This is a genomic window from Micromonospora sp. SYSU B005, from assembly GCF_055362685.1.
Genome location: NZ_JAXCFU010000020.1, coordinates 1 through 57,671, shown reverse-complemented (window position 1 = coordinate 57,671; position 57,671 = coordinate 1). Strand labels below are relative to the sequence as shown.

Below are 57,671 nucleotides of genomic sequence, written 5' to 3'. Positions count from 1 at the left end.
GTGCGCCGTGGTGCAGGTCGTCGAGGGTGAGGGTCTGCGGCCACCAGATGGTGTCGGCGGTGTGCTGCTGCCAGGTGTCCAGCCATCGGCATATCCGCAGGATCGCCTCGGTGTGTCCGTCGACGGTGATGCCGGCGCGGTGGGTGAGGGCGAGTAGCGCGAGTGGGCCGGTGATGCCGTGGGCGATCCCGTGGTTGGCGTGGCCTCCTGGTGGTGGTGGCTGGTGTCGGTCGGGTCCGTTCGCGCACCACCAGCCGGGGAGGTCGTTGACCGGTTCGGTGAGCCGGACCAGGTAGGTGAGTACCTGGCGGAGCAGGTCGTGGTCGCCGAGGCGGTGCAGGGCGACGCCGAGGCCGGTCAGGCCGCGGATGAGGTCGTACTCGGCGTAGTGGGGCCGCTGGTGGGAGTCGATGCGGCGGTGGGCGGCGTGCAGCCGTCGGCGGGTGACCGTGGCGGTCCCGGTGGCGGCGATCGATCGTGCTCGGGTGAGGCCGGGTTGGTTGGGGGTGGCGAGGACGAAGGCGAGTGCGGGTGCGCCGTAGAAGAGGCTGGCGCCTGCGGCGATGCTGACGCCGTTGGCGGTGGCGGCCCGCAGTGCCGCGTGGGCGGCGGGCCGGTTGCCGGTTTCCAGGTGTAGAAGGGCGACGCCGGCCGCCCCTTCGGCGAGGGACTGTGCTGCGGTCACGGCGTCGCCTGGCGGGTGCGGGCGACGGCGCGGGCCAGGCGGAGGCAGTGCCGTTCGGAGGCGGGGTCGACGCCGATCATGCGGGCGTGGTGCAGGTGCAGAATGTCGGTCAGTACCTGGTCGAGGTCGAGGTTGTCGGCGTGGGCCAGTGTCCGGTAGGTGGCCAGTGCCTTGTCCAGGTCGTCGTCGCGGTAGGGGGTGCGGGCGAGGTCGAGCTGGACGGGTTCGAGTCGGGGGCCGCGGTGGTGGGGGACGTGTTCGGCGAGCCAACGCGGCCCGTCGCCGGTGAAGGCGTCCGCGATGGCGATCATCGTGGCGGCGGTGCTGGCCTGGCGGTCGCCGGTCAGCCGCTGCAGGGTGGCGCGGGAGTCAGCGGCGAAGACCGCTTCGGCGGCGGTGAGGGTGGGGCCGGTGCCGTGGCGGGTCTCGGGCCGGTAGGTGCGCAGGCTGTAGTCGTGCAGGACGCGTTTGTGCTCCAGTTGTTGCGCCCATTCGGCGAGGCATGCGGCGGTGGCAGCGAAGGTGGTGTCCTGGAGTGGGATGCGTAGCCGCAGGTGGGGCTCGGGGTCCGGGTACCGGAGGAACCACCAGCCCGCCGCCGGGAGGTTGCCGGTCCGGTGGGCGAGGTCGGTGAGGATGTCGTCGGCCCGGCCGTACAGGCGGGCCTCCAACCACGGTGACTGGCCGGGCCGATGCTGTTGTGCGGTCACGGCCCGCGCTGGTCGGCTCGGGTGGGTGGCCGGACGGGTGTGCGCGAGGGTGAGGAGGAGTTCGGCGGGTCGGCCGCCGATCCAGCCGGCCGGGCCGGGAGCCTCGGTGAGGGTGGTGCGGGCGTGCCGGTCGACGTGCCGGCGCAGCACTGCCAGGTGGGTGTTGTCGTTCAGGTCCAGACGTACCTGCACGTCGTCGGCGCCGACCAGGACCTCGTCCGGGAGCCGGTGCTGTTCACGGTATCGCTGCCAGGCGTCGCGCCAGTGGGACCATGCCAGGGTGCGGGCGGGGAGCGCGGTCCGGTCGATGGTCCAGCGGGCGGGGTGCACGATGCTGCGTCCGCGTCGCAGGCGTGGCAGGAACGGCAGGCTACGCGCGTGCCCCCAGTCGAATCGGCTGCACGGAGCCGTCCACGCCGTCCAGATCTCGGTCAGGAACCGCATCAGGGGCTGCTGGAGGTCGGGTAGCAGCACGCTGTTGAGCAGCAGCGGCTCGACCGGTCGCCCGGAGGTCCGCGACACCAGCCACAGCCGCTGGCCGTCGCCGGTCACCGCGAGGTCCGCGAGCGTCCACGGCGGGTCCGGGTGGAAGTCGCCGACGGGCAGGACGGGCAGCACCGCAGGTGTCCGGGCGACCGCGGCCAAGCGGGCATCCAGCGGCGGGCCGGACAGTTGCACCGTGTCCGCGCCGGGCAGGGCGGTCGGCAGGTTCCGGTAGACGTGCTGGAACGACGCCAGCTCGGCGGGAGAAAGCAGGTGCAGGAACCGGCCGGCGGCGACCCCGGCGTGGCGGGCTCCGCTGACCACCGTCAACGTGAACGCGCCTCGGTCCAGGTCCTGTGGGGTCGCGGCGGCGAGGGTGAACCGTAGTTCGGTGTGTGGGATCGGCGGCCGGTCGTCATCTCCTCGTAGGCGGCCTGTCAGCTCGTCGTCGAGGATCACCTCCGTACAGTCGTTCAGCGCCGACTGCTGGGCGAGCTGCGCGAGGAGCCGGTCGCGGGCGGTGAACACCGCAGGTACACGCCGGGTGGAACCCCGGTATCCGGCGGGAAAGCCCAGAACGTTCAGGACGTCGCGTAACGGCACGGCCGCGCCCGGGCCCCACCGCTGAATGAACGCGCCGTGGTATTCCGCCCATCCCGGCAGGGGCGCTGCCACCGCCACCAGCGTCGACGCGGCACGGGCCGCCTCGTGGAGCACCGCCGGTGGCAGCGTCACCGAGGCGTCGACACGCAGGTCGACCGCGACCCGGTCGCCGGGATCGGGCATCGGGACGTGACGGGCCAGGTGGGAGGCCGGGTCGGTGACAGTCGTCGCCGGCCGCAGCGCCGACAGCAGGACACCCGCCTGGACGAGCGACGCCAACATCCGTTCGGCCGCCCCGGTAGCGGCGGGCAGCGGCCCGGCGACCCGGGCGGCGAGGTCACCGAACATGACCGGGGAACGCGCCGCGCGGATCGCCGCCCGCACCGGCCTGGTCAGACGGATCTCTATGTCCCACCTGCGGTCGCCGTCGCCGCGCAGGCAGGGCAGCACCCACACCTCGCCGCGCTGGTACCCCACCGAGTTCGTCACCACCGCGACGTCGCGCAGCGCCGCCAGGTCCTGCTCGGCGCGCCCGGTGTGCTCGGCGACGAACGTCCCGTCAGGGCGGGTCACCACCTGATGCGCCTCGCCCCACCGAACCGATGCGCGGGCGCCGAACTCGACCGGAGCCACCCCGGCGAAGGTGCCGAACGGTGTCGCCCGGGTGGTCCACCTCAGCAGGTACCGGACCGTCGAGTCGACCATGCGCCCGAACCGGCGGTCGGTGGTCGGCGCACTGGCCACGGTCCGGGTGATCTGTTCGGCCAACTGGGGTGTGGCAGCGGCGACGGCGGTGGCGAATCCCGGCAGCGCCCACACTGCGGCCAGCCACTGCCGCCACTGCTCGGGCTGATCCGTCGTCAGGTCGGGCCACGCGGGCAGGGTCAGACCGCTGGGGTAGGCGGCAACTCTGATCAGCGCCGCACCGGCCGTGGGGAACATGAACGCACCCTCGAAGACGGGGGCCCGGCGCTGGAGACGCCGGGCCCGGGGTGGATCGTCAGGGACGGTTACTTGCTGCCGCCGGAACAGGCGTTCGAGCCCGTGTTGCCCGAGCCGCAGCCGTCGTCGGTGCTGGTGGCGTACCCGCTGGCAGCGGGGCCGGCGTCCACCAGGGTGATGTCCAGGTCGAACTCCTCGAGTTCCATGGTCTCCACTCGCGTGTTCCTTCCTATGCGGAGGTGAAGGTGAGGACGAGGCGACTGTGTCGCTTGTCCAGCACCGTCCCGGCCGGCAGGGCGCCGTCGGGAGTACCTGCGGGTAGGACGTGCAGCACCGGAGAGGGCTCGCCAGCGTCCACCCACGCGCGCATGTGCCCGGCCATCCGTCCCGCCGCCGCGGCGGCGTCGGGCCCGTGAGCGCAGGCGCCGAGGTCGAACGTGTCGTCGGTCCAGCGCAGCGTCGACCGGTAGGAGAACGTCCCCTCGTGCAGGGCGGCGGGCGTACCGAACCGCCAGGCAGGGGCGACGATGCCGGCGTCGACGGCCTCCTGCTGCGCCGAGAGCACCACGAACTGGTCGACCTCATCGGCGAGGCGGGCCGCCAGCCACAGGTCCAGGTCGGCCAGGACGCTACGAGGCGGCAGGCCCACCCCTGCCCATGCCTGCTCCTGCGGCTGCGACAGCAGCCCACCGACCGATTCCGGGTCGACCTGCTGGCCCTCATCCAGCCGCAGGTGGACACCGGCGGCGATGTCGACATACCGCATCTCGTGGGCTCCGGTGCCCCGCATCGCCACGAACCCGCAGAGGCGCTGGCTGTGGCTGACCAGCCGGTCACCGACCCGGCGCAGCGCCCACGACCGGGTCATCCCGAACGTCCGTAGCGGCACCACCAGCACGCCGTCCTCGGCGAGCTGCGCGATCCACGCCGCGGGGATGTCCCACGCCCCGGCCGTCACGATGATCAGGTCGTAGCAGCGCCCCAGGTCGATCGGCTGCTCCGCGTCCGCGCACACCACGCTGACATCGCCGTAACCTGCCACCGCCAGACACGCCACCGCCCGCTCGGTCACCTCCGGGTCGATGTCCACGGTCGTGACCGAACCCGACGGCCCGACCAGCTCGCGCAGCAGCGACGCGTTGTAGCCGCCCGATCCGATCTCCAGCACGTGCCGGCCGTGCAGGCCACCGGTGAGGGCGTCAGCCGCCTGCCCGAGCATCTCCGCGATCAGCCACGGCGCGGACACCGAACTGACGGTCTCATCACCGAGCCGCTTGGTGACGACCGCGGTGTCGCTGCGGTACGCCTCCTCCATCGGGACACCCGGCGTGTACAGCTCGCGGGGAACCACCCGCAGTGCCGCCTCGACCTCGGGCCGCATCGTCAGCCCCTTGGCCGCATGGTCAGCGACCAGCTGGTCGACCATCGCGTCACGGAGGTCGTCGCTGCTCATCGTGTCGACGCTCATGTGCGCGTCACTCTCCTGTTCGTCAGGACCGCCGCCGTTGCGGACGGCCCGCACTTTCCGTTATCCGCCAAGGACGAACACGGCCTCAGACGCCCGAGGACTGTTCCCCTGCTGGGCAGGACGCAGGCCGAACTCACCGGGTGCCCAACCGGCAAGGCGACGCAAGGCGGCCCGGGTTCGATCAAGCCGCAGTCAACGTGAGGTCCGAGCCGTCCCGGCCACCAGCGGTCCCGGATTCCTCGGCAGCGGCGAGAAACTGCGGTACAGGGTCACACGGATCAACTCCCCTCGGGTTGGGCGGTGCCGGGGACCCCTGAGCGGCGGGCGCCGAGCGGTCATGTCCACCACTCAACGCCGGTCTGACCGTGTCGAACACCCTCGACACGGGATTTCGACACGGTCAGACCGGCCCCAGCGCCTCTCGGGGGCCGACTACGACAGGCGGGCGGACAGCCTGTGGAGTTCGTCGAGGATCACGTTCCAGCGGAAGGGCTGATCGTCGTGAGCTGGTCGCAGCGCCTCGGTGGCGGTGAGGCGTACGCCGTGGTCGGCGAGGAGCCGCAGGTGGGCGTCGAACGCGGGGTGGCGGGCGAGGGTGGGTTTGACGTACGGGGAGACGATGATCGGCATGCCTGCGCCGAGAGCTTCGTTGAGGATGCCGAGGGCCAGACTGTCGTTGATGCCGGTGGCCCACTTGTTGATGGTGTTGAACGTCGCCGGAACGACCGCGACGGCATCGGCGCGTGGCAGGACGCTCGGTTCGTCAGGATGCCGCTGCCGGTAGCTGACGGGCCTGCCCGTAACGGCGGCCAGCCGATCGTTGGGAAGCCAGGTGTGCGCGGTTTCGGTCGCGATGACGTACACATCCCAGCCGTCGCGCCGCACCGCCTCGACCAGCTCGACGATGCGGCGGGCCGGTGGCGCGGCACAGACCACCAGGTAGAGCAGACGGGCATTCGCGGATCCGGACGTCACGCGGCGATTCCGGCGCGTTCGGCGAGTGCCCGCAGGCCGGGGGTGACGGCGCGCCGCTCACGGGTGAGCAGGTCGCCGATCAGATGGCGCGTCCGGCCGTGCACGTGCACCGTCTGCGGCGCGATGCGTTCGGCTTCGAGCAGGTGCAGCACGGCTGCGGGATCGTTGCCGGGCGAGCAGGCGTAGGCGGCGGCGAGGTCGAGGTGGACCCGGGCGCGGCGGCTCACCAGGGCCGCCGGCAGCGACGAGGTGTCGAGCTGTTCTCCAAGGTGGATCGCCAGCTGAGGCTGGTCCGTTCGGGCGGCGATGCTGATGCGGTGGATCATCACGTTCGTCGGACCGAACCCGGTCCACAGGTCGTTACGATCGGCGCCGAGCCGCCGGGCCAGGGCGTTCGCGTCGTCGAGGTGCCGCTCGACAGCGGCGGGCTGGGCCTGCCGGGCGGCGATCAGCGCCGCGAGCAGAGTCAACGCCCCGTGGGCCGACAGGACACGCGGACCCGTCGACGCGGAGTCCCTCGTGTCCGTCACACCATCGAGAGCGGCCAGCACCACCTCCTCGGCATCGCCGACGCGGTCCGGCATCGCCAGCAGCGCAGTACCCACCGAGAACGCCGCCGCAGCGACGAGCGCAACATCCTCGGCCTGCTCGGCGGCGACACGAGCGGCACGGTCCGCCGCCACCCAGGCAAGGCTGGGATCGCCGAGTTTCACGGTGAGTTTGGCGGCGGCGAGATTCGCCGCCGCCAGCGACCCGACGGCCAGGGCGCGCTGCGTGCCGGTGCAGGTCCGGGTCAACAGGTTCGCCTGCTCGAACGTGTCGGGCAACGCCCGGACCGCCTCGGCATAGTTGCCACGCTGGTAAAGGCTATGGAGATGGGCCACCCGCTGACGGACCTCCGAAAGCGTGAGAGGCTCGACCGGCTGTTTCGGTGCGGCAGGTGCGAGCAGGTGCCGGCGCAGCTCGGCCAGCAGTCGCGACCTGGCATCGTGGTCGGCTTCCTCGCCACGGCCTGCTACCGCGTTGACGACTGAGACCTGCCCGGTTCGTGTGGTGCGGCCCGCCTCCGGGCGCTCGCCGTGGAACCGGTCCGGCGGGCGTCGATTGTCGCCGACTTCGCCGTACCTTTCGCCTGTGGCCTCGCCGGCTGCCATCACCGCCTCGGGTACCGCTCCCCACCGCGCCCGCTGTGCCGCCTCGGCCTGCTGTGCCTGGAACCGGGACTGGAGGTGTCGGTAGGCGTCGTAGGCGGCGAGTAGCTCGCCCTGGGCGTCCAGCAGGGTGTCGCACTGCAGCCAGAAGATCCGGTCCACGACCTGCCGGCCCCGCTCGACCATTCCCAGGGTGCTGCGCGTCGTGTGCACCTGGCGTGCGAGGGCTTCCTGAATGAGTCCCCTCGACCTACGCAGGGCGGCGAGCTTACGGCCGAGATCGTCCCTGGCCTGTTGAAGATCCTGGCGATCAATCATGGGCTCGCCTTTCCGTTCGCATCGACCTGCGTCGAGCCGACTGTTGCGGCGCCCCGACGCACGGCGATTCGACGTTAGCGGATCGCACGCGACCTGGGCGTGGAGCTGGTGCGAATGGCGTGCTGGCCTGGCAGAGAGGGCGCCTGTGTCGAAAACCGGCGGGGGGAGCGGGGTTGGCACCTCGAACGTCAGCCACGATCACGGCGGAACACACTTCAGCCATCCCCACTCCCGGCCCAACGGGCACGGCAACCTCAGCCTGCCGCCGTCACCGACAGACACCCCGGACACGATGTGCGAGTTCGGTGGGCATCGGCCCTCTTCGACGAGCGCGGAAGAGCGTGCGGTGATGCCCATAAAGGGCGCGCGGCGCCAGCCCTGCCGCAAGGGCTTTCGGCGGTTCAGTAGCCCCACCGGTGCCGGACGCGGGTTTCGCGTACCGGGATTTCGGGGTGGGGACTTCGGGTTCGTCGCCTACGCCGACACCGACACCGCCCAGGACGTCCTGGTCCGCGTTGTCGGTGGCGACACCGACCCGGGAGCCCAGACCGCCCCCCTCGCACGCGCCCGCGAGTTGTGGTGGCTCTCCCGCGCCGTACGGGCCAAGTACACCGCCATCTCCCGCGCCGTGCCGCTGCTGCTCGCCGGGTACGCCGGCGCCGCCACCACCGCAGCCCTGGCGATCTGGGCCCGGTGACCACGATGACCGCGACCACCACCCTCGTCGTGCAGGACCCCGTCGACGCCTACGAACTGTTCGCCCACGCCCGCACCGTGCTCAGGCTGCCCCTGGACGGCCGATGGCACCTGGTCGACCACGGCCGCGTCCACATGCTGCAAACCCTGCCCGGACAGGGCGCACCGGCCCTGGCCAGCGTGCACCTCCCCGTCGACGGCAGCCGGCACCCCGGCGAGCCCCACGCCGGCATCCCCGGCGGCTACGCCCTGCTCGCCTTCACCACCGACGGCGGCGACACCAACAGGACCCAGCGCCGGCACCGCGACCTCGCCGGCCAGGCTAGTGCGTGGCTGACCCACCGACGGCTTCGCTGGACCTGGTCACACGCCGACGGGCCCTTCACGACCAACCACGCCGATCTTGCGACCAGGGGCCAAATAGTTGATCTTTTTGGGGGTCTGCGCGGTCCCTGATCGCTGCCACGGTGGTTGACCGCTGTGAGTCGATCTCCTCTGAGCATCGGCGAGCTGGTCGAGCACTGGACCCTTGTCCCTGCTGAGCTGGACCTGGTTGCGTCCAAGCATGGCGAGATACGGCCGGGTTCGCGCTGTTGCGGAGGTTCTACGACCGGTACGGCCGCTTCCCGCGAGGTTGGGCAGATCTGCGCCCGGAGGCGATGGACTTCGCCTCTCGCCAGGTCAAGGCGGAGCCGGGTTACTTGGCGTTCTACGGAGACCAGGGCCAGCGGATCCATCACACCCCCAATCGGCTAGATCAACCCGACAACGCACCCAGAATCCAATCCACGGATTCAGGCTAAGGTCCGGTCCGGCAGCGGAACAGGGGCGCAGGACCTGCGGCAGGGTGGGGCGAGCGCCCCACCCTGCCGTTGAACTCAGCCGATCTGCAGGGTCACGTCGTCCAGCACGAAGCTGGTCTGCAGGTAGGCGTCCTCGGTGCCGGTGAAGGTCAGCGTGACCGTCTGGCCGGCGTACGCGCCGAGGTTGACGGTGCGCTGCGTGTAGCCCGTGGCAGCGTTCATGTTGGACAGCGACGCCACGGTGGTGCCGTTGGCCTTGATCGTGAACACGTCGTAGGCGAGCGCCCAGTACTCGCTCGTGTCGATGTGCAGCCAGTAGGTCAGTACCGCACTGGTGCAGCCCGACGGGATGGTGACGGTCTGGCTGATGGCCTCGGTCGCGGTGTAGCCGTTTCCGCCGAGCCACGCGTACCGGGTGCCGCTGCGCGGCACCTGCCCGATAGAGGTGCCGATCACGCCGGTGGAGCCGGTCCACGGCGAGGTGCCGCTTTCGAACCCGCCGTTGAGGATCAGCTGGGCGGCGGTGCAGCCGCCCGGCCCGCCGGGCACGGTCAGCGTGTACGTGGTGCTGTGCGTCGCCGAACCCGAGCCGGTGATGGTGATGGTGTAGGTGCCGCCGGCCACCGACGAGCCGACCGAGATGGTGGCGGTCGACGAGCTGCCGGAGGTCACCGACGCCGGGCTGAACGAGACCGTCACGCCCGTGGGGGCGCCGCTGGCGGTCAGGTTCACCGTCTGGGCGCTGCCCGAGGTGGTGGCGGTGCCGACGGTGGTCGTGGTGCTGGACCCCGCGTTCACGGTGCCCGACGAGGGGCTGGCCGAGATCGAGAAGTCGTCGGTCGGGGTGGACGTGCCGACGGCCCGGTTCCACAGCGTGTAGGCGATGCCGTCGGCGGCCCGGTCCAGGCCGGTGGCGTTGATGTTGCTGGTGGTGTCGCACGACGAGTGGTAGCAGGAGTCGTACGCCTGACCGGCGGTGCCGCCCCACTTCGACGCCTGGGCCGAGGTCTTGGTGGCGCTGGCGCCCATGGCGTAGCCGGAGGTCGGGATGCCCGCGTTCTGGAACGAGTAGTCGTCGGAGCGACCCTGGCCCTCGACGTTCTCCTCCGGCTGCAGGCTGAGGCTGTCCCAGTACGCCTTCATCGGCTGCGACGCGGTCGAGCTGATGTTGTTGATGAAGTAGCCGCCGTTCTTCGACCCGATCATGTCGAAGTTGTAGTAGGCCTTGATCGCGGTCCGCTGGGTGCTGGTGAGGGAGTTGACGTAGAACTTCGAGCCGTTGAGGCCCTGCTCCTCGTCGGTCCACCAGCCGAAGCGGACCTTGTTCAGCATGGTCGGGTTCTGCGCGGCGAGCGCGAGGGCGACCTCGAGCAGCGCCGCCGAGCCGGAGCCGTTGTCGTTGATGCCGGGACCGGCCGAGACGCTGTCCAGGTGGGCGCCGAACATGTAGACGTTGCTGGCGTTGCCGCCGGGCCACTCGGCGATCAGGTTCGGGCCGGCGCCGCTGGTGCAGCCCGAGGTGCAGGGCTGCTCGGTGACGGTGAAGCCGGCGGTCTGCAGCTTGCCCTTGACGTAGGCCACCGACTGCAGGTAGCCCTGGCCGGTCGAGCGGCGGTTGCCGCCGTTGTTGGTGGCGATGGTGTTGAGCTGGGTCAGGTGCGCCTGCACGTTGGACACGCTGATGTCCGGGGCGGTGCCGCCGGGGGTGCCGCCGTTGACCGTCAGCGTGTACTGGGCCGTGTGGGTGACCGACCCGGTGCCGGTCACGGTGATGGTGTACGTGCCCGCAGCCGCACTGGACGTGGTCGCCACCGTCATCGTGGAGCTGTTGCCCGACGTCACCGACGTCGGGCTGAACGACACGGTGACCCCCGACGGGGCACCCGAGGAGGTCAGCGACACGGTCTGGGCGCTGCCGGAGACGGTCGCGGTGTTGACCGTCGCGGTGACCGAGGAGCCCGCGTTGACGCTGCCCGAGGTGGGGCTGACCGAGACGGAGAAGTCGGTGCTGGAACCGGTGCAGGTCGGGTCACCGGTCTGGGCCGGGACCGCGACCGCGTTCCACGCGTCCTTGGTCCGATTGAACAGGACGCACGAGGAGTCCAGGTTCTTCGCGGCGGTCAGGGTCGCGGTGCGGTACTTCTTGTGGGTCATGCCGGAGGTCTTCAGCAGCATGCCGCCGTAGAAGATCTTTCCGGCGGACTGGATGCCCACGCCGGTGACCGACGACGGGCCGCCCGAGCAGATGGGGCTGTTCGGCTTGCCGCCGCCCGGCGCGCTGCCCTCGGCGAGCAGGTAGAACCAGTGGTTGAGCGGACCTGCGGCCGCGTGTACCTCCGTGTTCGGGATCGACGAGGAGTAGCAGTTCGGGTGGCCGCCGACCAGCGACGGGTTGTACATGTTGCGGATCGGGCCGTCGCCGACGAGGTCGATCTCCTCACCGACCAGGTAGTCGGGTTCGTCGTAGGCGCTGGACTGGTTGGCGTATGCCTCGGTCAGGGCGCCGAAGATGTCGCCGGTGGCTTCGCCGAGGCCGGCCTCGGAGCTGGTGCCGCCGGGGGTGTTCTGGTCGAGGCCGTGGCCGAACTCGTGGCCCACCACGTCCATCGAGGAGATCCAGTTGCCCGCCTGGTTCTTGCCGATGGTGATCGTCGAGCCGTCCCAGTAGGCGTTCTGCTCGTTGAGGCCCACCTTGATGGGCCAGCTGCCGCCGTTGCCGTTGTGGCCGTTGCGGCCCAGCCAGCCCGACAGCATGTCCCATTCCTTCTGCGCCGAGTACAGGGCGTCGACGCAGCCGGTCTCCTTGCTGGTGCCCACGCCGTTGCCCCAGCTGTCGTCCGGGCCGGAGAAGACGGTGTTGGTGCTGTAGTCCTGGCAGTTCAGGCCGGAGCGGGTGGTGTCGCGCAGGTAGTACGTGCTGCCCGACTGCGACGTGGTGATCGTCAGCGGACTGGGCCCGTTCCACTTGCCGGTGCCGGAGCCCGCCGCGGCGTCCTCCTGCTTGGCCAGCACCTGGCCGGTGCGCGCGTCCACGAAGACGTGCAGGTGGCTGGGCGCCGAGGCGGTGCGTCCGGCGACGACGACCTCCCATGCGAGGCGGGCGGTGCTGTCCTTGACGTGCACCACCAGGGTGCGCGACTCGACCCGGTCGACCTTCGCGAGCAGGCTCTTGGCGGTCTGCTCGGCACGGTCGACGGCGACCGTCGGCACCACCGACACGTTGATCTTCGTCTTGGTGGCGGCCGAGATCGCCCGGATCGCGCCCTTGCCGTCGGCGAGCACGGCGGCGTCGCCGCCGACCACCGGCAGGCCCCGGTAGGTGCGCTCGTAGGCAATGGAGAACAGCCCGTCGACCCACGGGATCACCATGCGACGGTCGTACTGCTCGAAGGGGCCTTTCGCCAGCGCGTCGTGACCGCCGTCGGCAGCGCGGTCGGCTGCAGAGATCGCCAGCGACAGCGGGCTCTGTGCAACCGTGGGTGTAGGGGGCGGGGTGGCTGCGGTCGACTGGGTGGCCACCCCGGTCACGGTGCCCAGGGTAAGCGCAACCGCGACAGCGGCCGCCACGGCAGTTCTTCGATACATCGTAATCCTCCCGCCGAGATGGGTTGAGGGGTGTGGCAGCAGGGCCCGTGTTGATGGGATCTCCGGCAACCGGTGACAGCTCGGCTTTGGCGATGACACTAGGAACGGCGGAGGCTGGCCGAAATCAGGGCAACCCCTTGCTCTGGTGCGCGAAGGACCGTCGGGCGCACTATGATCCGGTGCCAGATTCTGCGACGGCAGTGAATGCGCATCAGGGGGCCACCGGCACCATGCTGCCGGTGGTACCGGGCGTCGTGCGCGGCGCCCGTCGGGTGGTGCTGTTCGGTCCGCCCGGGATCGGCAAGACCGCTGCGGCCGGTGTACTCGGGCAGCAGCTGGGCATGCCTGTCCTAAGGCTGGCTCCGAGCCCACAGGACGCCCAGGTCCCCTACACCGGACTGCTCGAACTCGCACTGGCCCTCCAACCGCTGCCGGCCGCGCGGGAACTCGCGACCGGAATCGACAAGGCCGTCGGAGTGCCGGGCTCTGCCGATCCCGCCGGGACCGCTCTACGGCTGCGCCGGTTGACCGCCACCCTGCTGCTGGACACCCCGCCTCTGACACTGGTGGTGGACAACGCCCAGTGGCTGGATACGGCCAGCGCGGCCGTCTTGCGTTGGGCACTGCGCCTGGCTCCCGACCTTCCCGTCATAGCCGCAGAGCGAATCTGGCGCCCGGGGAGCGAAGGCCACTGGTGCGGCGAGGACCCCTGTGCGGTACGCATCCCGGCGCTGACACCCGATCAGGTCGCAACCCTGCTGTCGCCGTACCGGCTAACCCCCTACGAGGTCACGCAGACCCACATCCGCAGCGGAGGGAACCCGGCCCTAGCCCTCGCATTCGCCGGGGCCCGCAGCCGCGCCACCGACCTGCCGGCCGCTCAGGGTCTCGTAGACGACCTGGTCCTGCCGCCGGCCGCCCGCCGACTGGTGAACGAATGGCTGGGCACTGTGTCGGCCGAAGTTCAGGAACTGTTGACGGTCGCCGCACTCGACGACCGGCCCGACCGCGAACTGCTGAGCCGCCTCGCCGGCCCGCCCGCCGAAAACCTTCTCGCAGAGGCCGAGGCAGCCGGACTGATCGACATCGGGCAGGTCGACGGGAAGATCCGGTTCGCCGCCGCCGCGATCGGTGCCGAACTCGCGGCCCGACCGCCGGTCGCCACACGCAGGCTCCTGCACGCCCGCCTGGCCGAAGCCAGCCGCGACAGCATCCGCCGCGACCGTCACACCACGCTGGCGGCCGACACCAACGACCCGCAGTCGGCCGACTGCGCCGACCGCGCCGCCGCCCGCGCCCGGCTGCGCGGAGAACCCGCACTAGCGGCCGAGCTCTCCCTGCTCGCCGCCGAACGTACCCCGGAGACCGACGCCGACCTGCTCACCGAACGGGCGCTGACCGCCGTACGCGACGCCGCCCACAACGGCGACCTGCCCCGCGGCCAGGCTGCCGTCCGCCTCGTCCTGAACCACGACAGCAGCCCCGCCAACCGCGTCAACGCCCTCATCGCCCTGATCGACTCAGGCGGACAGCACCTGTACAACGGCGACAAGCTGTTCGCCGACGCACTTCACGAAGCGGCCGGACATCCGGACCTGACCGCGCAGATCCTCGTCCGCCAGGCGATCTGGGCCAACGTCAACGGCGATCCCGACCGGGCGTGCGCCCAGGCTGCCCGGGCCGCCAGCCTCGCCCGGAGCGCTGGCGACACCGCCACCACCGCCATGGCCCTCACGATGCAGGCCCGCATCCAACGCATCCTCGGCCGCCCCCAAGCCGAGACCACGCTCGGCCACGCCCTGTCCCTGCCACGCAGCACTCACATCCCCGTCAACGCCAGGCCCGAACAGCTCTCCGCCCGGCACGCCATCTTCGACGACCGTCTGGACGAAGCCCGCAGCGCACTGCTGCCTCTGCTCGTCGAAGCCGAGCGGACCGGAGACGCCGAAGCCACCGTGGATGTCCTGCGCAGCCTCGCCGAAGTCGAGATCCGCGCCGGACGGTGCGGACTGGCCCTCGACTACGCCGGCCGCGCCCTGTCGCTTACCGACAGAGCCGCCTTGGACCCCGCACCAACGTGCTACACCTCCGCCCTGGTCGAGGGCACCGCCTCGTGCACCGACTCCGCCCTCGCTCACGCACGCCGCGGGGCGGACACCTCCCGCCGGGAGGACAACAAAGTCTTCCTCTCCCGAAACCTCTTCGTCCTCGGACATCTTCTCCTGGTCACCGGGCGTCCGAAAGAAGCCCTGGAGGCGCTGGAAGAGGTCCGTACGCTTGAGAAGCGCCAGCAGGTCCGCGACCCGTCCGTCCTGCGCTGGCACGCCGACCTCGCCCAAGCCCTCATCTCCCTCGGCTACCTCGACCAAGCCCGCAAACTGCTGACCGATACCCGTCGCACCGCGACTGATCTAGATAGAAGCTGCGTCCTCCCCGTGCTCGACCGCTCCCAGGCACTCCTGGAAGCCACCCTGGGCAACTACGATGCGGCCGCCGACCTCCTCACCGCAGCAGCCGACCACCTCCGCCACCTGCCCATCGAACACGGTCGAACCCTCCTGGCCCTCAGCCACACCGAACGACGCGGACGCCGACGCGCCAGCGCCCGCACCGCGGCGCAGAGCGCCGCCGACCTCTTCAGCACGCACCAGGCACACCCCTGGATCGAAGCCGCCACCCGCACCCTCCACCAACTGGAGCCCGTCCCCGCGCACAGCAGTACGCTCCCCTGCCTCACCTCCGCCGAACAGCGCTGCGTCGAGCTCGCCGCCAGCGGAGCGACCAACCGCGACATCGCCACCGCCCTCACCATCAGTGTCAAAACAGTCGAAGCAAACCTCACCCGCGTCTACCGGAAGCTCGGCATCCACTCACGCGTCCAACTCGCGCACCTTGCAGCCCTGACGGCAGCGCCGGCAGAAGCCCTGCAGCCCGGCCTGGCGCATCAGCCTGGCAACGCGTTTGCGCCCACTTCCGACTCCGGTGCCCAGGCGTAACTCGGCGTGCGGCGTAAAGGAGCGGGTTGGGCGAGGATCGCACGTGCTTCCCCGGACAGCATCCTCGCTACGTCAAGTCGCAAAATGCCGTGACGAGGATTTAGAATCGAGAAAGTTGACACAAAAAGCAACAGAGGCGGCCGGTTTGCTACTGTAACCGCCAGCAACGGAGCGCAGCAGCTATCCAATGCGACCAACAAACAGAGGTAATGAACGGCTGAATCGCAGGCAGTCGGCCTACCGGCATGCATAGATGACGGTCTTAGGAAACCGATGCTCTATCCCCTGAGCTACGAGGGCGCGAGCGCCTAGTCTAGCGACGTGGGGGTTCACCTGGGGTGGCAGGGAGTGGCCCCCGTTCACCCACGTCACCCGGACCGCCGTTCTCCCAGCCCAGGACCACACCCGGCGCACACGAACCCCGGTTCGCGACCGGCGGTCGGCCATGGTGACCCACGTTGGCACCGGTTCACCCCGGTCGGCATCCGCTGGAGGAGTCTCCAGGTGACCCCGGTTGATCTTGGCGGGCAGAATGAAGTGTCCGGCGCGATGGGGTCGCGTCGGGGAGCGGACCGCCGCCGGCGTCGACTGTCTGGGGCGTCACGCTGGCACGCCGCACCGGCCATCCACGATCCTCGCCACACCTTGGCGACGGTCAGCGGGGAACCATGCGTCAGCTGTCGAGGCCTGCGAGGTTGAGGCGTTCGAGCAAACTGGGCTTGCGGGCGTGCGCCACCCGTAGCTCGGCCAGCTGGTGCTGGAACGACGAACTGTCCCCGTCGCGTTCGCTGAGTTCGCGCAGGTCGACGAGGAGTTGCACGGCGGTGTCGTACTCGCGGGGTTTCTTCGTGGCGATGAGCTCGTCGACTCGCTGCCAGGCGGCGGGTTGGTCGACTGCGAGGGTGTCGAGGTGCCGTTGCCGGGCTGCTGCGGCGGACCGTTCGCGGCGAATCCGGTCGCGTTCGCGTTGCTCGGCGTCCCGTCGTTCCCGTTCGGCGCGCAACTCCGCGGCGGTGGCGAGCAGTTCCCCGGCGGTACGGGCGGCTGCCGGGGTGGGCGTATCAGTGCGGTGTGCGTCGCGGTAGCGGCGCAGCAGCCGGTTGCGCAGTTGGCTGTCGCCGCCGGTGATCAGGTCGGTCAAGATGGCGTCCTTGTCCCGCGCGGACAGCCCGACGACCCAGGTGCGTAGTTGCGCAGCGGTCGGTTCGCCGGAGGTGGCCGGCGCCGATCCGGCCGCCGCGGCCGCGATCAGGTCGGGGTCGATGCGTAGGAACTCGGCGACGGCGGTGAGGGACGCGTCGAGGGTCCCCAGCCGGGCGGGGACGGGCGGTTCAGGCTCGTCGTCGGCGATCTCGGCGGACTGTACGCAGCGCAGCCAGGCCAGGTAGAGCAGGCGCAGGTCGCCGGCGGCGAGGCGGGCCCGGACCGGGATGATGGAGGCGAGGAGGCCGTGACCGTCGAGGTCCCACTCATCGGTGCCGTCCTCGTCCTCGTCGTGGAGGTCGATGATGACGTGCTTGCCGGCGGTCCACGCGGATGCACTGTCACCTTGGCAGTACTGGGAGACGGTGGCGGGGTCGAGCACGTGTTTCGGTAGTCGCAGCATGAGCTGGCGGGTGCCCCAGTTCGCCAGGTACAGGTGCGCGTCGAAGTACCGTTCCATCAGCGTGCGCGGGTTGCCCTTGAAGTTGCCCCACTCGTAGGTGTTGACGAAGCTGGTGGCAGTGATGTCGGCCCGGGTGGACAGCGACCGCAGCTCGGCCCGCTCGCGGACGGTGAGGGGACGGTCGACGGCGGTGAATTCGTAGTACTGGTACTCGCTCATCGTGGCCTACCTCCCGGCCCAGTGCCGGTAGGCGTCGATCCACGCGGCACCGTCCGGCATAGGGGTGGGTAGCGGAAGGTCGAGAAGACCGACCCGTTGCCGGTGGCGGCCTCGGGCGCAGACCGCGACGATGCTGTCCGCGGCCAGCTCGATCTTGCCTATGGTGACCTCGACGCCGAGGACGGTGGTGGTGAACGGCACCGCCAGATGCTCCTCGATCATGGCGAACAGGCCGGCACGCTGGTCCTCGTGACCGTCCGTGTCGACGGTGGCTTCCTCGATCATCGCCTCCAACGCGGCGGTCCCCTTCGATGCCATCGGCGGAGGATAGCGGACCGGTGTCGGGGTGTTCGGAGCCCGATGCGCGAGGATGGTCGGCATGGGTTCGGTGGCCGATTTCGTCGATCTTCGGCGGGAGGTGGAGCGGTTACGGGCGGAGAACGCCCGGCTGGGGCGTCTGCTGGAGCTGCGCGGCCAGGACACGACTGCGGCGCCGGAGCAGTTGTCCGCTCCGGTTGAGCCGCCAGGGCTGGTCACCATGGCTTCGCCGACCCGGGACAAGCTGACGTTGTTCACCGACCGGTTCCGGGCCCGGGCCGACGTGTACGCCGTGCGGTGGGACAACGCCCGTACCGGCGCAGCCGGATGGATGCCCGCGGTCGCGGGCGGCTGGCGCAAGGGTATGGACCGGCGGGGTGCCACCTACCTGCCCCGCACGACGGAGGTCGTCGCGGCACATCTGGTCGGCGACGTGTTCATGGGCCTGTACCCGCTGATGCCCGGCAACACCTGCCACTTCGTCGTGGCCGACTTCGACGGCCCGACGGCGATGCTCGACGCCCTCGCATACGTGAAGGCGGCACGGGCCAGCGCGGTGCCCGCCGCGTTGGAGATCTCCCAGTCGGGCCGCGGAGCCCACGTGTGGGTCTTCTTCACCGGCGCTGTTCCCGCGGCCACCGCGCGGGCCGTGGGTACGGTCCTGCTGCGCGAGGCGATGGTGCTGCGCGGGTCGATGGATCTGCGGTCGTACGACCGTCTCTTCCCCAACCAGGACGTCCTTCCTGAGGGTGGCTTCGGCAACCTCATCGCCGCGCCGCTACAGGGCCGCCGCCGCAAGGACGGACTGACCACCTTCCTCGACCTCGGCACCCTCGAGCCGTACGCCGACCAGTGGGCATTCCTGTCGACACTGGACCGGCTCAGCCCCGGCGACGCCGAACAGATCGCCCGGCAGGCCAAACAATCCGTCACCGGTGCCGACATCGCAACGATCAGCCGGTCCGCCGCGACGCAGGTCCACCCTCCACTGCCTCCGGTGGTCCACGCGGAGGCCGGTGCCGGGCTGAGCATCGACGCCGGACAGCTCACCCCCGCCGCACTCGCCACGTTCAAACACGCCGCCGCCATGGCCAACCCGAAGTTCTACGAGCTGCAACGACTCCGCAAGTCCACCTGGGATACGCCACGCTTCATCCAGGGCTATGACCTCACCCTCGATGGTCGCCTGATCCTTCCGCGGGGCCTACGGCACACCATCACCACGATCGTCGAGCGCACCGGGTCACGGCTGGCCGTCGCCGACGTACGAAACTCCGGGACCGAGATCGACACCGCGTTCACCGCCGAACTCACTGGCCAGCAGGCCGTCGCGGTCGGCGCACTCCTCGCCCACGACGACGGAATCCTGGTCGCCCCACCGGGCTCCGGCAAGACCGTCATGGCCTGCGCCGTGATCGCCGAACGCAACACCTCCACCCTCGTCCTCGTCGACCGCAAAGCTCTCGCCGACCAGTGGCGCACCCGCATCCAACAGTTCCTCGACATCAAGCCTGGCCAACTCGGTGGCGGCCGACGCAAGCTCACCGGCACGGTGGACATCGCACTGCTGCCCTCCCTCGCCCGGCGCGACGACGTCGCCACCCTGACCCAGGGGTACGGGCACGTCATCGTCGACGAATGCCACCACCTCGGCGCCGCCGCGTACGAGCACTCGGTCAAACGGATCGCCGCGCAGTTCTGGCTCGGCCTCACCGCCACCCCTACCCGACGCGACGGCCTCGGCCAACTCGTCACCTGGCAACTCGGCCCCGTCCGCCACACCCTGACCGACGAGGAACAGGGCACCCTCGCGGCTGCGATGCACACCGATGCCGGCCCCCGTCGAGCGCTGTTCATCCACGAGACCACTTTCCAACCCGGCGACGTCGACCTTGACGCGCCCGGCGCGCTCGCCGAGGTGCACCGAAGGCTGGCCCTCGACGAACCCCGCAACACCCAGATCGCCGACGACGTCGCCGCGGCCCTGACCCGCGGTCGCAACTGTCTCGTGCTGACCCGACGGGTCGCCCAGGTCGAGGCACTCACCGCTCTGCTCGCCGCACGCGGACATCAGGCGCTTGTGCTCCAAGGCGCGGTGAGCACCCGCGACCGGCGGGCCATCGTTGACCGGCTCGACGGCGCGAAGGCCGGCGACGGCCTGCTCGTCATCGGCACCACACCGTTCATCGGTGAAGGCTTCGACGCCCCCGCCCTCGACACCCTCTTCCTCGCCGGCCCGATCTCCTACGACGGCCTACTCGTCCAATGCGCCGGCCGCGTCATCCGGGCCGCGCCCGGCAAGGACCTTGCCGAGGTCCACGACTACCACGACCCGGCCACACCCATCCTCGCCGCCTCACTCCCACGCCGCATGCCCGGATACCGGGCCCTCGGCTTCACCAGAACATGAGCGCATCCCATAGCGATCACCATCACTGGCCCGCCGGTTAAAGAGATTGACAGAAGCCAAGCGCGCTGGGCCTAACATGGCAGGCTAACGGCCATGGGCCGGTTCTCGGAGGATGAGCTGCAGGCGGTTGTCTCCCGGTACGAGGCGACGCGGGCGGCCGGGTTGACCGAGCGGGACGAACAGCTGCGGGCGGACTACCAGCCCTACGGAAACCGGAAGCCCTACGTGGTGGCCGAAACCCTTGCCGCGCTGCACGGCCCCACCGACGGCGCGGTGACGCTTCCGCGTCATCTCGACTGGTCCGGGCACGCCGAGTACGACCTGAACCGGCCCACGCGCCTGGCCAGCATGTACAAGGTGGTGCTCACCGAAGCCAGTACGGTCGAGGATTTGCACACCTGGCTCAATGCCGACCTGCTGCGGCGGCTCTGGCCCACCCTGTGGCTGCCACCCCAGCTCCGCCAGCACTGGGAAGACGCCTTCCCCGAACTAGCCCCGACTCGCAGCAACGCGACGTAGCGGTGGACCCCTTCCACGAACCGCCCCGTTCGCCTGGCCCGCAAATCGAACATCGAATGACCGCGTATCGAACGCTTCGGGTGCCGCAAATCGAAAGCAACCGCCCTCGCAGATCGAAAATGCGGCGGTTATGATGACGCCGTGCCCACACCGCATCTAGTCCCCCGCCACGCTGCCGCGCAGGTCAACGCTGCTCTGGCGGACACCCGCGTCGTCTTGATCAGCGGGGCACGCCAAGCGGGCAAGAGCACCCTGGTCCGCCTCGTTGCCGGCGATCGTCTGGCCGAGCGCCGCGATCTTGATCGGGCTCAGGACCGGGCGGCGGCGATCGCCGATCCGGTCGGGTTCGTGGACTCCTCCGAACTCCTGGTCATCGACGAGATCCAGCGCGCTCCGGAGCTCCTGTTGGCCATCAAGGCTGCCGTCGACGAGGATCCCCGTCCTGGCCGGTACCTGCTCACCGGATCGTCTCGGCTGTTCGGCATGGTGGCTGCGCCGGACGCGCTGCCTGGTCGGATGGAAACCGTCGAGCTCTGGCCATTTTCCCAAGGCGAACTCGACGGAGCCCTGGACGGATTTATCGACGCCGTCTTCGCGCTCGGCCCGAACCTGCGACACGAGTCGGACGTGACCCGCGCCGACTACGCGGCTAGGATCGTGCGAGGCGGCCTACCCGAGGCCACCGCCCGCACCGACCCGCGCCGCCGCCAACGGTTCCTCGACGCCTATGTCCAGGCGCTCATCGACCGCGACGTCCGGCAGCTGTCCGACATCCAGCACAAGGGCGAGCTACGCAGGCTGGTACGCCTCCTCGCGGCCAGGTCCGCGACCATCATCGCCGCGAACTCCCTCGAATCCGCCCTCGGACTGAGCCGGCCGACGATCGTCCGCTACCTCCAAGCCCTGGAAGAGATCTTCCTGATCAAACGGATTCCCGGCTGGTCCCGCAACCTCGGCACCCGTGCCACCGCCGCGCCAAAGCTGATCTTCGTCGACTCGGGCATCGCCGCCAACGAAATCGCGACCGACGCCCGGGCACTGCTCCGGCCGGGCGCACCGTTCGGGCCGCTGCTCGAGTCATTTGTGCTGTCCGAACTGTCCCGGCAGCTCACCTGGTCCGAGCAGTTCGTCGACCTGTCTCACTACCGCGACCAGAGCAGGTACGAAGTCGACGCGGTGCTCGAGAACCGAGCTGGTCAGGTGGTCGGGATCGAGGTCAAAGCAGCCAGCACCGTCGGACCCGACGACTTCCGCGGCCTACGCCGACTCGCCGACCGCCTCGGCGACGACTTCATCGTCGGCATCGTCCTCTATACCGGAACCGCCACGCTGCCGTTCGGCGACAGACTCCGCGCCATGCCGGTCAGCGCCCTATGGCAGGTTTCCGCCTCGACAGCAGATTGACCTCGCTCGCAGGCCGCTCCCCAGCCGTCAGGGGAGTGGGCATGCCCTCAACCGGGCGAGGGCGGTGGTGTGGTGGCGACGAGCAGGGTGAGTTCCCGGACCAGGTCGTCCAGGACTGACCGGTCTGCGCGCGGACCAGTCCGAGGGCGAGGTCAGCGAGGAGGTAGAAGCCGAGCGTGCGGGCCTGGTCGGTGTCGAACGAGGCCAGCAGCGCCTCCGCGCCGGCGAGATCACCGCGGTGGCGGGCGGCGATGACCCCGGCGGCGCGCTGCACGAGGTCGGCGGCGACGGACCGGTCACGCCGGTCAGAGCTTCGGCGCGGCGGCGCGGGCGGCCTCGAACCGGGCGGTCACGTCGGCCCAGTCGACGAGATTCCACAGGCGGTCGACGTAGTCCGGGCGCACGTTGCGGTACTGCAAGTAGTAGGCGTGCTCCCACGCGTCGAACACCAACAGCGGCGTGGAGCCCTGCCCGACGTTGCCGTGGTGGTCGTAGACCTGCTCCACGATCAGCCGCTGCCCCAGCGGCTCCCAGGCGAGGACACCCCAGCCGGAGCCCTGCACGCCCTTCGTCGCCGCCGACAGTTGGCCAGCGAAGCCGTCGAAGGAGCCGAAGTGCTCGTCGATCGCGGCAGCCAGCTCACCGTCGGGGCGGTCGCCGCCGTGCGGGGACAGGTTGTTCCAGAAGATCGAGTGCAGCACGTGCCCGGAGAGGTTGAACGCGAACGTCTTCTCCAACCCGACCAGCGCCGCGAAGTCACCCTTGTCCCGGGCCTCGGCCAGCTGCTCTAGGGCTTCGTTGCTGCCCTGACGTACGCGGCGTGGTGCTTGCTGTGGTGCAGCTCCAGGATCTCGCCGGACATCGCCGGCTCCAGCGCACCGTAGTCGTACGGCATGTCGGGCAGAGAGTAGACGGCCACCAGCAGCTCCTCGCACCATCGTCGTCGCAGAGTTGGGCGGGCGCCCCGGCGGTGGTGCAGATCATCGCGTTGCCGGAGCGCCGACCCACTGCTGCCAGGATTACGTAGTTGCCAAGCTTTGGCAATAAAGACGAGCCAAGCCGCGATGAGGCCGGACGTACAGTCGGGGCGCAGCACGTCGCGCGAGACCGACACCGCGGCCCACGGGAAAGTGGCACTGAGCAGCGCTTATGCACTTCTGCTGGGCTTCAGCAGGCGATCACAACGGCGCGCGGGTGCGACCGGCGCAGAAAGCCTGGAAAGAGAGAAGCCGCAGGTCATCGGCCTGCGGCTACACACGGAGCGTCGGGTTAGGAAACCGATGCTCTATCCCCTGAGCTACGAGGGCGCGAGCGCCCAGTCTAGCGACCTGAGGGTTCACCTGAGGTGGCAGGAAGCGGCCGACGTTCACCCACCCCGTTCTACCAGCCCAGGACCACAGCCCAAGCACACGAACCCTGACTTGCGGCCCGCGATGCGGCCGCACCTCGTCCGCCTCACGATCAGCGGGCAGGCTCTGGCGCTCGCCCGCCTCGGCGATCGCTCGGGCGTACACCAGGACGTGGACCGCGTGTTCGCCCTACTGCCGGAACACCCACCGGACGGAAGGTCAGCACTAGCCTCACCCTCGGCCCGTACTGCCCGACACGGGCCGCCGCCAACGCGGCGACGGCCTACCCGGGTTTCGGCGACACCACCGACGTCATCGACCACCTCACCGCCGCTGTCGCGGTGTTCGACGCGGCCGGACTACGGGGACCGCAAGCGCTCAGCCGCCTCAAGCTGGCCACGGCTAACGCGCGGCGGGACAAGGGGCGATGCTTGGCAGACGAGCGCCCGAGGTCCGAATCGATCCAGTGGGGAGAGCACGGGGACACTGCTGGGCCGGCTCCACACCGAGACGGCCGGCCTTCAGCCGATCAGATGATTTTCGCGATGGCGTGGTGAGCGCATGAAACGCCGAACGGCGACCCGCTGAACCAGTCGGGCCGCCGTTCAGAGAATCTGGATCAGAGCGGGCGGATGTTCTCCGCCTGCGGGCCCTTCTGGCCCTGAGTGATGTCGAACTCCACCTTCTGATTCTCGTCGAGGCTGCGGAAGCCGCTCGCCGAGATCGCGGAGAAGTGGGCGAAGACGTCAGCGCCGCCGCCGTCCGGGCTGATGAAGCCGAAGCCCTTGTCGGCGTTGAACCACTTCACGGTACCTGTAGTCATGTCTGCTCCTTCGCAGGCTGTCAGAGGCCGCACTGTGCGGACCCTTACGCCGCCGCGTTGATCACCCGCGTCGAAACGACACGAAAAACGAAAAGCGCCTGGATGGGTTTCAGATGCCCCATCAGGCGCCGGAAAACGTCTACTGGAAATCAAAACTGCAACTGGGACACCGTAGCACATGATCCGTTGTTCAACCGATGGCGGTGAGTGGACCTGGTCGACTGAGCTTGCTTCCCTGCGGAGGCGCGCCGGATCCACGCCGCGCTGGGCGACCCGGCGATCGTGGACGCGCTCACCCTGGGTGGCACCGCACCCCTCGCCGAGATGCGCGACTTCCTCACCGTCCTCGACGGGCCGTCGGACCGAGGCGGGAACCTGGACGTGCGCCTGGTGGGCCGGCCGACTTACCAGCCCGCCGACGGCCTCGTACGAAGGGTGGGCTGGTCAGTCCGGTCGTCGCGGCCCTCGCTACTGCTTCTCGTTCTGCCGGAGAGCTTCCTCGAGTTGGTCTTCGAGAATGATGATCCGGCAGGCGGCCTCCAGGGCGGTGCCGCCGTCGACCATTTCGCGTGCCCGGGCGGCCAGGCGCAGCTGGTAGCGGGAGTAGCGGCGGTGCCCGCCGCTGGAGCGGTGCGGGTTGATCAGTTTCGCCTCGTCCAGGCGACGCAGGAAGTCCTGCGTGGTGCCGAGCATCTCCGCGGCCTGCCCGATGGTGTAGGCCGGGTAGTTCTCATCGCCGAACATGTCTTCGGGGTTTCGCCCCATGTCACCTCCACGTCGAGGGCCCCGGCGCTTGCGCGCCGGGGCCCAGGGTCACGGGTCAGAACACCATCTACCGACAGGAACGTCGGCTTGTCGTATCCGCACCAGCCGTCATCGACGGCTTCGGGTGCGAGGACCGCATATGCGTGACCGGAGACCACCTCTCGTTCGATGGAAACTGCGGTGTCCGCCCGGCCTGACATGACGACCGACGGCGGGCGATCCAACGGTGTACGACCCTCCCTTTCCTCTGCTACTTCTTTCCCTTGCTGTCGTACGTTCTGCCGGCGCCGGAGCCCACGCGACTTCACAGCCCCGACACGTGCGGCGAACATCAGCTGGAGCCCTGAAAGAACTTTGGCCCCACCTGCACCCCGGCGTATGCCACGCCGGAACTGACGTGCTCTTACCGCCTCTCGGGAGGAACGGTGAAGCGTGTTCCTCTCCCAGCCGCCCGTCGTGTCCTCACGGCCGGACGGTCCGTCTGCGTCTTGACGGATCTTTCCTCTCGACTCGAAGAACAGTATGCCACACCGCAGAAGATGTCTAGCTCTCCCAGCCTAGATTTCCTGGCCGACGGTCATCAGGATGGCCGCGCTGTGATGTCGATACGTCTGGAGGAGGCGGCAATACGGTTCACCCCACGGCACCGGCGACCCAGTGACCGCCAGGTCGGCAGTGCGCTCGCCAGCACCGCCAGGAGCAGGCAGAGCCCCACCACCCCGCCGACGACGGACCACGGCACCACCAGGTCGACCGGTACGCCGGTCTGCTCGGCCAGGCCGGCACGGATACTCAGCAGACCGACGAACGCGACGGCCCCGCCGAGCAGCGCGCCGATCAGCACCACCAGGGCGGACTCGGCCGTGACCAGCCAGATGACCTGCCGTCGGGTGGCACCGGCCAACCGGATCAGCCGCAGGTCGGCCACCCGGCCGGAAGCGGCCATCAGCAACGTGTTCGCCACCGCGACAGCCCCGTAGCCCGCCGAGACACCGATCAGTAGCAGCGTGAACAGCCAGACGAGGCGATCCTCGGCGCGGTCCGCCTCGGCCGCCCACCCGGCCACGCCGAGGATTCGTGCGCCGAGCGGGGGATCGATCCGATCCTGGACGTACACCGTGGAGGTGAGCGCCGAGGGGTCGTGTGCCCGCACCACGGATCGTGGCAGGAGCAGGTCGCCGGGGATCGAGTCGTCGGTGACGACGGCGACGACGCGCAGCGACACCGACTCCCCATCGGCGAAGACCAGCTCGTACGGCTCGGTCGGCCGCCGGTTCGCCGAGGCGGGGAGGACCACCGTGTCGTCGCCGCTCAGGTCGTCCAGTGAGCCGGCGACGACGGTGAGCGCCCGGTTCGCGGCGGCGAAGCCCGCCGGGTCCACGCCGAGCGCGGTCAGTGGCCGGTTCGCCGGCGACGAGTTCGGGTCGCTCTCGTAGACCGTCGTCGGGAGGAGGGCGGTGCCCCCGGTCGCCGCTACGGCCTGGTCCGACAGGCCTGGTGCGCGGTCGGGCACGACGATCCAGCCGGCGTTGACGTTGTCGGCCCGGCCCGCCGCGTAGGCAGCCGTGGTGGTCCGCACCATTCCGGCGACCAGCACCGCGAACGCGACGGTGAGCAGCACCGGGGCGGCGATCGAAGCGGTCCGCCGGGTCGCGGTCGACGCCCCGGCCCGGACCAGCAGCCCGATCGCGCCACCCGGTCGGCGCACCGGCCACCGCAACATCCGCACCAGCGGGCCGACGACCGCCGGAGCCAGGACTGTGGCACCGGCCACCAGCGCCATCACCGCGTACAGGGCGTACTGCGCCGCGACGCGGGCCTCGTCGGCGGTCGCCGTCCCGATGCTGAGCGCGACCCCCACCGCGACGAGCAGCGCACCGGTGGCGATGCGCAGCCGCCCGATCGGCCGCTGCTCCACCGCCGCTTCGCGCAACGCCTCAAGCGGTCGGACCCGGGCCGCCCGGCGCGAGGCCGACCAGACGGCCGGCAGCGAGATCACCGGACCGGCGACGAGCGAGAGAGCGACCGGCCAGTGCTCGTACCCGACCCGGAAGGTCGACGGTTCGAAGCCGGCGTCGACGAGAAACCGACCCAGCAGCGGCGCGAGCCCGCCGCCCACCAGCAGGCCGGCGATCCCGCCCACGGCGCCGACGACGAGCGCCTCGCCGTACACCATGCGGCGGACCTGACGCCCGGTGACGCCGACGGCGCGCAGCAGGCCCAGCTCACGGCGGCGCTGGGCGACGGTGAACGCGAAGGTGGAGGCGACCACGAACACCGTGACGAAGCCGGCGAGGGCCGCCGTGGCGGTGAGCACCTGCATGCCGATCCAGCGGGTGCGGGCGTCGTTGCGGGGCTCCAGCGCGCCACGCGCGTCACCGGTGAGAACCGATCCGTCCTCGCCGACGATTCCGCGAGCCGCCGTGGCGACCCGCTCGGGGTCCGCGCCCGCCGCGAGCACCAGCCCGATGGCCCGGACGCCGGGCGCGAGCGTGGCGGCCACGTCGTCAGCGACATGGACGCCGGGTTCGTCGACCAGACCGGTGACGGTGTACGACTCCGGGCCTGCCGCCATCAGCAGGGTGACCGGCACGCCGGGACGCAGCCCGAGCGCACGGTCCACCACCACCTCGCCGGGCCTGCGGGGCGGCGCGCCGGCGGTGAGGCGCAGTCCACCGAGTCGGGCGCTGGCCCAGCCGTGCCCCTGGTGGGCGTCCTCCCGCCGTCCATCGGTGCCCGCGGGGCGACCGGCGACGAGCGGCTGCGCGTAGAAGGTCCGGTCCGGCACGGCCGCCGCGACACCGGGCAGGGCGGCCAGCCGGCTGGCGAGCTCCGCCGTCGTGGTGGCGGACCAGGGCCGCGTCGGCACGAACGAGTCGGGCGATGCGCCCGCTTCGGGGCTCTGCACCACCACCGCCGCCCGCGCGAGCCGATCCGGCACCTGCGGGCGTCCGGAGGCGAGGAGCAGGGTGGCCGCCGCGATCAGCGTGACCCCGATGGACACGGCCACGAACGCACTGACCGACCGCCGGATGCTCAGCACGCCGGCCCCGCCGGCGTCGCCTCGTGCTCGGACGGGCGGGCCTCACGCTCGGCGATCCGCGCGGCGACAACCGCCGCGGTGATCTCGCCGTCCAGCTCGTCGACGACGCGGCCGTCGGCGAGCAGCAGGACCCGATCGGCGTACGCGGCGGCGGCGGGATCGTGGGTCACCATCACGACGGTCTGCCCCTGGTCGTCGACGAGTGCGCGCAGCAGTCGGAGCACCTGTCGGGACGCCGCGCTGTCCAGCGCCCCGGTCGGCTCGTCGGCGAAGACCACTGCCGGGCGGGTGATCAACGCCCGGGCCACGGCGACGCGCTGCTGCTCGCCGCCGGACAGCTCGCCCGGCCGGTGCCCGGCCCGGCCGGCCAGACCCACGGCGTCGAGCGCGGCGGCGACGTCCCGAGCCGGCGGGCGGCGGCCGGCCAGGCGCAGCGGCAACTCGACGTTCTGCGCCGCGGTCAGCGTGGACACCAGGTTGAACGCCTGGAACACGAATCCGATCCGATCGCGGCGCAGCCGGGTCAGCTCGTCCTCACCCAGGTCGTCGAGGCGGGTGCCGTCGATGGTGACGGTCCCCTCGGTCGGGCGGTCCAGCCCCGCCGCGCAGTGCAGCAGGGTGGACTTGCCCGAGCCCGAGGGGCCCATCACCGCCGTGAACGTGCCGCTCGCGAAGCCGGTCGTCACGCCGTCGAGCGCCGTCACCCGCCGGGTCCCGGTGCCGTACACCGCGCGTAGCCCCGTCAGGGTCACCGTGTGTGTGGTCATGGCCGCCACGGTGCCCGGTGTGCGGGGTGCCGCGCGTCGTGCCGGCGTGGACACTTTCCGGCCCTCCGCCGGGTGGAGGCGGAGGGCCGGAATCGCCGGTACGTCGTCCTCCGGGATGACCGCCCGCAGGTGGACGCGGCGGACCCGGCCGGCCGATACCGTCGTGCGGGTGACCGCTCCCCTGCTGACCCGGCGGCTGCGGCCGGTGGACCTGTACGTCGTGGACGCCGTGCTCGCGGTGGCGGTCGGCGGGCTGCTCTGCCCGTACGCGGCCCTGGAGTCGCCGCTGCACGGTGGCGTACGCGAGCCGCTCTGGGTGTCCGTGCTCGTCGGGATGTCTCTCGGGCTGCCGTTGGCCGTCCGGCGACGGTGGCCGGTCCCCGTTTCTGTCATGATCAGCGGCAGCACCGCAGCAGCCCTGGTCACCGGCGTGATCCCCAACTTCGCCGCCGCCGCGCCGGCGGTCGCCGTCGGTCTGTCCTTCTACACGGTGGGCGCGTCGACGGCCACCCGCCGGTCGCTGCTCAGTGCCACCGGTTGTCTCGCTCTGGTGAGCGTCGCGCTGGCGCTGACCGCTGGTGATCTCTGGTCGCGGACCGGTGCCGTCGTCTACGCCGCCGTCATGATCGCTCCTGCCTGGGTGATCGGCTGGTTGGTCCGTGAGCGCCGCGCCCTCGCCGCCCGGCAGGGCGAGCATGTGGTCCGGCAAGCCGTAGCCGAGGAGCGGTTACGGGTGGCGAGGGAGCTGCACGACGTGGTCGCCCACACCTTGAGCCTCATCGTGGTGAAGGCGGCAGTCGCCAACCACGTCGCCGAGACCGATCCCCGCGAGGCGGGGGCCGCGCTACGGGTGATCGAGGAGACCGGCCGCAACGCGCTGACCGATGTACGCCGGGTGCTCGGGGTACTGCGCGAGGACACCCCGTACGCCCCGGCGCCCGGGCTGGACGAGTTGCCCGTGCTCGCCCGGCAGGCGGCGATCGGTGGTGTGGACGTTCGGCTCGACGTACGGCGGGAGGAACCGGCCGGCGCGGTGCCGGAGTCGGTGGGACTGACGGTCTACCGGATCGTGCAGGAGGCGGTGACCAACGTGGTGAAACACGCGGCGCCGGCGGCCTGCCGGGCGACGGTGACCGTCACGCCTCGCGAGGTCCGGGTCGAGGTGACCGACGACGGCCGCCGGCCTGTGCTGCCCGGCGGGGAGGGGCACGGGCTGATCGGCATGCGGGAACGGGTGACGTCGCACGGAGGCGAGTTCCACGCCGGGCCGTGCTCCGGCGGCGGCTACGCGGTGACGGCGAGTGTGCCCTACCGGGTGGCCGCGTGATCCGGGTGCTGATCGCCGACGACCAGGCGCTGCTGCGCGGCAGTTTCCGGCTGTTGGTCGATTCCACCCCGGGCCTCACCACTGTCGGCGAGGCGGGCACCGGCGTGGAGGCTGTGGCGCTGGCCGCCGAGCACCGGCCGGACGTGGTGCTGATGGACGTGCGGATGCCGGAGATGGACGGCATCGAGGCGACCCGGCGGATCTGCGGCGAACCCGCCACCGCCGGCACCCGGGTCGTCATCCTGACCACGTTCGACCTGGACGAGTACGTCTACGGGGCACTGCGGGCCGGAGCCAGCGGGTTCCTGCTCAAGGACACCCCGCCGGCGGAACTGCTGGCCGGCATCCGGGTGGTGGCCGCCGGTGAGGGGCTGCTCGCGCCGACGGTGACCCGCCGGCTCATCGACGAGTTCGCCCGTCGGCCCGAGCCGGCCCGGCCGCTGCCACGACGGCTGGACGGGGTGACCGAGCGGGAACGGGAGGTTCTCGTGCTGATCGGCCGGGGCCTGTCCAACGCGGAGTTGGCCGGGCACCTCGGTCTCAGCCTGGCCACTGTGAAGACGCACGTCGGGCGGTTGCTGACCAAACTGGCGGTACGTGATCGGGCGCAACTGGTCATCGTCGCCTATGAAACGGGCTTGGTCGGACCGGGCGGCCTGCGCTGAGAACGTCGCCCCTCCGGGGAAGAGACACCAGGCGTGCCTGGCGACGCGGACGCTCCGACCGGAGGCACGGGGACGCGAAGCCCTCGACGCCCTCGGCCGGCGGGGACGGGGCCCGGCCGGTGCCGGCCGGGCCCCGGTGCGCGGGTCAGCCGTGGCCGGTGCCGGCCAGTTCGGCCAGCCGGCGGTCGGCCTCGTCCTGGATGCGATCCTTGTCCGCCACGATGACCGTTCCCGGGTCGGCGTCGGGCAGCTCGTCCTCCAGCCGCCGGATCGGCCGGTACGACCAGCCGACGGCGGCCAGCAGCAGGCTGCACACGCCGGCGGCCACCGCGGTGAGCGCGATGCCCCGTCCAGGGCCGTGGCCGACCAGGACGGCTGCCAGGTCGGCGACCGGCCCGGTGCCGGAGACCAGAGGGGTGAAGACCCGCTCGGCCAGCGGTGCGGCGGTGAGGAAGCCGACCGGGACCATCAGCCAGGTGAGCATCAGGTTGGTGGCGAGCACCCGCCCCTGCAGCTCCAGCCCGACCTTGGCCTGCACCAGCGCCAGCAGATGGGTGTTTACCAGCGCCGACGTCAGGCCGAGACCGAACAGGCCGATGGCCGGGAAGACCGGGTTCGGCCGCAGCCCCGCCACGATCATCGCCACGCCCAGCAGCAGGATTCCGACAAGCACCCCGGTGGTACGCCGCGACGTGCCGCCCCACACCCCCATCAGCACGCTGCCCAGCAGCATGCCGATACCGCTGGCGGCGAGCACCATGCCGAGCACCGACGGGTCGCCGAGGGCGAGGGTCAGCGGGGTGGCCAGCACCTCCACCACGGCGAAGAAGTAGTTCAGCGCCGCAGCGAGCAGGATCAGCGAGAGCAGGCCGCGCCGCCGGGAGACGAACCGCCAGCCGCCGAGCAGCTCCCGGCCGAAGGACTCCTCACGGCGCTTGAACATGGTCGCCGGGAAGCGTACGGAGAGCGTGATGCCCACCGCGACCAGGAAGCTCACCAGGTCGATCAGGACCACCCCGCGCAGCCCGACGGCGACCACCAGCGCGCCGCCGAGCAGCGGGGCGAGGACGGTGCCGGTGGCGCTGCCCAGCGACACGATGCCGTTGGCCCGGCCGTAGTACCGCTTCGGCACCAGCTGGGTCACCGCCGCCAGGTACGCGGGTTGCTGGAAGGCGTTGGCGACGGCGCTGACAGTGACCGCGGCGAAGACGTGCCAGATCTGCAACCGGTCCAGCCAGAGCAGTCCGGCCAGGGTGACCGTGCCGGTGGCGGCGAGGCAGTCCGCGCCGATCATGACCAGCCGCCGGTCGAACCGGTCGGCCACCACCCCGGCCACCGGGGCGAGCACCGCCGCCGGCAGCAGCGCCAGCATCGCGGCCAGCGCGAACCAGGAGATCGAGCCGGTGCGCTGGTAGACCCAGAGCGACACGGCGAAGTTGGTCAGGCCGGTGCCGACCAGGGAGATCAGCTGCCCGAAGGCGACCAGGAGGAAGGTGCGCAGGTCACCCCGTCCCGGGCCGGCCGGGGCCGCCCGCCCGTCCCGGGGTGGCGGCGTCGCAGGTCGTGCCCGGCCTGGGGGCGCCGTCGCCGACCCGGCCGCCACCGGGACAGCCGGCTCGACCGAGGTGGCCGGGGCCGCCTCGGGCTCGGTGAGGATGATGTCGGCCAGCTCATCGGCCTGGTGCTTCTGGAAGTAGTGGCCGGCACCGTCGATGGTGCGCAGGGAGACGTCGTCGGCGAAGTAGGTCCACTCCCGGTAGCGCTCCTCGTACAGCTCGGTGGTGCGGTCGCCGGTGCCGACCACGCAGACGATCGGCGCGGCGAGGCGGCGGGCGGGCGGGTCGGCGTATACGTCGGTGTAGTAGTCCTCGCCGATGCGGGTGTCGCTGAGGAAGACGCCCATCAGGAAGTCCTTCTCCCGCTGGTCCAGCACGTCGGTGAAGAAGCCCATGGCGCGCAGCATCTCCAGCGCGTGCCGCTTCGAGGTCCACCGCTCCATCGGGAAGACCCGGCGGAACCAGCGGGCCGCCCGGCCGGGCAGCCGGGGTGCCGGAAAGTGGCCGCCGACCACCAGCCGGCGCAGGTCCACCCCGGCCTCCTCCAGCCGCCGGGCCAGCTCGACCGCGATCGCGCCACCGATGCAGTGCCCGTAGACGATGACCGGCCCGGTGATCCGTTCGGTCACCTCGGCCACGCAACGGTCGACCAGCTCGTCCAGCGGGGGCGTCGGCTCGTCGGCCCGGTTCACGTCGTGCCCGGGGCGTTGCAGCGCGTAGAGCGCGACGTGGTCGGGCAGGGCCGCCGCGAGCTGCTGGAAGGTGACCGCGCCGGCCCCGGCGAACGGTACGCAGACCAGCGTCACCGCCGGCGGCGCCGACCGGGCCGGGGTCAGCTCGTGCAGCAGCCGCCGGGGCTGACCGGCGGTCGCCTCGGCGTTGCCGGTCAGGCCGCGGATGGTGGGGTGCCGGAACAGGTCGAGCACGCTGATCGGCGGCTCGATGCCGCTCAGCGCCCGGATCGCGGTGAACGAGTCGCCACCCAGGTCGAAGAAGTCGTCGTCGATGCCGACCCGGTCGTAGCCGAGCACCTCGGCCCACCGCTCGGCGAGGGCCTGCTGCACCGGGGTGGTCGGCTCGGCCGAGCCGACCACCCGCCCACCGCGATCCGGCGCCGGCAGGGCGGCCCGGTCCAGCTTGCCGTTCGCGGTGAGCGGCAGCGCGTCCAGCAGCACGTACGCCGACGGGACCATGTAGTCCGGCAGCCACTCGCGCAGTGCCGCCCGCCAGCCCCCGGCGCCCGGGTCCTCCTCCCCCGGCCGCAGCGCCAGGTACGCCACCAGCGCCGGCTCGCCGTCGGTGTCGCGGACCAGCACCGCGCTCTCCCGTACCGCGGGGTGCCGTTGCAGGGCGGCCTCGATCTCGCCCAGCTCGATCCGGTAACCGCGCAGCTTCACCTGCGAGTCGTTGCGACCGAGGAACTCGATGCGCCCGTCGGGGCGGAACCGGGCCAGGTCGCCGGTGCGGTACATCCGGGCACCGGGCTGCTCGGCGTACGGGTCGTCGAGGAACCGTTGCGCGGTGAGCTCCGGCTGGCCGAGGTAGTCGCGGGCCACGCCGGCGCCGCCGAGGTACAGCTCGCCGACCACGCCCACCGGGACCGGCCGCAGGGCGGCGTCGAGGACGTACGCCCGGGTGTTGGCGATCGGCCGGCCGATGGTGACGTCGACGTGCTCCGGGTCGATGGTCTCCATCGTGGACCAGATGGTGGCCTCGGTGGGTCCGTACACATTGACCAGCCGGGCCACCCGGGGCGCGAGGTCCCGGGCCAGCGGCTCGGGCAGCGCCTCCCCGCCGCAGAGCGCGGTCAGGCCGGGCATGCCCGGCCAGCCGGAGCCGAGGAGCAGCCGCCACGTCGCCGGGGTGGCCTGGAGCACCGTGGCCCGCTCGGCGGCGAGCAGCGCGGCCAGCGCGGTCGCGTCGTAGCCGACGTCCCGGCCGGCGATCACCACCCGTGCGCCCACCACCAGCGGCAGGAACAGCTCCAGCACCGAGATGTCGAAGGCGAAGGTGGTCAACGCGACCAGGGTGTCGTCCGGGCCCAGGCCGGGGTCGTCGGCCATCGCGAGCAGCAGGTTCACCACGCTGGCGTGGCTGACCCGGACCCCCTTGGGCCGGCCGGTGGAGCCGGACGTGTAGAGCACGTAGGCCAGCTGCTGCGGGGTGGTGACCGGCTCCGGGGCGGTGGCCGGCTCGACGGCCAGCCCGGGGTCGTCGACCCGGAGCACCGGGCCGGCGAAGTCGGCGAACCGTCCGGCCAGCGCGGGCTCGGCGATCAGCACCCCGGCCCGGCTGTGCTCCAGCACGTAGCGCTGCCGGTCGAGCGGGTACGACGGGTCCAGCGGGACGTACGCGCCGCCGGCCTTGAGCACGGCGAGCAGCGCCACCAGCAGGTCGGCCGAGCGTTCCAGGCTGACCGCCACTGTGGCGTCCGGTTCGACGCCGACCCGGCGCAGCCGGTGCGCGAGCCGGTTGGCCCGCACGTCGAGTTCGGCGTAGCTGAGCGTGGTCCCCTCGAAGGTGACGGCCGGCCGCTGGGGACCACGCGCCACCTGGGCCCGGATCAGCTCGACCAGGCCCACCGGGGGCAGCGGGCGGGCGGTGTCGTTCCAGTCGTGCAGCTGCCGCCGTCGCTCCGCCTCGGTGAGCAGCTCCAGCTCGGCCAGCCGGCGCGTCGGGTCGGCGACGAAGCCGGCCAGCAGGGTCTCCAGGTGGGCCAGCATCCGCGCCGCGGTGGCCTCGTCGAAGAGCGCGGTGTTGTACTCCAGACAGCAGAGCAGCCCGTCGGGGTTGTCGTACGCGTAGAGGGCCAGGTCGACCTGGGCGGTGCCGGAGTCGACGGGCAGCTGCTCGACCCGCAGGCCGGGCAGCTCAAGCCGCTGGTCGGGCAGGTTGAGCAGGTTGACCATCACCTGGAAGAGGGCGTTGCGGCTGAGGTCCCGGGGCACCTTGAGCGCGTCCACCACCCGCTCGAACGGCGCCTCCTGGTGCTCGTACGCCTCCAGCGCGGTGCGCCGGGTCTCCTCCAGCAGCCGGGTGACGGTCCAGTCGCCGTCCAGGGTGGTGCGCAGCACGATGCTGTTGAGGAAGAAGCCGACCAGGGGTTCCAGCTCGGACCGGACCCGGCCGGCCACCGGGGAGCCGACGCAGACGTCGGGCTGGCCGGTGTAGCGGAACAGCAGGGTCTGCACCGCGGCCAGCAGGGTCATGTAGAGGGTGGCGTTGTGCTCCCGGCCGAGCCGGCGCAGCCGCTCGGTCAGGTCCACCGGCAGGGTCAGCCGGGCGACCGCGCCGTCGAAGGTCTGCACCGGCGGGCGGGGCCGGTCCGTGGGCAGGTCCAGCGCGGTCGGCGCCCCGGCCAGCCGCCGCGTCCAGTACGCCAGATCGTCCGCACCGCTCGCGGCCCGGTCCCGCTGCCAGCGGGCGTAGTCGGCGTACCGCACGGGCAGCTCGGGCAGGGGCGACGGCCGGCCGGCCAGGAACGCGGCGTACAGGGCGCCCAGCTCGGCCCGGATGACGCCGAGCGACCAGCCGTCGGAGACGATGTGGTGCATGGTCAGGCAGAGCAGGTGCCGCCGGGGGCCGGTACGGAACAGCACGGCCCGGAGCAGCGGCCCGGCGGCGAGGTCGAACGGCCGGCGGGCCTCGGCCACCACGGCCACCCGTTCCCGCTCGGCGAGCGCGGCATCGCCGGCCTCCTCGCCCGCCCCGCCGCCGACCGGTGCGGGGTCCGGGCCGGTCAGGTCCACCACCGCCGGGGCGACGCGTGCGGCGGGGAGCACCAGCTGCACCGGGTCACCGCCGTCGGGACCGGGGCGGAAGACGGTACGCAGCGCGTCGTGCCGGCGGACCAGCTCGGTCAGCGCGTCGGTGAGCACTGTGACGTCCAGCTCGCCGTGCAGCCGCAGACCGGTGGCCACGGCGTACGCGACCTGGTCGTGGACCTGCTCCAGGAACCACAGCCGGCGCTGCCCCGAGGAGACCTGCGCCGGCCCGTCGTCGTCGACGCGCGGGATCGGGGTGGCCGCCGGCACCGGGGCGTCCGGCAGGGCGGCGGCGATGCCGGCTGCGGTGGGCCGGGCGAAGACCGCGTCGATCGGCAGCGCCACGCCGAGCTGGGTGTGCAGCCGGGCCACCAGCTGGGTGGCGAGCAGCGAGTGCCCGCCCAGGTCGAAGAAGCTGTCGTGCACGCCGACCGGGGCGATGCCGAGCAACTCCTCGACGATCGCGGTGACCTGCCGTTCGGCGTCGTCGCGCGGCGCCTGGTAGGCGATGCTCAGCGCCGGCCGGTTCCCGGCCTGCGGGGTGCCCGCGTCGTCGGCCGGCCCGACCGCCTCCGGCAGGACGGCGGCGCCGGTGACCGGCGGTGCCGACGGCCCGGAGGCCGGGCGGTCGATCCAGTGCCGGGTCCGCTCGAACGGGTAGGTGGGCAGCGGCACCCGGCGCCGGTAGGCGTCGCCGTGGAACGCCGCCTGGTCGATCCGGACGCCGGCCAGCCAGAGCCGCCCGATTCCGTCCAGTGCGGTGAGCAGGTCGTCGGCGTCGGCCTTCGGGTGCCGCATCAGCTGCACCACCTGGCCGGGTCGGGCACCGGCCTGGCGGACCAGGCCGCCGAGGGTGTGCCCGGGCCCGGCCTCGGCGACCACCAGGTCCTGGTCGACCAGCCACGCCGCGCAGTCGGCGAAACGGACCGTGCGGCGCAGGTGCCGCACCCAGTGCTCGGGGTCGGTGGCCTCGGCGTCGGTGACCGGCGCACCGGTCACGTTGGACAGGTACGGCAGTCGCGGCGTGCGGTACCGGACCTGCCGCGCCTCGGTGCGGAACTCGTCGAGCACCGGTTCCAGCAGCGGCGAGTGGTAGCCACGGTCGGCCCGCAGCCGGCGGCACTCCACCCCGTCGCGGCGCAGCCGCTCCTCGGCCCGGTCGACGGCGGCGGGACGGCCGGCCAGTACGCAGAGCCCGGGCCCGTTGACGGCGGCCAGACCGAGATCGTCGCCGAGCAGCCCGGCCAGTTCGGCCTCCGGCAGTGACACGGCCAGCATCGCGCCGGGTTCGGTGCGGCCGGAGAGGCGGCTACGGGCGCAGACCAGCCGCAGCGCGTCGGCGACGTCGAAGACGCCGGCCAGGCAGGCCGCGACGTACTCGCCGAGGCTGTGTCCGGCCAGCACGTCGGGGCGTACGCCCCGGTCGATCAGGGTGCGGCCGAGGGCGTAGCCGGTGACGAAGAGCGCGGTCTGGAAGACGGTCGGGTCGGCGAGGGCCCGCTCGGCGTCGGCCCGTTCGGCGGGGTCGGGCAGCAGCACCGGGCGCAGGTCCACCCCGTACCGCTCGCGCAGCAGGTCGGTGCACTCGTCGACCACGGCCCGGTAGCCGGGGTCCGCCGCGTACAGGCCGGCGCCCATGCCGACGTGTTCGGGGCCGTGGCCGGGGAAGACGAACGCCAGCCGGCGGTCGCGCCGGTCGGCGTGCGCGGTGGGCAGCCGCTCCGGAGCGGCCAGGCCGTCGAGGGCGTCGGCGACGTCCGCGCAGACCAGGGTCCGCCGGTGCGGCATCGGCTGCCGGCGGGCCAGGCCGGCGGCGACGTCCGCCAACGGCAGATCGGGGTACGCGGCCAGGTGCTCCCGCAGCCGTGCGGTGGCCCGGTCCAGGGCGGCCGGCGTACGCGCGGAGAGCAGCAGCAGCCGCGGGCCCGGCGCCGTCGGTGCGGCCGGCGGGGCGGGCCGGGCCGGGGGCTCCTCCAGCACCACGTGGGCGTTGGTGCCGCCCATTCCGAAGGAGCTGACCCCGGCGCGGCGGGGTCCCCGGTCGGCCGGCCAGTCGCGGCTGGTGCCGAGGAGCCGGAACGGGCCGGTGGCCAGCTCCAGGGCCGGGTTGGGCCGGGTGACGTTGACCGCCGGGGGCAGGGTGCGGTGGCGCAGCGCCAGCACCGCCTTGATCAGGCCGGCGACGCCGGCCGCCGCGTCGGTGTGGCCGATGTTGGCCTTCACCGAGCCGAGCGCGCAGAACTGCCGGTCGTCGGTGCCCCGCCGGAACGCCTCGGTCAGCGCGGCCACCTCGATCGGGTCGCCGAGCAGGGTGCCGGTACCGTGCGCCTCCAGCAGGCCGATGTCGCGGGGGTGCACGCCGGCGTCGGCGAGCGCCCGGGTGACCACCTCGACCTGACCGGCCACCCCGGGCGCGGAGTAACCGGCCCGGCGGGCGCCGTCGTTGTTTGTGGCGGAGCCGCGGATCACCGCGTGGATCTCGTCGCCGTCGGCGAGCGCGTCGGCCAGCCGGCGCAGCACCACCACCCCGGCGCCGCTGGAGGCGATGGTGCCGCGGGCGTCGGCGTCGAAGGGCCGGCAGTGCCCGTCGGGTGAGAAGAGCCCGTCGGAGTGCAGGTACCCCTGGCGCTGGGCCGGGAAGACGGTGACGCCACCGGCCAGGGCCAGGTCGCACTCGCCGGCCAGCAGGCTGCGCCGGGCCATGTGCACGGCGACCAGTGAGGTGGAGCAGGCGGTGCTGACGCTGACGCTGGGCCCGGTCAGATTCAGCTGGTACGACGCCCGGCTGGCCAGGAAGTCCTTGTCGTTGCTGACCGCGAGCTGGTACTCGCCGACCGCGCGGACCACGTCCGGGTTGCTGCGCAGGTGCTCCAGCAGATAGGTGGTGCGTCCGGAGCCGGCGAAGAGGCCGACCGGCCCGGCGAAGTTCTCCGGGTCGTGCCCGGCCCGTTCGAGGGCCTCCCAGGCGATCTCGAGCAGCAGCCGGTGCTGCGGGTCGAGGACCTGCGCCTCGCGCGGGGTGAAGCCGAAGAAGGCGGCGTCGAAGCGGTCGATGTCGGCCAGTTCGGTACCCCGGCGAACGTACGCGGGGTCGTGGACCAGCGCCGGGTCGGCTCCGGCGGCGAGCAGTTCCTCGGTGCTGAACTCGCGGACCGCTTCGATGCCGTCGCGGATGGTGCGCCAGTACTCCTCCGGAGTGGTCGCGCCGGGGAAGCGCAGCGCCATGCCGACCACGGCGACCGCGTCGCCGGGCACGCCGGTGCGGGCCGGGGCCCGGCGGGTCGGCGCGGGCTCGACGTCGGCGGCGAGGAACCGGGCCAGCGCGGCCACAGTGGTGTGTCGGAACAGGTCGGTCACGGTGGCCACGTCGCCGAGCCGCTCGACGAGCCGGGCGTGCACCGCGAGCAGCTTCATCGAGTGCCCACCGAGGTGGAAGAAGTTGTCCCCGGCGTCGATCCGGTCGACCCCGAGCACCTCCCGCCACACGTCGGTCACCAGCCGCTCGGCCTCGGCGAGACCGAGCGCGGCACCGCCGGTCGGCGCGCCTGCCGTTTGCTCCACGGTGGCCGGTCGCGAGCCGGCTGCCGCCGGTTGCCCGATGGCCGGCGGCGAGCCGTTCTCCGGGGCGGGCAGGGCGGCCTCGTCGAGCTTGCCGTTGCCGGTCAGCGGCAACGCGGCGACGCCGACGAACGCGGCGGGAACCATCCAGGCGGGCAGCTCCGCCGCCAGCGTCGTACGCAGCGCCGCCGCGTCCACCGCCCCGGTCAGGTAGGCCACCAGCCGCGGATCGTCCGGGTCGTCGTGGCGCAGTACGACAGCCACGTCGGCGTCCGGCCGCGCCCGGCGCAGCGCCGCCTCGATCTCGCCCCGCTCGATCCGGTAGCCCCGCAGCTTCACCTGCCCGTCGCGGCGGCCCAGGTACTCCAGGATCCCGTCGGGCCGGTAGCGGACCAGGTCACCGGTGCGGTAGAGCCGACCGGTGCCGTACGGATCGGGCACGAAGCGTTCGGCGGTGAGGCCGGGCCGGCCGAGGTAGCCACGGGCCACGCCGGCCCCGCCGACGTACAGCTCCCCGGTGACGCCGACCGGGACCGGAGCACCGCGGTCGTCGAGCACGTACCGCGTGGTGCCGGCGATCGGCCGGCCGATCGGCACGTTGCCGGTGCCCGGGTCGTCCGGGCCGACCTCGTACACCACGCAGCCGACCACCGTCTCGGTCGGGCCGTACTCGTTGAACAGCCGGGTGGCGCGCGCGTGCTGCCGCCACAAGGTCAGCTGGTCGGCGCGCAGGTTCTCGCCGCCGATGACGAGGCAGCGGGTGCGGCCCGCCGCGGCGGCCGGGCCGAGCTGCCGGCTGACCAGCTCCAACTGGGTGGGCGTGAGCTTGACCAGGGCGTACGGGGTGGTCCGGGCGCGCAGCGCCTCGCCGAGCCCCTGCGGACCGGCGTCGGCACCGATCAGCTCGACGGTGGCGCCGGCGACCAGCGGCACCAGCAGGCTGGTGACGGTCAGGTCGAAGCCGACGGACGAGTGCGTCGGCACCACGTCACCCACCCCGACCCGGTACGCCGCCGCGGCCCAGCGCAGATAGTTCACCACCCCGCGGTGGGTGACCTGGACACCCTTGGGACGGCCGGTGGAGCCGGAGGTGTGGATGACGTACGCCAGGTCGCCCGGGCCGGGCCGGGTGGTGGTGCCGTCCCCGGCCGAGCCGGTGTCGGTGGTGGTGCCGTCCGCCGCCAGCTCGACCACGGCGGCACCGGTGGACGGCAGCAGGGCACGCAGCTCGGCGCGGGTGAGCACCACCGGGGCGGCGGCGTCGTCCAGCAGGTGACGCAGCCGGGCGGCCGGGTTGGCCGGGTCCAACGGCAGGTACGCCGCGCCGGCCTTGAGCACACCGAGCAGCGCGACGGGCAGCGTCACGTCCCGGTCGAGCAGCACGCCGACCAGGTCACCGACGCCGATGCGGTGCCCGCGCAGCACGGCGGCCAGCGCCTCGGCGCGGCGGTCCAGCTCCCGGTAGGTCAGCGCGTGCCGGCCGTCGGTGGCGGCCACCGCCTCCGGTACGGCCCGGGCCCGCCGCTCGATCAGCGCGTGCACCACCGTCGAAGGCGCGGCGTCGGTGCCGGTGTCGTTCCAGTCGACGAGGATCCGGTCCCGCTCGGCGTCGCTGAGCAGGCGGGCGTCACGCACCCGGGTCGCCGGGTCGGCGAGCAGGTCGCCCAGCAGGACGCGGAACTGGTCGGCGATCCGGTCCACGGTGGCCGTGTCGAGCAGGTCGGTCCGGTACTCCAGCAGCACCTCCGAGCCGCTCCCGGCGGGGCGTACGGCCACTGTGAGATCGAACTTCGCGGTCCGGGTGGGCAGCTCGACGGCTTCGGCCGCCACCCCGTCCAGGCGCAGCGGTGCCGGGGCGTCGGCCTGCACGAACATGACCTGGAACAGCGGGCTCCCGGCGGGGTGCCGGGGCGGCCGTACCGCTTCGACGACCCGGTCGAAGGGCAGCTCCCGGTGATCCTGGGCGGCCAGCACCGCGGCACGTACCCGGCCCAGCACCGTCTCGAAGGAGGGGCCGTCGCCGAGGTCGGTGCGGACGACGACGGTGTTGACGAGGAGCCCGACCAGCGGTGCGGTCTCCGGGCGGTCCCGGTTCGCCACGGGCGTGCCCACCGCCACGTCGTACCGGCCGGTGAGGCGGGCCAGCAGCACCTGGAAGGCGCCGAGCAGCACCATGTAGGGGGTGACCCGCAGCCGACCGCAGAGCTCCCGCAGTGCCTCGGGCGGCACGTCGAGCGGGTGCCGGCGCAGCGCCCCGGCGCGCGACGGCGTGGCCGGGCCGGGCCGGGCGCCGGGCAGCTGCACCGGCGGTGGCGGGTCGGCGAGCCGCTGCCGCCAGAACTCCACGTCGGCGGCCGCGTCCGGCCCGCCCAGCCGGCGTCGCTGCCAGGCGGCGTAGTCGCCGTACGACACCGGCAGCGGGTCCAGCGCGGCGGGCCGGGAGTCCCGGGCGGCGGCGTACAGCTCGGCGAGCTCGGCGGTGACGATGCCCAGCGACCATTCGTCCACCGCGGCGTGGTGGAAGGTCAGCGCGAGCACGTGGGTGGCGTCGTCCAGCCGGAACAGGGTGGCCCGCAGCAGCGGGCCGCGGGCCAGGTCGATCGGGGTGGCCGCCTCGGCGGCGAGGTGGCCGGTCAGCTCGGCCTCCCGGCCGGCCCGGGCCAGCCCGGTCAGGTCCACGGTGCGCAGCAGCCCGGCCGGCGGTTCGGCGACCACCGGGACCACCTGCTCCCCGGCGTCGTGCAGCGTGGTGCGCAGCGGCTCGTGCCGGGCCACCAGCGCGTCCAGCGCGGCGGTCAGGGCCAGCACGTCGAGCGGGCCGCGCAGCCGCCAGGCCACCGGGGCCAGGTAGGCGGCGTCGCCCGGGGCGGCCCGCTCGAGCAGCCACATCTGCCGCTGCGCGGCGGAGGCCACCGGCTCCCCGCTGCCGGCGGTGATGCTGTCCGGGTCAGCGGCCCGACCGGCCCGCAGCGCCGCGAGCAGGGCGGCCCGGCGGGGCGGGAGCAGATCAGTCACGGTGCGCCCCGAGCATCGCCTCGGCTTCGTCGTCCGAGCAGGTCAGCAACCGCAGGTACGTCTCGGCGGCGGCGTCCGCGTCGGGTCCGTGCGCGGCTCGCAGCGCGGCCACGAACTCACCGAGCACCGGGTGCTCGAACACGGCGCTCAGCCGCACCCGTACGCCCAGCGCGACGCGTAGCTGTGCGGCCATCCGCGCGGCGTCCAGCGAGGTGCCGCCCGCCGCGAAGAAGTCGGCCGGCTCCGCCGGCCCGCCGGGCAGCACCGCACTCCACGCGGCGGCCACCACTTCGTGCAGGGCGTCGCCGCGCCCGGCCGGATCCTGCGTGCTCATCTCGTCCCCCCAGGTGAAGTGCCCAGCATCGGTCCGGCGTGGGCGACGGTGCGCGGTGTCCCCCGTGCGTGGTGCTCCTCGTGAATCCGCCTCCGGCCGGGTGGTCGTCGACCCGCGTCGGCGGTGTGGTCGCCGGCCGGGCCGCGGTCGTCAGCCCGAACCGGCGGCCGGCTCGGCGGCCAGCGCGTCCAGGGCGGCCCGCTCGTCGGCCAGTTCGGCATGCGGGCAGGGCAGCCGCGCGTCCGCGCGGTACGCGGCGTCGAGCAGGAACCACAGCCAGGCCCGGTACCGTCCGGCGATCTCGTCGGCAGCGGCGGCCGACTCCTCGGGCGGGAAGCCCTGCTCGGCGACGAAGGTGCGGGCCCGGCCGGTCAGCTCGGCGCCCCACCTGGCGGCGAGGGCCGTCGGGTCGCCGTCGCCGGGCGGGTCGTCGGCGACCGGGGTGGCCCGGCCCAGCTTGCCGAGCAGGGCGGCGTACTCGGCACGCGCGGTGGCCACTGTGGGCCGCGCGGCGGCGACCAGCAGCACCCGCCGCGGGGTGGCGCCGGCGTCGGCCAGGGCGCGGGCGACGTGCCGAGCCAGCGGCGCGGCGCTGCAGTACCCGAGGACGGTCACCGGTGCCCCGCCGGGCCGGCGCCGCAGCAGTTCCTCGGCGCAGGCCCGGGCGAGCGCCGGGTGGTCCAGCGGCGTACCGGCGCGTTCCAGCGTGGTCACCGGGTCGAACCGCCAGACCGACCGGTCCGGGTCGGCGGCCGCGAGGGCGGCGGCCAGCCCGGGGCCGGCGGAGTCACCGGAGAACTCGACCGTCAGCAGCGAATCGGTCGGTCCCTGGCTGACCTGCCGCAGCGCGAGCGTGGCTGACATCTGGTTCCCCCTGGACGTGAGCTTCGAGCTGGTCCGTGACGTCGGTGGCGAGCGCGGCGGTGGCGGCGGCGTCCAGCAGCCGGCCGTCGCTCTCGACGAGCACGGTGAGGGTGCCGTCGGCGTGCTGGCGCAGGGTCAGGCAGACCGGGAAGCGGTTCACCGGCCGGTGCAGCTCCCGGCGCCGCCAGCGCAGCGCCCCGGTGACGAGATCCGGTTCCGCCACCGAATCGAGGTAGAACGCCGGGAAGTCGCCCGGCCGGGTGCCGGTGCCGCGGAGCACTTCGCGTGCGACGGCGGTGAACGGGGCCTGCTCGGCGACGGCTCGGCGCAGCTCCCGGCGCACCCGGGTGAGGGTCTCCGGCCAGCCGTCGTGCAGGTCGTCGGCGCGCAGCAGCACGCTGTTCACCGCGTACCCGGCGACGGCGAACTCGTCGGCGTCCTCCCGGGTGGCGCTGGCGCAGCCGAGAACCACGCTGTCGGGTCCGCACAGCGCGCCCAGCGCCCGGGCGTACGCCGCCGCGGTCAGCTCGGTGACGGTCCCGCCGCCGGCGGCCAGCAGCGCCCCGGCGGTCACCCCGACGGCCCGTTCCCGCACCGTACGGTCGCCTGTGCGGCGGGGTGCGGGCACCGGGACGTCGCGGATCCGGGCGACGGCGGCGTCGACGGCGGCCCGGCCGGACGGCATGGCGATCCGGGCGGCCCGGCGCCGCGCCAGGTCGCAGACCGTGGCCGGTGCGGGCGACGGCGACCAGGCCGGGTCGGTCCAGGTCCGGTCGAGGTCGTCGAGCAGCAGCCGCACCGACCAGGCGTCCACCACCAGGTGGTGCCAGACCAGCAGCAGCTCGGTACGCGGGCCGGCGTGCAGCACCGTGGCCCGTAGCAGCGGCTCGGCGGCGGTGTCGAAGGGCCGGTACGCCCGCGCCGCCACCGCCGCGTCGAGGGCCGCGCCGTCGGGCAGCTCGACCAGCTCCACCGGTGGGTCGTGCCGGTAGAGGACCAGTTCCGGCAGCCCGTCGGCCGAGTCCAGTCCCGCGCCGAAGGCCGGGTGGCCGGCGATCGCCCGGCGCAGCGCGTCGACCAGCCGACGGTGGTCGACCGGGTCGTCGGTGCCGAAGCAGACCGGCTCGACGTACAGGGGCGAGCCCGGCTGCATCTCGTCGTGCAGCCAGAGGCCCAGCTGCTCGTCGGTGAGGGGTGCGCGGCGGGCACCGGTGGGCCGCTCGTCCCCGGCCGGCGTGGTGCCGGGACCGGCGGCGGCGATCCGGCCGGCGAGTGCCGCCACGGAGGGCGCCTGGAGAATGTCGGCGCCGGTCAGCGGCACCCCGGTGCGTTCGCGCAGCCAGGCGGCGGCGCGGGCGGCGGCGAGCGAGGTGCCGCCCAGGGAGACGAAGTCGTCACCGTCGCGGATGTCGGCGACCGGCAGCACCCGCCGCCAGGCCGTCCGCACCAGGTCGGAGTCGTCCTCGGCGGTCGTGGCCACGGGCAGCGGCAGGGCGGCCAGGTGGTCGTGGTCGTACTTGCCGTGCGGGGTCAGCGGCAGCTCGGGCAGGAGCGTCACGACAGCGGGCACCGCGTGGCCGGGCAGCCGCCGCGCGGCGTGCTCGCGGACCGTCCGCTCGGTCAGCTCCGCGCCGGGCGTGGGGACGACGTACGCGGCGACCACCTGTCCCAGCCCGTCGACGGTCCGCCCGCCCACCACCACGTCGTGTACGCCGGGCAGCTCGCCCAGCACCGCCTCCACCTCGGCCGGTTCGATCCGGAAGCCGCGTACCTTGAGTTGCCGGTCCACCCGGCCGAGGAAGAGCAGGTTGCCGTCGGGCAGGGCGCGGACCAGGTCCCCGGTGGCGTAGCCGGGCTCGCCGTCGGCCATCGGCATGAACGGGGACGGCCCGGCGGGCGGGCGAAGGTAGCCCCGGGCAACCGCAGCGCCCGAGACGACCAGCTCCCCGGCACCGGTGGTGGCGTACGTGCCGTCGGTGCGGCGCAGGTGGATCCGGGTGCCCCGGACCGGGGTGCCGATCGGGGTCCGCTCCCCCGGCACGGCGCCGTCGCGCGGCACCACGTATCGGGTGCAGCAGACGGTCGCCTCGGCCGGCCCGTACCCGTTGACCACGTTCAGCTCGGGGCGGCTGCGGGCGATGTCCTCGAGCAGGGTGCGCGGGATCGGCTCGACGCCGACCAGAAGCCGGCGCAGCCCGGCCAGGGCCGCGGGGTCGGCGCGCAGCAGCGCCAGCAGGTCGGGCAGGAAGGCCGGTGGCACGTACCCGCTGTGCGCCCCCGAGCGGTCGAGAAAGGCGGCCAGCGCGGCGCCGTCGTACCGGGCCGCCTCGGGCACCACCACCAGCGTCCCGCCGCGGTGCAGCGGAGCGAAGCACTCCCAGACCGCCACGTCGAAGGAGGGGCGGGTCCACCAGGTGCCGACCGGCGACCGCGGCACCGGCGCCAACTCGTCCAGGTCGGCCAGGAGGTTGCCCAGATTCCGGTGCTCCACCTGCACCGCCTTGGGCGTGCCGGTCGAGCCGGAGGTGTGCACCACGTACGCCACGTCGGTCGGCTCGCCGGTGTCGTCCAGCGACGCGACCGGCCGCAGCGCGACGGCGTCGGCTGCCAGATGGCGACGGTGCGGGCCGGCGGGGTCGTCACCGGTGACCAGGCGCGGGTCGGCCGCGGCGAGCAGGGTGGCGATCCGGGCCGCCGGCTGGCGTGGGTCCAGCGGCACGTACGCGGCACGCAGCGCGAAGGCGGCGAGCGCCGCGGCGACGGCGTGCGCGCCCGGCTCCCGGAGCACCGCGACCCGGTCCCCGGCGGTCACCCCGTGTTCGCGGTAGCCGGTGAGGTAGCGACCGGCGAGGGCGAGCAGGCCGGCCCAGCTGAGGGTGGCGTCGTCGGCCCGTACTGCGGTGCGCTCCGGATGGTGCGCGGCGGCGGCGAGGACGGCGGCGAGGAGGGTGCCGCTCACCGCGTGGCTCCCAGTCGGTCCGGGTCCAGGGCCTCGACGGCGCGCAGGTAGTCGGCGAACCGGCGGTGCTCGTAGAGCAGGGCCGCCCGGACGTCGAGTCCCGAGCCGCGTCGCACCTCGGCGCTGAACCGGACCGCCAGCAGGGAGTCCCCGCCCGCGCCGAAGAAGTCGTCGTCCGGTTCGGCCGCGCGGCCCAGCACCGCCTGCCAGGCAGCGGCCACCGTGGACGCGACCGTACCGTCCTCGGCCTGCGGCGCCGTCGGCACGTCGTCCGTGGCGCTGTCCCGCAGGGCCCGGCGGTCGAGTTTGCCGTTGACGGTCAGTGGCAGCTCGGGCCGGACCTCGACCAGGTGCGGCACCATCGACGCCGGCAGCCGCTCGCGCAGCCCGGCCCGTACGGCGTCCGCGTCGACCGGGCCGACCACCCAGGCGGCGAGGACCGCTTCACCGGCCCGGTCCAGCACGTCGGCTACGGCCTGGGTCACCCCGGGCACCGCGAGCAGCGCGAACTCCACCTCGCGCAACTCGATCCGGTTGCCTCTGATCTTGACCTGCCCGTCGCTACGCCCGACGAAGTGCAGCTGCCCGGTGCCGTCGGAGCGGCACAGGTCTCCGGTGCGGTAGTGGCGTCCGCCCGGAGTGGAGCGGAAGACGGCTGCAGTGCTCTCCGGCGCGTTGCGGTAGCCGCGGGCCAGCAGCGGCCCGGCGACGAGCAACTCATCTCCGCCGTCGACGGGGGCGAGGCTGAGCCGGGCGCCGGCGACGGGCCGGCCGATCGGGGGCGGCCCGGTGCGCTCGACGTGCCGGCGCAGGTCGTCGGTGGCGGTGACCAGGATGGTCGCCTCGGTCGGGCCGTACAGGTTGTGCACCGCCGCGCCGAAGTCCGCCGGCGGCCACACCCGCAGCCGGTCACCGCCGGTGGCGAGACTGCGCAGCCGGCCGGTGGGCGGGTCCGCGCGGAGCAGCTGTTCGGCCAGCGGGGTGGCGAGGAAGGCGTGGTCGGCCCGGCGCAGGACGTCGACGATCCGCTCCGGTTCGCGCAGCACCGTCTCGTCGGCGAGCAGCACCGTCGCACCGTGCGACAGCGGCGCCCAGAGGTCGAGCAGGCTGGCGTCGAAGGCCAGGCCGGCGAAGGCTGCGGTGCGCACGCCGGGACCGAGGCGGAAGAACTCGCCGTACCAGTCGAGGACGGCGCGCAGCGACCCGTGTTCGACCTCGACCTGGCGCGGCCGGCCGGTGGAGCCGGAGGTGGAGACCAGGTACGCGAGCCGCGTCGGGTCGTCCGGCGGCGTCAGCAGTTCCCCGCCTGGTTCGGTCGCTCGGGACCGGACGACGGTGAGTTCCGGCGGCAGCCGGTCGGCCAGGTCGTCGGCCGCGACGGCCAGCCGGCAGTCCGCCTCGGCGAGCACCTGGGCGATCCGGGCGGCCGGCAGGGCCGGGTCGAGCGGCAGGAAGGCGGCCCCGGCCAGCCAGGCTGCGAACTGGGCCACCGGTGCCGCCGAGGTGCGCGGCTGCAGCACGGCGACCACCGGTTCCGCCCCGGTCAACCGCGGTCGCAGGACCGCCGCCAGCTCCCGGGCGGCGGTGACCAGCCGGCCGTACGTCATGGTCCCGTGCCGGTCGGTCAGCGCCGGCCGGTCGGGGTCCTCCTCGGCGCGGCGCAGTACGGCGGCGGGAACGGTGGCGGGGTGGTCCGCCTCGGCAGGGTGGCCGCCGGGCAGGACGGGCGGGGTCACGACGGAAGCTCCAGAGGTACGCGGCGACGATGCCGCGCGAGGGGGCAACAGGTGTTACGCGCCTCATGGTTGCATCGCTGTCGATGTCATACCTCCACCGACAGGGACGATCAGGAATGCGTTCGCCCCGAATACAATGCACGGCCGTCTATTGACGGCGGACCCGCTCCACGCCGTTACCCCGGGGTAGAACGCCGCTGACGCCCCGCCACCGCACGTCCGCGCTCCACCAGGCCAGCGGGGTGGGCGAGCGACGGATCAGCTCGATCGCACGGGCTCGGCGGTCTGCTCCCAGAGGGAACGCATCTCCTCGAACGCCTGCTCCATGAGCTGCACCATCGCCAGCCGGGCGCGCTCGCCCTCGTGCCGCTGGATCGCCTGGGCCACCTCGGCGTGCAGGCGCAGCGCCTCCTCGTGCGGATGGTGCGGCATGAGGTGGTGCTTGTGCCGCCCGGTCAGCACCTCGGCGACCAGGTCCTGCAGCCGGACGAACATCTCGTTGCCGGAGGCGAGCAGCACCCGGCGGTGGAACTCGATGTCCAGGCGCAGGAAGCGCTCCTCGTCGCCGGCCTTGCCGGCGGCCCACATCTTCGCCGCCAGGCCGACGAGGTCGCTGGCCTCGTCGTGACCGGCCCGGTCGGCGGCCAGCAGGGCGGCGTGCGGCTCGATGGCGGTGCGCAGCTCGGTGATGGACCGGAGCTGGGCGAGCCGGCTGGCCGAGGCCAGCCGCCACCGGATCACCTGCGGATCGAAGACGTTCCAGTCGTGCGCGGACCGGATCGTCACCCCGACCCGTCGGCGGGTCTCGATGAACCCGATCGACGCCAGGACACGCAGCACCTCGCGCACCACCGAGCGGGAGACCTCGTACCGGTCGACCAGGTCGTCGATGTTGAGGACCGCCCCGGGGGCGAACTCTCCGCCGCAGATGGCGGTGCCGAGGTGCTCGAGGACGCGGGCGTGCAGCCCGACCTCGGGCGGAGCGGGCTGGGTGCCGACGCCCCCGGAGGAATGCGATTCCACGCTAAGGATCATATCAGTTCGGTCAACCCCTTGAATAAATCAGCTTTTTCGACCTAGCATCCCGTGGTTAAGCGGACGTTACAGCGTTGTGGCGCTCTTCCCCCGGGGCGGCGACCACGAGAAATGGAGAGATGACGTGCAACGTCGATCGATAATCGGTACGTCTCTGGCCGTGGTGGTCGCCATGGGCTTGGCCGCGTGCGGCGGTGGAGAGGACAGCGGCGGGTCGAAGACCGTGCGCGTGACGCTGGTGAACCACGTCTGGACGGAGAACGTCAAGAAGGCGCTGCCGGAGTTCGAGAAGCAGACGGGCCTGAAGGTCGAGGTCACCCAGCTCGGTGAGGACCAGCTGTCCGACCAGTACAACGTCAAGCTGAACGCGGGATCCAGCGACCTCGACGTGATGATGTACCGGCCCCTGCAGGAGGGCAAGCAGTTCGGCAAGAACAAGTACCTGGCCGACCTGACCGAGCGGTCCAAGTCGGACAGCGCCTTCGACTTCAGCGACTTCCAGGCCGCCCCGGTGCAGGCCACCACGTACGACGACAAGGTGGTCGGCGTGCCGATCATCACCGAGTCGGAGGTGCTGTACTACCGCAAGGACCTGCTGAAGAAGTCCGGCTTCGACGCCCCGCCGAAGAGCCTGGACGAGCTCAAGGCGCAGGCCGCGAAGGTCGAGGCCGACAACCCGGGCGTCGCGGGCTTCGTCTCCCGCACCGGCAAGGCCGCCGCCGTCACCCAGTTCTCCAGCTTCCTGTTCAGCTTCGGCGGTGACTTCGTCGACGCCAACGGCAAGGCCGCGGTCAACACCGAACAGGCCAAGCAGGCGTACGCCTACTACGGCGGGCTGCTGCGCGAGCACGGCCCGAACAACGTCAGCACCGACATGAGCTGGTCCGAGGCCATGGCGATCTTCACCCAGGGCAAGGCGGCCTTCTACACCGAGGCCAACTCGCTCTACAAGAACGCCACCGACCCGGCCAAGTCGAAGGTCTCCGACACCGTCGGCTTCGCGCCCTTCCCGGCCGGCCCGGCCGGCTCGAAGCCCTACAACATCCCGTCCTGGGCGCTGGGCATCAACGACCAGTCGAAGAACAAGGACAACGCCTGGAAGTTCATCCAGTGGGCGGCCGGCAAGGAGCAGTCGCTGGCGCAGCAGGAGGCCGGCGTCCCCGGCGCACGCGCCTCGGTCTGGGCCAACCCGCAGGCAATCGCCACCTACCCGAAGGACCTCGCCGAGGCCACCACGGCCAGCACCGCCAACGGCGTCGGTCACGACCGCCCGCTGGTCGTGAAGGTCGCCCAGGCGCGCGAGATCGTCGGCCAGCCGATCGTCGACGCGATCACCGGCAAGGACCCGGCCGCCTCGGCGGACGCGGCGAACGAGGCGTTCCAGAAGTTCCTCGACGACGAGGCGAAGTAACCCGACCGCGGGACGGCGGGGCCGACCGGCCCCGCCGTCCCCGCACCGGGTCCCGGCCCTGACCACTCGGAGACCTCATGTCAGCCGTCACCACACCAGTCACCAGACCGTCGCAGGCCGGCCCGGCCCCGGCGGAGTCGGGCTGGTCGCGCTGGGCCAACGCGCACCGCAAATGGCTCTTCGCGGCCCCCGCCATGGCGTTCGTCGCCGTGCTGATCATCTTTCCGGTGGCGTGGACCGGATACCTCAGCCTCACCGACGCCGAGGGTTCGGTCCGCGCCGAGAACGAGTTCATCGGGTTCCAGAACTACCTCGACGTGCTCGCCGACACCGACCGGTTCTGGCCGGCGGTGTGGCGAACCGTTCTGTTCACCGGCGTCGTGCTCGCCGTCGAGGTGGCGCTCGGCATGGCGATCGCCCTGCTGCTGTGGCGGCCGTTCCGCGGTGAGCGCTGGGTCCGGGTCGCCATCCTGCTTCCGCTGGTCGCCACCCCGGTGGCGGTCGGCATGATGTGGCGGCTGATCTTCGACCCCACCATCGGCATGGCCAACCAGGTGCTCAGCTGGGTCGGCATCGGTCCGCAGCCCTGGCTGTCCGGCCAGAACAGCGCCCTGCCGACGACGATGTTCATCGACATCTGGCAGTGGACCCCGATGGTCGTGCTGATCCTGCTCGCCGGCCTCACGTCGCTGTCGGACGAGCCGCAGGAGGCCGCCCTCATCGACGGCGCCAGCACCTGGCAGCGGTTCCGGCACGTCACGCTGCCGCTGCTGATGCCCACGGTGATCGTCGCGATCCTGCTGCGCGGCATCGATGCGCTGAAGACCTTCGACATCCTCTACGCCACGAAGGGTCGCGGCGGAGGGTCGTTCCACGAGGTCGAGACGCTCAACGTCTACGCGTACGGGCTGAGCTTCGACTACAACGACTACGGCGTCTCATCGACGGTTTTGATCATCTTCTTCCTGATCATCATCGGGGTGATGTGGGCCCTGACCTACCGCAAGAAGGGGCTGGACCGATGAAGCCGGGCAAGCCGTTCAAGGTCTTCCGGGCGGTGGCCCTGGCCGTCGTGGTGCTGGCGCTGATCGCGCCGCTGCTGTGGATGATCGCCGCGTCGTTCAAGACCAACGTCGACATCTACGACACCGGCAAGGCCTTCGTCTTCTCGCCCACCCTGGACAACTACGGCAACGTGCTCCAGCAGGCCAACTACGTCCAGTTCATCGGCAACAGCCTGTGGGTGGCGTTCGCCGCCACGCTCTTCTCGCTCATCCTCGGGGTACCGGCCGCCTACTCGATGAGCCGGTTCAGCATGAAGAAGTCAGCGCTCGTGGTGCTCATGGCCCGGATCATCCCGGGCGTGTCGCTCCTGGTGCCCTGGTACTACGTCTTCTCGAACCTGCAGATGGTCGGCGGGTACACCGTGCTGATCCTCAGCCACATGTTCGTGTCGCTGCCGCTGATCGTCTACATCATGATGGGCTTCTTCGACAGCCTGCCGGAGGACCTGGAAGAGGCGGCGCTGGTCGACGGACTGACCCACATCGGCGCGTTCCGGCGGATCACCCTGCCGCTGTCCGTGCCCGGCGTGGCGACCGCCGGCATCCTGTCCTTCATCTTCTCCTGGAACAACTTCATGTTCGCCCTGGTGCTCTCCGGCGCGGACACGAAGACCCTGCCCGTGGCGATCTTCGACTTCGTCGGCTACGCCAGCATCGACTGGGGCGGCCTGATGGCCGCGGCCACCGTGGTCACTCTGCCGATCATGGTGATCGCCCTGTTCGTGCAGAAGTACATCGTCTCCGGGCTCACCGCCGGCGCCACGAAGGGCTGAGGACGCCATGACAACGATCGCACGGGTGGAGACGTTCCTCGTCGCGCCACGGTGGCTGTTCGTCCGGGTCGAGACCGTCGACGGGATCGTCGGCTGGGGCGAGGCGACCTGCGAGGGCCGCTCCGAGACCGTCCGCACCGCCGTCGAGCAGCTCAGCGAGCTGCTGGTCGGCCGGGACGCGCTGCGGATCGAGGACCACTGGCAGGTGCTGACGAAGGCCTCGTTCTACCGGGGCGGGCCGATCCTGGCCAGCGCCGTCGCCGGGCTCGACCAGGCACTGTGGGACATCGCCGGCAAGCACTTCGGCGCCCCGGTGCACCAGCTGCTCGGCGGCCCGGTCCGCGACCGGATCCGGGTCTACGGCTGGGTCGGCGGCGACGAGCCCGCCGAGGTACGCGACCAGATCAGCGCCGCCGTCGAGACTGGGTTGACCGCCGTGAAGATGAACGCGTCCGGGCGGATGAGCCCGGTCGCCTCGGTCGCCGAGCTCGACGGCGTGGTCCAGCGGGTGGCCGCCGCCCGGGAGGTGCTCGGCGACGAGCGGGACGTCGCCGTCGACTTCCACGGCCGGTTCAGCCTGGCCACCGCCCGGCGGGTCGCCCCGCTACTCGAGCCGTACCGGCCGTTCTTCCTGGAGGAGCCGGTGGTGCCGGAGAACTCGCACCTGATCGGCGAGTTCGTACGCACCACGACCACCCCGGTGTCCACCGGGGAACGGCTCTACAACCGGCAGGAGTTCCTGCCGGTTCTGCAGGCCGGCATCGCGGTCGCCCAGCCGGACCTGTCGCACGCCGGCGGCATCACCGAGGTCCGCAAGATCGCCGCGCTGGCCGACGTGTACGACGTCCAGCTCGCCCCGCACTGCCCGCTCGGCCCGATCGCCCTGGCGTCCTGCCTGCAGGTCGGCTTCGCCACGCCCAACTACCTGATCCAGGAACAGAGCATCGGCATCCACTACAACCTCGGCGCCGAGGTGCTCGACTACTGCCTCGACAAGACCCCGCTGACCTTCGTCGACGGGTACGTCGAGCGGCTCACCGCGCCGGGCCTCGGCATCGAGATCGACGAACACGCGGTGCGGACGGCGGACAAGCGCGGACACGCCTGGCGCAGCCCCACCTGGCGGCACGCCGACGGCTCCTATGCGGAATGGTGAAAACATGACTGTCAATCTCGTCGCCGAACTCGCCGCCGCCCGGATGCTCGCGGTCATCCGGGGCACCGACACGGCCGGCGCGATCGCCGCCGGCACCGCCCTGCTGGAGGAGGGCGTACGGATCGTGGAGGTGGCCCTGACCACGCCGGACGCGGCGCGGGCCGTCGAGGCCCTGCGCGCGGTCGCACCGGCCGGCTCCCTGGTCGGCGCCGGCACGGTGCTCACCGTCGCGGACGTCGCCGAGGTGGCGGCGGCCGGCGCGCAGTTCGTGGTGACGCCCGCGGTGGTCGAGTCGATCGCCGAGGCGGCGCGGCGCGGCCTGCCCGTCGCCGCCGGGGCGTTCACCCCGACCGAGGCGTACACGGCGATGCGGCTGGGCGCGTCGGCGATCAAGCTGTTCCCGGCGTCGGTGGGTGGCCCCGCGTACCTGAAGGCGGTGCGCGACCCGTTCCCCGACATCCCCTTCGTGGCGGTCGGCGGTGTCGGCCTGGCCGACCTGCCCGGCTACTTCGCCGCCGGCGCGATCGCCGTCGGCCTCGGCGGCCCGCTGGTCGGTGACGCCGCCTCCGGCGGCGACCTCGACGCCCTGCGCCAGCGCGCCCGCGCCTACCTCGCCGCGGTCGCATGAGCACCGCCGGCCTTCCCGTCGCCCACCCGCGCGACACCCGCCCGTCCGCCGCGCACCCGCGCGCCGGCGGCCACCCGGGCACCGCGTCATGACCGCCGTCGACCTGCTCACCTTCGGCGAGGCCCTGCTGTCGCTGCGCACGGCCGCGCCCATCGTCACCGGCGGCGCGCTCACCCCGCACCTGGCCGGGGCGGAGGCCAACGTGGCCGTCGGGGTGGCGCGGCTCGGCCACCGCGCGGCCTTCGCCGGCCGGGTCAGCGCCGACGAACTCGGCGAGTTCCTGCTCCGGCAGCTGCGCGCCGAGGGGGTACGCCTCGAACACGTGGTCCGCGACCCGGACCGCCCGGCCGGGCTGATGTTCCTGGAACGGCGGACCGCCGACCTGACCCGGGTGACCTACCAGCGGGCCGGCTCGGCCGGCTCGGCGGTGTCCGTCGAGGACCTGCGGCCCGCCCTGGCCGCCGGTGCCCGGGTGCTGCACCTGACCGGGATCACCGCGGCGCTGTCCGACGGCGCCCGGGAGGCCACCCGGTGGGCGGCCGAGACCGCCGCCCGGGCCGGGACGCTGGTCTGCCTCGACGTCAACCACCGGACGAAACTGTGGAGCCGGGACGCGGCGCGGGCCGCACTCGCCGGCATCGTCGGCCACGCCTCGGTCGTGGTCGCCTCCGCCGACGAACTGGACCTGGTCGGCGCACCGGGCGCGGACGAGCCGGCTGTGGTCGCCGAACTGCTGGACCGGGGCGTGTCGACGGTGCTGGTGAAGCTCGGCGGCGACGGCGCCCGCGCGTACACCCGGGAGGGCGTGCGGCACGCGGCAGCGGTGCCCGTGACGGCGGTGGACACCGTCGGCGCGGGGGACGCCTTCACCGCCGGCTACCTCTCCGGCCACCTCGACGGTCTCGACCTGGCCGGGCGGCTGCGCCGCGCGGTCACCCTGGGCGCCTTCGCCGTCGGCGGCAACGGCGACTGGGAGTCGCTGCCTCGCCGCGACGAACTGTCCCTCCTGAACGACGTGCAGCCCGGCAGCACGCTGCGCTGACATCATCCCTGAGAAAGGCATCGGCATGAAGATCGTCGCCGCGGACGTCATCGTCTCCAGCCCCGACCGGAACTTCGTCACCCTCAAGATCACAACTGACGAGGGGCTCACCGGGCTGGGCGACGGCACCCTCAACGGACGCGAACTGGCCGTCGCGTCGTACCTGGCCGACCACGTCGTCCCGCTGCTGATCGGGCGCGACCCGCATCAGATCGAGGACACCTGGCAGTTCCTCTACCGCTCGGCGTACTGGCGGCGGGGGCCGGTCACCATGGCCGCCATCGCGGCCGTGGACGTCGCTCTCTGGGACATCAAGGCCAAGGCCGCCGGGATGCCGCTCTACCAGCTCCTGGGCGGCGCCTCCCGGACCGGGATCCTGGCCTACGGGCACGCCTCCGGGCGGGACCTGCCCGAGCTGTTCGACTCCATCCGCAGCCACCTGGAGCAGGGCTTCCGCGCCATCCGGGTGCAGACCTCGGTGCCCGGCATCAACGCCGTCTACGGCGTGGCCGCCCAGCCCAGCGCCGACGGCAAGCGCTACGACTACGAGCCGGCCCAGCGCACGCCGCTGCCCGCCGAGGAGGACTGGGACACCCGTTCGTACCTGCGGCACCTGCCGGGGGTCTTCGAGGCCGTTCGAAACGAGTTCGGCCCCGAGCTGCCCCTGCTGCACGACGGGCACCACCGGATGACCCCCATCCAGGCCGCCAAGCTGGGCAAGGCGCTCGAGCCGTACGACCTGTTCTGGCTGGAGGACTGCACCCCGGCGGAGAACCAGGAGGCGTTGCGGCTGGTCCGGCACCACACCACCACCCCGTTGGCCATCGGCGAGGTCTTCAACACGGTCTGGGACTACCAGACGCTGATCCGCGAACAGCTCATCGACTACGTGCGCTCCGCCGTCACGCACACCGGCGGCATCACCGCCATGCGGAAGCTGCTCGACTACGCCGCCCAGTACCAGATCAAGTCCGGCATCCACGGCCCGACCGACATCTCCCCGGTCGGTATGGCCGCCGCGCTCCACCTCGACCTGGCCATCCACAACTTCGGCATCCAGGAGTACATGCGCCACGGGGCGCTCACCGACGAGGTGTTCCGGCAGTCGTTCACCTTCGCCGACGGACACCTGCACCCGGGACAGCAGCCCGGCCTCGGCGTGGAACTCGACGAGGAGGCCGCGGCCCGGTTCCCGTACCAGCCGGCGTACCTGCCGTTCAACCGGCTCAAGGACGGCACGGTCCATGACTGGTGACCGCCGCCCGCCCACCCGGCACGTGGTGGTGATGGGCGTGTCCGGGGCGGGCAAGACGACGGTGGCGCGGGGGATCAGCGAGCTGACCGAGCTGGTGTTCGCCGAGGCGGACGAGTTCCACCAGCCGGCCAACGTGGCCCGGATGCGCGCCGGCATCCCGCTGGACGACGCGGCACGCCGACCCTGGCTGCGCGACCTCGCGGCCTGGATGGCCGGCCGGCACGCCGAGGGCGTGTCCACGGTGCTTGCCTGCTCGGCGTTGAAGCGCTCCTACCGGGACGTGCTGCGCCAGGGACCACCCAGCGTGGAGTTCGTGCACCTGGCCGGCACGGCCGAGCTGATCCGGGACCGGATGACCCGGCGGGTCGGGCACTACATGCCGGCCAGTCTGCTCGACTCCCAGCGGGCCACCCTTGAGGACCTGGCGCCCGACGAAGCCGGGGTGGTGCTGGACGTGGCCGCGGCACCGGAGGAACTGGTCGTCGCGGCGGTCGACCGGCTCGACCTGCCCCGACGGACATCCGTCGGCACCGGTTCACCCGGCGACGCCGACGGGAGACCGCGCGGGACGGTCGCGCAGTGATCGCCAGGTCGGCAGTGCGCTCGCCAGCACCGCCAGGAGCAGGCAGAGCCCCACCACCCCGCCGACGACGGACCACGGCACCACCAGGTCGACCGGTACGCCGGTCTGCTCGGCCAGGCCGGCACGGATACTCAGCAGACCGACGAACGCGACGGCCCCGCCGAGCAGCGCGCCGATCAGCACCACCAGGGCGGACTCGGCCGTGACCAAAACCGGCCTGGTCGGGCCGGGCGGCCCACGCTGAGCGGGTCGTCCTCCCGGAAAGTGCATGGATGGCGGGGCCCCTCCGCGGCTAGGCTTGGCCGTCA

At 72.3% G+C, this 57,671-nt stretch carries 37 protein-coding genes and 2 pseudogenes (1 of these 39 running past the window's edge); 16 read left to right on the top strand and 23 right to left on the bottom strand.

Going from position 1 to position 57,671, the window contains the following annotated elements:
* The 6 genes from SM452_RS28275 to SM452_RS28250 form a co-directional block, all read right to left on the bottom strand.
* Nucleotides 1–685 carry the 5' portion of a lanthionine synthetase C family protein gene (locus SM452_RS28275; RefSeq protein WP_043325490.1) on the bottom strand. The gene continues 392 nt to the left of window position 1, outside the view, so only the first 685 of its 1,077 coding nucleotides appear in the window; it begins with the start codon at nt 683–685; its stop codon lies beyond the left edge, outside the window.
* Entirely contained in the window at nt 682–3,423 is a 2,742-nt protein-coding gene (locus tag SM452_RS28270) for a lantibiotic dehydratase (protein ID WP_064448554.1), read from the bottom strand. Before SM452_RS28270 ends, SM452_RS28275 begins: the two co-directional genes overlap by 4 nt.
* Nucleotides 3,424–3,491: 68 nt before the next feature.
* Entirely contained in the window at nt 3,492–3,629 is a 138-nt protein-coding gene (locus SM452_RS28265) for an FxLD family lanthipeptide (protein WP_082159628.1), read from the bottom strand.
* A 23-nt stretch (nt 3,630–3,652) separates the two neighbouring features.
* On the bottom strand, nt 3,653–4,891 hold the full coding sequence (gene fxlM / locus SM452_RS28260; RefSeq protein ID WP_043330488.1) for a methyltransferase, FxLD system: 1,239 nt from the start codon (nt 4,889–4,891) through the stop codon (nt 3,653–3,655).
* A gap of 432 nt (nt 4,892–5,323) precedes the next feature.
* Nucleotides 5,324–5,866: a flavoprotein gene (locus tag SM452_RS28255; protein WP_046569670.1), complete on the bottom strand. Its 543-nt coding sequence runs from the start codon at nt 5,864–5,866 to the stop codon at nt 5,324–5,326.
* On the bottom strand, nt 5,863–7,335 hold the full coding sequence (locus SM452_RS28250; RefSeq protein ID WP_051611166.1) for a helix-turn-helix transcriptional regulator: 1,473 nt from the start codon (nt 7,333–7,335) through the stop codon (nt 5,863–5,865). The genes SM452_RS28255 and SM452_RS28250 overlap by 4 nt, the downstream gene beginning before the upstream one ends.
* A gap of 349 nt (nt 7,336–7,684) precedes the next feature.
* On the opposite strand from SM452_RS28250, the gene SM452_RS28245 reads away from it, so the two are divergent.
* Together SM452_RS28245 and SM452_RS28240 are read left to right on the top strand one after the other, a co-directional pair.
* Nucleotides 7,685–8,032: a hypothetical protein gene (locus SM452_RS28245; RefSeq protein ID WP_091113588.1), complete on the top strand. Its 348-nt coding sequence runs from the start codon at nt 7,685–7,687 to the stop codon at nt 8,030–8,032.
* A 5-nt stretch (nt 8,033–8,037) separates the two neighbouring features.
* Nucleotides 8,038–8,487, top strand: a complete 450-nt coding sequence (locus SM452_RS28240; protein ID WP_124778772.1) for a hypothetical protein — start codon at nt 8,038–8,040, stop codon at nt 8,485–8,487.
* A gap of 422 nt (nt 8,488–8,909) precedes the next feature.
* Here the strand turns inward: SM452_RS28240 and SM452_RS28235 are convergent, their stop codons facing one another.
* On the bottom strand, nt 8,910–12,419 hold the full coding sequence (locus SM452_RS28235) for a M28 family peptidase (protein ID WP_463841046.1): 3,510 nt from the start codon (nt 12,417–12,419) through the stop codon (nt 8,910–8,912).
* A gap of 53 nt (nt 12,420–12,472) precedes the next feature.
* Between SM452_RS28235 and SM452_RS28230 the strand changes: the two are divergent.
* Nucleotides 12,473–15,304, top strand: a pseudogene (locus SM452_RS28230) (helix-turn-helix transcriptional regulator); the annotation flags it as partial.
* Here the strand turns inward: SM452_RS28230 and SM452_RS28225 are convergent.
* From SM452_RS28225 to SM452_RS28215, 3 genes are all read right to left on the bottom strand, one after another.
* Entirely contained in the window at nt 15,290–15,409 is a 120-nt protein-coding gene (locus tag SM452_RS28225) for an IS3 family transposase (RefSeq protein WP_223201434.1), read from the bottom strand. The pseudogene SM452_RS28230 and the gene SM452_RS28225 sit on opposite strands and share 15 nt — an antisense overlap.
* A gap of 679 nt (nt 15,410–16,088) precedes the next feature.
* On the bottom strand, nt 16,089–17,240 hold the full coding sequence (locus SM452_RS28220; RefSeq protein ID WP_262012687.1) for a hypothetical protein: 1,152 nt from the start codon (nt 17,238–17,240) through the stop codon (nt 16,089–16,091).
* Nucleotides 17,241–17,246: 6 nt separating this feature from the next.
* Nucleotides 17,247–17,558 (bottom strand): hypothetical protein, encoded by a 312-nt coding sequence (locus tag SM452_RS28215; RefSeq protein WP_262012688.1) that lies wholly within the window; start codon nt 17,556–17,558, stop codon nt 17,247–17,249.
* 61 nt (nt 17,559–17,619) lie between these two features.
* Here SM452_RS28215 and SM452_RS28210 point away from each other — a divergent pair, with 61 nt between their 5' ends.
* The 3 genes from SM452_RS28210 (at nt 17,620) to SM452_RS28200 (ending at nt 21,891) form a co-directional block, all read left to right on the top strand.
* Nucleotides 17,620–19,968 carry a TOTE conflict system archaeo-eukaryotic primase domain-containing protein gene (locus SM452_RS28210; protein ID WP_355512341.1) on the top strand — a complete coding sequence of 783 codons (2,349 nt, stop codon included), beginning with the start codon at nt 17,620–17,622 and terminating at the stop codon, nt 19,966–19,968.
* Nucleotides 19,969–20,061: 93 nt separating this feature from the next.
* Complete coding sequence (locus SM452_RS28205) at nt 20,062–20,487, top strand: hypothetical protein (RefSeq protein ID WP_174533516.1); 426 nt, start codon at nt 20,062–20,064, stop codon at nt 20,485–20,487.
* A 141-nt stretch (nt 20,488–20,628) separates the two neighbouring features.
* Complete coding sequence (locus SM452_RS28200) at nt 20,629–21,891, top strand: ATP-binding protein (protein WP_174533515.1); 1,263 nt, start codon at nt 20,629–20,631, stop codon at nt 21,889–21,891.
* Nucleotides 21,892–22,196: 305 nt separating this feature from the next.
* On the opposite strand, the gene SM452_RS28195 is transcribed toward SM452_RS28200, so the two are convergent.
* From SM452_RS28195 to SM452_RS28170, 6 genes and pseudogenes are all read right to left on the bottom strand, one after another.
* Nucleotides 22,197–22,592 (bottom strand): superoxide dismutase, encoded by a 396-nt coding sequence (locus SM452_RS28195; protein ID WP_259275667.1) that lies wholly within the window; start codon nt 22,590–22,592, stop codon nt 22,197–22,199.
* A 27-nt stretch (nt 22,593–22,619) separates the two neighbouring features.
* A pseudogene (locus tag SM452_RS28190) lies at nt 22,620–22,753 on the bottom strand (superoxide dismutase); the annotation flags it as partial.
* Nucleotides 22,754–23,859: 1,106 nt separating this feature from the next.
* On the bottom strand, nt 23,860–24,063 hold the full coding sequence (locus SM452_RS28185) for a cold-shock protein (RefSeq protein WP_007074326.1): 204 nt from the start codon (nt 24,061–24,063) through the stop codon (nt 23,860–23,862).
* 468 nt (nt 24,064–24,531) lie between these two features.
* Nucleotides 24,532–24,828, bottom strand: a complete 297-nt coding sequence (locus SM452_RS28180; RefSeq protein WP_262012692.1) for a helix-turn-helix domain-containing protein — start codon at nt 24,826–24,828, stop codon at nt 24,532–24,534.
* Nucleotides 24,829–25,408: 580 nt separating this feature from the next.
* Nucleotides 25,409–27,871, bottom strand: a complete 2,463-nt coding sequence (locus SM452_RS28175) for an ABC transporter permease (protein WP_463841045.1) — start codon at nt 27,869–27,871, stop codon at nt 25,409–25,411.
* Nucleotides 27,865–28,638 (bottom strand): ABC transporter ATP-binding protein, encoded by a 774-nt coding sequence (locus SM452_RS28170; RefSeq protein WP_355512347.1) that lies wholly within the window; start codon nt 28,636–28,638, stop codon nt 27,865–27,867. The genes SM452_RS28175 and SM452_RS28170 overlap by 7 nt, the downstream gene beginning before the upstream one ends.
* A gap of 169 nt (nt 28,639–28,807) precedes the next feature.
* On the opposite strand from SM452_RS28170, the gene SM452_RS28165 reads away from it, so the two are divergent.
* A complete protein-coding gene (locus tag SM452_RS28165) occupies nt 28,808–29,965 on the top strand; it encodes a sensor histidine kinase (protein ID WP_262012695.1) in 1,158 nt (385 codons plus the stop codon).
* The gene (locus tag SM452_RS28160; protein WP_463841044.1) at nt 29,962–30,630 is read left to right on the top strand and encodes a response regulator; all 669 of its coding nucleotides are present in this window, start codon (nt 29,962–29,964) and stop codon (nt 30,628–30,630) included. The genes SM452_RS28165 and SM452_RS28160 overlap by 4 nt, the downstream gene beginning before the upstream one ends.
* Nucleotides 30,631–30,775: 145 nt before the next feature.
* Here SM452_RS28160 and SM452_RS28155 read toward each other — a convergent pair whose 3' ends face one another.
* From SM452_RS28155 to SM452_RS28130, 6 genes are all read right to left on the bottom strand, one after another.
* Entirely contained in the window at nt 30,776–42,523 is an 11,748-nt protein-coding gene (locus SM452_RS28155; RefSeq protein WP_463841043.1) for an amino acid adenylation domain-containing protein, read from the bottom strand.
* Complete coding sequence (locus SM452_RS28150; protein WP_463841042.1) at nt 42,516–42,857, bottom strand: acyl carrier protein; 342 nt, start codon at nt 42,855–42,857, stop codon at nt 42,516–42,518. The genes SM452_RS28155 and SM452_RS28150 overlap by 8 nt, the downstream gene beginning before the upstream one ends.
* A 150-nt stretch (nt 42,858–43,007) precedes the next feature.
* Nucleotides 43,008–43,721, bottom strand: coding sequence for a thioesterase domain-containing protein (locus SM452_RS28145; protein WP_463841041.1), 714 nt, complete (start codon nt 43,719–43,721; stop codon nt 43,008–43,010).
* Nucleotides 43,645–46,680: an AMP-binding protein gene (locus tag SM452_RS28140; protein WP_463841040.1), complete on the bottom strand. Its 3,036-nt coding sequence runs from the start codon at nt 46,678–46,680 to the stop codon at nt 43,645–43,647. The genes SM452_RS28145 and SM452_RS28140 overlap by 77 nt, the downstream gene beginning before the upstream one ends.
* Complete coding sequence (locus SM452_RS28135) at nt 46,677–48,416, bottom strand: non-ribosomal peptide synthetase (RefSeq protein WP_463841039.1); 1,740 nt, start codon at nt 48,414–48,416, stop codon at nt 46,677–46,679. Before SM452_RS28135 ends, SM452_RS28140 begins: the two co-directional genes overlap by 4 nt.
* 258 nt (nt 48,417–48,674) lie before the next feature.
* Complete coding sequence (locus tag SM452_RS28130; protein ID WP_355512358.1) at nt 48,675–49,439, bottom strand: FadR/GntR family transcriptional regulator; 765 nt, start codon at nt 49,437–49,439, stop codon at nt 48,675–48,677.
* 184 nt (nt 49,440–49,623) lie between these two features.
* On the opposite strand from SM452_RS28130, the gene SM452_RS28125 reads away from it, so the two are divergent.
* From SM452_RS28125 to SM452_RS28090, 8 genes are all read left to right on the top strand, one after another.
* Complete coding sequence (locus SM452_RS28125; RefSeq protein WP_083664864.1) at nt 49,624–50,862, top strand: ABC transporter substrate-binding protein; 1,239 nt, start codon at nt 49,624–49,626, stop codon at nt 50,860–50,862.
* 77 nt (nt 50,863–50,939) lie between these two features.
* Nucleotides 50,940–51,887: a carbohydrate ABC transporter permease gene (locus SM452_RS28120; protein WP_463841038.1), complete on the top strand. Its 948-nt coding sequence runs from the start codon at nt 50,940–50,942 to the stop codon at nt 51,885–51,887.
* The gene (locus SM452_RS28115) at nt 51,884–52,699 is read left to right on the top strand and encodes a carbohydrate ABC transporter permease (protein ID WP_116506973.1); all 816 of its coding nucleotides are present in this window, start codon (nt 51,884–51,886) and stop codon (nt 52,697–52,699) included. The genes SM452_RS28120 and SM452_RS28115 overlap by 4 nt, the downstream gene beginning before the upstream one ends.
* A 7-nt stretch (nt 52,700–52,706) precedes the next feature.
* Complete coding sequence (gene dgoD / locus SM452_RS28110; RefSeq protein WP_262012703.1) at nt 52,707–53,855, top strand: galactonate dehydratase; 1,149 nt, start codon at nt 52,707–52,709, stop codon at nt 53,853–53,855.
* 4 nt (nt 53,856–53,859) lie between these two features.
* Nucleotides 53,860–54,483 (top strand): bifunctional 4-hydroxy-2-oxoglutarate aldolase/2-dehydro-3-deoxy-phosphogluconate aldolase, encoded by a 624-nt coding sequence (locus tag SM452_RS28105; protein ID WP_262012704.1) that lies wholly within the window; start codon nt 53,860–53,862, stop codon nt 54,481–54,483.
* Nucleotides 54,484–54,571: 88 nt separating this feature from the next.
* Entirely contained in the window at nt 54,572–55,525 is a 954-nt protein-coding gene (locus tag SM452_RS28100) for a sugar kinase (RefSeq protein WP_262012705.1), read from the top strand.
* 25 nt (nt 55,526–55,550) lie between these two features.
* Nucleotides 55,551–56,780, top strand: coding sequence for a D-mannonate dehydratase ManD (manD, locus tag SM452_RS28095; RefSeq protein ID WP_262012706.1), 1,230 nt, complete (start codon nt 55,551–55,553; stop codon nt 56,778–56,780).
* The gene (locus SM452_RS28090) at nt 56,770–57,363 is read left to right on the top strand and encodes a gluconokinase (RefSeq protein ID WP_262012707.1); all 594 of its coding nucleotides are present in this window, start codon (nt 56,770–56,772) and stop codon (nt 57,361–57,363) included. The genes manD and SM452_RS28090 overlap by 11 nt, the downstream gene beginning before the upstream one ends.
* On the opposite strand, the gene SM452_RS28085 is transcribed toward SM452_RS28090, so the two are convergent.
* A complete protein-coding gene (locus tag SM452_RS28085; RefSeq protein ID WP_355512363.1) occupies nt 57,316–57,573 on the bottom strand; it encodes an FtsX-like permease family protein in 258 nt (85 codons plus the stop codon). The genes SM452_RS28090 and SM452_RS28085 overlap by 48 nt on opposite strands.
* Between the last annotated feature and the right edge of the window lie 98 nt (nt 57,574–57,671).

Excerpts from the sequence above, each read along its gene's own strand:
- SM452_RS28270 (WP_064448554.1), bottom strand. The coding sequence starts at position 3,423 with ATGTTCCCCACGGCCGGTGCGGCGCTGATCAGAGTTGCCGCCTACCCC.
- SM452_RS28265 (WP_082159628.1), bottom strand. The coding sequence starts at position 3,629 with ATGGAACTCGAGGAGTTCGACCTGGACATCACCCTGGTGGACGCCGGC.
- fxlM (WP_043330488.1), bottom strand. The coding sequence starts at position 4,891 with ATGAGCGTCGACACGATGAGCAGCGACGACCTCCGTGACGCGATGGTC.
- SM452_RS28250 (WP_051611166.1), bottom strand. The coding sequence starts at position 7,335 with ATGATTGATCGCCAGGATCTTCAACAGGCCAGGGACGATCTCGGCCGT.
- SM452_RS28245 (WP_091113588.1), top strand. The coding sequence starts at position 7,685 with ATGCCCATAAAGGGCGCGCGGCGCCAGCCCTGCCGCAAGGGCTTTCGG.
- SM452_RS28240 (WP_124778772.1), top strand. The coding sequence starts at position 8,038 with ATGACCGCGACCACCACCCTCGTCGTGCAGGACCCCGTCGACGCCTAC.
- SM452_RS28235 (WP_463841046.1), bottom strand. The coding sequence starts at position 12,419 with ATGTATCGAAGAACTGCCGTGGCGGCCGCTGTCGCGGTTGCGCTTACC.
- SM452_RS28220 (WP_262012687.1), bottom strand. The coding sequence starts at position 17,240 with ATGAGCGAGTACCAGTACTACGAATTCACCGCCGTCGACCGTCCCCTC.
- SM452_RS28215 (WP_262012688.1), bottom strand. The coding sequence starts at position 17,558 with ATGGCATCGAAGGGGACCGCCGCGTTGGAGGCGATGATCGAGGAAGCC.
- SM452_RS28210 (WP_355512341.1), top strand. The coding sequence starts at position 17,620 with ATGGGTTCGGTGGCCGATTTCGTCGATCTTCGGCGGGAGGTGGAGCGG.
- SM452_RS28205 (WP_174533516.1), top strand. The coding sequence starts at position 20,062 with ATGGGCCGGTTCTCGGAGGATGAGCTGCAGGCGGTTGTCTCCCGGTAC.
- SM452_RS28185 (WP_007074326.1), bottom strand. The coding sequence starts at position 24,063 with ATGACTACAGGTACCGTGAAGTGGTTCAACGCCGACAAGGGCTTCGGC.
- SM452_RS28180 (WP_262012692.1), bottom strand. The coding sequence starts at position 24,828 with ATGGGGCGAAACCCCGAAGACATGTTCGGCGATGAGAACTACCCGGCC.
- SM452_RS28170 (WP_355512347.1), bottom strand. The coding sequence starts at position 28,638 with ATGACCACACACACGGTGACCCTGACGGGGCTACGCGCGGTGTACGGC.
- SM452_RS28150 (WP_463841042.1), bottom strand. The coding sequence starts at position 42,857 with ATGAGCACGCAGGATCCGGCCGGGCGCGGCGACGCCCTGCACGAAGTG.
- SM452_RS28145 (WP_463841041.1), bottom strand. The coding sequence starts at position 43,721 with ATGTCAGCCACGCTCGCGCTGCGGCAGGTCAGCCAGGGACCGACCGAT.
- SM452_RS28125 (WP_083664864.1), top strand. The coding sequence starts at position 49,624 with ATGGGCTTGGCCGCGTGCGGCGGTGGAGAGGACAGCGGCGGGTCGAAG.
- SM452_RS28120 (WP_463841038.1), top strand. The coding sequence starts at position 50,940 with ATGTCAGCCGTCACCACACCAGTCACCAGACCGTCGCAGGCCGGCCCG.
- SM452_RS28115 (WP_116506973.1), top strand. The coding sequence starts at position 51,884 with ATGAAGCCGGGCAAGCCGTTCAAGGTCTTCCGGGCGGTGGCCCTGGCC.
- dgoD (WP_262012703.1), top strand. The coding sequence starts at position 52,707 with ATGACAACGATCGCACGGGTGGAGACGTTCCTCGTCGCGCCACGGTGG.
- SM452_RS28105 (WP_262012704.1), top strand. The coding sequence starts at position 53,860 with ATGACTGTCAATCTCGTCGCCGAACTCGCCGCCGCCCGGATGCTCGCG.
- SM452_RS28100 (WP_262012705.1), top strand. The coding sequence starts at position 54,572 with ATGACCGCCGTCGACCTGCTCACCTTCGGCGAGGCCCTGCTGTCGCTG.
- manD (WP_262012706.1), top strand. The coding sequence starts at position 55,551 with ATGAAGATCGTCGCCGCGGACGTCATCGTCTCCAGCCCCGACCGGAAC.
- SM452_RS28090 (WP_262012707.1), top strand. The coding sequence starts at position 56,770 with ATGACTGGTGACCGCCGCCCGCCCACCCGGCACGTGGTGGTGATGGGC.